Consider the following 57,671-nt stretch of genomic DNA (forward strand, 5'->3'; position numbering starts at 1 on the left):
ATCTAAAAAACTTATTTTATACTACCCCCCTGCTTTCCCGATCAATGTTGGAATGATATCCATTGTTCAGGGTTTGTGCAAGACCCGCTAGCTCCGAGAGATGCAAAAATTATACTGATCATGGTTTTTGGCGTATGCGCCAAGCGCGATGGACTTGATTCCTGATTTCGTTATGTAAGATAAATATAAAGATAAAGCTAAAATAAACAGAAAGTTAATCTTTCAACATTTTGCTGTTTTTAACAGGCAGGCAGGGTAATGGTAAAAGTACTGCCCTTATGGAGTTTGCTTTTCACAATGATATTGCCATGATGAGATTTGATAATCCATTGGCAGATACTGAGTCCGAGCCCTCCCCCGCTGGTATCTGCACTACGGGCTTTATTTGCCCTATAAAAACGGTCGAATATATAAGGAAGTTCTTCCCTTGAAATGCCTATCCCACTGTCTTTGAGAGCCACTCTTACAAAATCGGCGTTTTTGGAAAGGGTCAGACTGATTGAACCTTTCTGGGGGGTATATTTTATGGCATTATCTATGAGATTCAGGAAAAGCATTCTCATTAGTAGCTCATCTCCAGCAATAAATGCCTCTTCAGTCTTTTCTATTGATACGGAAATATGCTTTGCTTCGGCGATGAGCATGAGTTGGTCGGCAATATCCGTAATGACATTACTTAGATTCATCCGTTCCCTATGCATTTCATATCGCTTTGCATCCGCCTTTGCTAAAATAAAGAGATTTTCTACAATCTTGGAAAGTCTTTCAAGGTCCTCAAGCGTATTGGCAAGAATCCGTTGATAGTTCAGCGCAGTTCTTCCTTTGCGTAAGGCAACTTCTATTCCTGTTTTCATAATGGTTATCGGCGTGCGCAATTCATGAGAGGCATCCGCGGTAAACTGACGGACCTGGCTAAATGAATCTTCCAGACGGGACAACATGCTGTTTATTACGGTTGCAAGATTGTTCATTTCATCTTTCGCCGGGTGGACTGTCAGTCTTTCATTCAGGTGTTCAGTCTGAATATTGCGAAGTTCCTGTATCATATGTTCTACTGGTTTCAATGCCTTTTTCGCCATCAAGCGGCCTCCCAGTAAACTGCCAACAATTGCAAAGCCTCCTAAAGACATAAGCAGCATTAAAAACGTTCTTGAAGTTTTATCCTTTTTAAAAACAAATCCGATCTGAATCATTTGTTTGCCATCATCCATGGCCATCGTAATAATACGCAAAGGATGACCCTTTGCGTTTTTAACTGTCTTGTAATAGGGCTTTCCTGAAAGAATGTCTTTTATCTGGTGACTGCTTAAATGCAGGTAGTTATCTGCAGTACTGCTCGACAGGAATTGAACATTTCCTGTGTGATCAAGAATTGCAACATATTTTTCATGTGCCCACTCCTCTCCGCTTTCCTTTGAAATACGGATTGCATATTCTTCCAGATTCTTCTTACTGAGCTGCGCATAATGTACAATGCCGTCGGCCTCCTCTTTCAGCCCGATATCAATGCTTTTGCTGTTTACATAAGAAAAGGTAACATACGTGAGAATACCAAAGAGGAATAATGTACCCCCCAAAATGCAGGTGTACCAGAAGGTAAGTTTGGTGCGAATTGTCCAGGATATCAAAATTATTTCTCTTTCATTATATAGCCTACACCCTTTATGGTGTGTATGAGTTTGGTTTCCCGGTTTTTGTCAATTTTATTTCTCAATCGATTCACAAAGACATCCACGACATTGGTAAAACTGTCGAAATTGTAATCCCATACATGTTCTGTGATTTGTGTCCTGGTTAATACGATATTAAGATTCCTCAGGAAAAACTCCAACAAGGCAAATTCTTTATTGGTAAGGTCTATTGTCTCTCCGTTTCTATAAAGGCGGTGTGTTGCTAAATCCAGAGAAAGGTCTGCAACCGTTAATTTTGTTTGATAATGGACCTTTCCCCGTCGAATTAAGGCCCGTATGCGTGCTGTCAATTCAATAAAAGAAAATGGTTTTACGAGGTAATCATCGGCCCCTAAGTCTAATCCACGTACTTTGTCCTCAATGGCATCCTTTGCCGTCAATAAAAGAAATGGCATTCTTAGGCCGCTCTTCCTTGCCGTACGCAGGATTTCAAAGCCGTCCATCAGGGGAAGCATGATGTCTAGGACGACAAGGTCATACGCATGCGAATTAATCATAAATAGTCCTTCTTCACCATCATTGCATGTATCAACGGCAAAATGGTGTTCCTCCAGGCCTTTTTTAAGATAGTTGGCTAACTTTTTTTCATCCTCTATTACTAAAATTCTCATTCCTGCATACCTTATTGAATAACTTAATAAGTCAGTACCATCAGCTATGCTCGTGGTACTGACTGCGATTTATCGGCATTTGGCAAAGGCAAAATAGCGTGTCACGGCAAACGACAGGTCTTATAGGGTGTTCTTATCAACTCTGAGGGATATCGTAACTATTCAGCGCATAGCTTATAGCGTACGTACCATGTCAGCCTCCAGTGATAACAGTTTTAGATCAATGATAGCCGATTTAACCAGGCATGTCAAAAGGGTATATTTCTACTTTTAAAAAATAAATGGTCACTTTTTTTCGGTGAGTTTTTCGAACCACAGACAGTAGAGTAGAAACAGACGACGAGAACTTAGGCAGAAGTTTATTTAAATGTCATTTGTGTTCCTTAACACGCTACCATTGTTTGTTTCCATTGCGGTGGTAAACACAGGCTGGCGGTTGGTCGTTGGCGTTGATCGTAGAGACAGGTTTAAAACCTGTCTCTACTACTATGCCGAACATCCACTCAGGGTCAAACCAGTCTGCCGAAGCGTTCTGGTCATAGAGGTCAAAGGTTGCAATCTTTTCTGCCGTGGAAGTGTCCCATCCACTGTGCTTTAATAAATCAGCAATCTCCTTGCGGATTTGTTTATCCTTTTTTTGACTATCCAATTTCTCTTTTCTTGTCTTTGCCTCAAAGTATTTATGTCTGATTTGTTTCAGCTCTTTTTCCTTCTTTTCAATAGCAGGGTTCTTAAATGTCAATTGCTTAGGTCTATCAAGCCCTATCAATGTGTTTGCTGCTACAAATTTTGTCTCAAGATTTGGTAATGCCCTGATTCCAAAATTTTCTTTGCCCCTGTCAGCCTTTTGGTCTAAAACAAGCGAGATAAAGAATCGGAGTTTTGAAATTTGGATGGCTATGGGCTGAATGTCAACTCCATATATACAGTTTTCTATCAAATACAGTTTGCGGGCATAGTCAGGATAGTTTATACCCTCATCAAATGTCTCATTTATCTCTCCAAGCCTTTCCTGCCTTTCGTTTTTATTGTCCTGCTTAAAGACCTCTTTAGATTCTTTAAGCGCCTTTTGATATTGAAGCTCATACCAGTATTTATTTTCAGGGTCCAACTTTTGAAGGACATAGACAAGTTTGTGAAGAATTCCCATTGGAAATGCGCCTGAGCCGCAAGCAGGGTCAAGAATCTTGATATCATCAATTGTCGAGATTATCTTTTGCCTCTCCGATTCAGAAAATTCCGGAATCTCTTCTGAATAGGAAAGAAGCCTCCTGATTTTATCTTCTTCAGTTTCAAATAGGTTGCCTTTGAGGTATGCAAACAAGCTCTCTTCCACCATATAGTCAACAATCTCTCGTGGAGTATAATAGCTTCCAGTAGCTTTTCTTGCTGTGGTTGCTGTCTCAGGGTTGTAAGAAGCCAGGAGGTTTTCAAATACCTTCCCTAAAAGTTCGGGGTCAAGGGCTATTTCCTGATCAATCGGTGTGTTTTCGTCAATGGTAAAATTGTAACTATTCAGAATCGCAATCAGTCCCATGACAGGTCTGCTGACGCCAAGGCCATAATTTGAAAGATCAACTCTTTCTCCCTCCTGCTGAAAGAACAGATAGTCAGGGATAATTGATTGCTTTGCCTGATTTCTTGAAAACCCATCCACATAAATCACTTTGCCTGATTCATCTTCTTTATCAAGGCAATCAAATAATCCACCGTTTAAGAAGGGAATGTTTTTAAAGAGTTCCAGAACATTATCTTTGCTTACCAGGAATTTATCTGCATAGCGAAAAAGATTTTTCACTCCGTATTCTTTTTTATGTGTCTGGAAACCTCTTTCTTGTACAAATTTCCGTTCGTCCATCTTTTGATTTAATGTGCCGAAGAAGAGATTTTGGAGGATTGTGTTGTAAAAGTTAGATGCTTTTTTGTCTTTCATAAAGTCTTTTACAATTTTACTGAGTTTCTCCGTTGAGAATAATTCCAGAGGGATTAAGTCCTTGTCCTTTTCTGTTAAGAACCAGATGAATACGATCCTTGTGATTAATCGGATGAGATTTGTTGCATTGCGTATCTCTTTGTCTTTTGCGGGGTCATTGCTGTATTTATAATCATCGGGGAATTTAATCTTGTCCATTGCCCAGAAATACCAGTATTGAAGTTCTCCGTAAAACTGCTTTGTTACAGGCTCAACTGAAAATGCCTTTTTGATACCTTCAAGGTTGGAAAAGTCGGCTTCGCCTATCTGTTGAAGAAATGTCTTGTTGGTAAGTCTTGGGCTTACAAAGAACGTGAGGCGTTTGAAATAGCTGAATTTGCGTTTTACACCCTGATATTCCGCATAGATTAAACTAAAACGGAAGTTATTATCTGTATCGTAAAAAATAAAAACCCGGCATCTGTCTGGTTGTCTTTGAGGATTTTTTTCCCTTTTTCATACTGCGCCTTTTTACCGCTTCGCTCTGAAAGTGGCTTGCATGCTTCAAAGGCGCAGACAAGCATCTTCTCCTCTTGGGCAAACCTGATTTCACCAAGTTTTGATCCGTTCCCGAAATAATCATCGCCATATTGAGACAAGTCCTCTGTTACCGGCGCAAAGGCATTGCGGTTTTTCTCACGGAAGAAACGGACGAATTTCCTTAAATTCTGTAATAATATCTTCTAACATTTCTCTGATCATCAATCGTTTAAAAGGTTTGTAATGATTTTTATTAAAATATCTTTGTCTTTAGCGTCGCTCTCGGCTATTAAAAGCGCAAGGGCAACCAATGCGTTATCATTTATCTTCTGTTCGCCATTAGTGCGATACAGATATTTATTTCTCTGCAGAAAATAAACAAATAAAAGTGAGGCGATACGTTTGTTGCCGTCAACAAAGGGATGGTCTTTAATAACCAAATACAGCACATGAGCAGCCTTTTCCTCTAAACATGGATATAATTCATTGCCATCAAAGGTTTGATAAATACATCCCAAGATTCCCTTAAATCTATCACTGTTTTCCAATCCAAATAAATCACTCGCTTCTTTTTTGATAATTAACGCCTACCTTGCTTCATCAATAACAAAACGTGCCTTTTTGTAATCCAAAACAAATTTCCCTTTTTTCTTTTTAATAATAGCAAGTTTTTCTTTATAGTATTGCTCAAGCAGTGTAAGCGTTTTGGAATAGCTGGCAAGTAAGTTTAATATTTCCGAGCCTTGCCCGCTTAACAACTCATGTTTTGATTTCTTATGCAGAAATGATATAGTTTCCTGAAGCTCTTTAAACTTTTCCTTTGTTTCTAACAATCGTTTCTGATTAATTGCATAGCCTTTAACAAGATACAGTTTAATCACACTAGTTGCCCAGATTCTAAACTGCGTGGCGCGTTTGGAATTTACGCGGTATCCTATGGAAACAATAGTATCCAAATTATAAAATTGGGTTTTATAGGTTTTGCCATCAGCGGCAGTATGTTCCAAAATGGAACTAACTGAATCTTTATTTAATTCACCAGATTTAAAAATATTATTGATATGTTTAGTTATAGCTGGTCTTTGGGTGCCAAACAATAAAGCAATTTGACTTTGTGTAAGCCAGACTGTTTCATTTTCCAGGCGCACTTTTAACTCAATCTCTTTTTCAGAGGATTGATAAATTATAATTTCGCCTTTATCAAATTGCGTATCTGTTTTGCTCATATATTCTGGTTCTCTATTGCAATAATAATTTCTCTGACAAGATTCTTCTGCCATTCCTTTTCTCTTCGCAAATAGTCATCCCCAAGTTCGTTTTTCAGGGCTGATATTTCCTGAATGGCTTTTTTGCGATTATTATCATCGGAATTTGTTAAATTGGCAATGCGGCGCAATGTGTAGTCAGATAGCGTACCGTAGTCCAGCATATCCTCCCTCAATGTTCTCAGGAAATCCAAATGCGGGAGCAGCCCTTCCCATGGTTTTTTTATAAAAGTGTTGATATTATTCAATGCCTTTTGCTCTAAGCTTACTTCACCTGGAGGACTATATCGGTGTTCTCTGAATATTTTTACTTTTTCATAAAATTCCCAGAACGAACTGCTTAAGGAGTGTCTGGTTTCGTTTTTGTCGCATGCAATATTATCAAAGATTTCCTCAAGGGTTGTCTGCGTTATCCCGCCTTCCTTTCCGGCGTCATATTTTATACGGTGGATATACATCCTTCCCTTTTTGAAGAAAACCAAAAGTTCGTTCTCATCGGCTTTTTTAGCAACTTTTACCCGCAGAGGATAATTTTTTAAGTCGTCAATAAGTCCATGATTTTCTTTTTTGATTTCTGAGTAAATGGCAAGTACCCTGGTATAAAAGCTTTCTTGTTCAATATTATCCGGGTTTTGCCGGATTCTTTCGTATAGCCCGGCAGGTGTAGGCTCCTCATCTATGTCAAATATCCTGGCGTCTTCACCTAAGGTATTATGGATCAAAAACATCTTGTTGCTGGCAATCTCACGCGATTTAACCAGCTCAGAGCCTTTTTCGGTTGGGAAGAAATTTACAATATAAAGCTTGTCAAACACCTTTTTACTGATGCGGTTTATGCGGCCTACTCGCTGGATTACCCGTACAGGATTCCATGGGATATCATAGTTAATCACCATCCCGGCGCGGTTCAGATTAAAGCCCTCGGAAATCCTGTCTGTAGCAAGCAGAATGTCGTATGCCTCTTCCTGATCAGGACAACTCCCTTCATCCCCCTTTATTAATGTAGAATAAGAGGCGTCAAAGTTTTTATTGATCAGGGATATTTTGTGCGCCGACAAATCCCCCGCCACTACTAAAAGTCTTTCCCCAAAGTGTTTTTCAAGTATAGGCTCAAGATATTTCACAGTATCCAGATATTCGGAAAAGATGATTACCTTTCGTTTTGGTTCGCCTTTGTTTGGTCTTTTATTTAAAACGTCATTGATGTTCTTCAACAGGCAATTTGCTTTTGGATCGTTATCCACCAAATTTAATCCTGATAATTCCTGCAGAATACTGTCAAAGAGGACTAAATCGGCTTTTATGTGGGCAAGGAAGTCGTCTTTATATGTAAATTTACTGACCTCGTAAATTTCATGATTTTTGGGATAATCTCCCTTTCTTATCCGCTCAGAGTAATCCTTTAAATACTCCTCGATTTGTTCCATATCAAGGTCATATATTTTCTCAAAAAGAGTACGGTCAAGGATATACCTGTTTGTTTTCTCAATAAACCTTGAGATATTCTCTGTAATCTTCCTGAAATTCTCAATACTCTGTCTGAAAGACCCAAACGAACTTTCAAAGCGTTTCACCAGCAAGCGCCGCATAAAGTCGTACAAGTTGCGCTGTTGAATATATTGAAAATTTTCCTTTTCCGTTAATTTCTCCCCGACGATTTTATCACGTTGGGTTTTGTATTCAAAGGGGCGATAGATTGCGCCATTGAATCGCCCACCCTCGTCCGGGTCGCCGAAATAATCACGAATGATCCGGTCGTAAAATGCCGACTGTTCTTTGGTCAATTCAAAAAACCATTCTTTCGGGTCTTCGATTACGGACAGATTTTTGACCTCATCTTTGTAATAAGGGTTTTTCTGCAGATCAAGGCGATTACGGCGGATGGTAACGGGTTCTATTACATCCCTGATTTGTCTTGCAAGATAGTGCGAACGTTTTTTTATTTTTGTTAAATTGACCGGCAATTCGCCAAAAAGCGCTGTATAATAATTTTCTGTTTTTTTTCTTTTAGCTTCATTTGACGAGATCCGGTATTTTTTGATGTAAGCAAGCCTGTCGAAAACGCCTTTGAACTCAGCGAATTTACCGACAAGGTTATTTTCCAATGTTATTGACGATTTCTTTGGTGTTATGAATAGCTTTAGCAAGGACAAAATATCACCCGGCCTGTTATTAAAGGGTGTAGCGGTGAGTAAAATAACAATCTTATTGCGGCAGATGTTTTTCAGATACTCGTAATCCTGTGTATCCTGGTTTCTGAAACGATGGGCTTCATCCACGATCACCACATCAATATCTTTTGCCCTGCTTACAAAATCTGCAATATTTTCCAAATCGCCCAACGACCGTACTTCCCAATCGTAAAGGCCAAAATCTTCCGTATATTTTCTCCAGCCGGAGTTTTTGTTTCTGTCCCCAACAAGACCCGGAGGACAAATAACAACGCCGCGCCTTTTCAGTTCTCTTGCGACTGCACAGGCAATGACCGTCTTGCCCAAACCGACAACATCCGCAATGATTACGCCGTTATTATTTTCAATGATTGCAAGGGCTTGTTTTACCGCATCCAACTGATATTTATAGGGGGTGTAGCCGTTTTCTTCCAATGTGTTAACAAGCGATTGGCTGACTTCTTTCTGCTCAAACGAATCAAGGTATGTTTTTAAGACCAGAACAAAGGCTTCAAATGGGGTAATGTCTTTAACAAGGGTCTCATTTTCAATGATGTCTATTAATCTCTTTTTAATAACATCATCTTCGGTTATTTTTACCGCCTCGTCCCATAAGTTGTCGAAATATGCCTCTGCATCATCAAAACCAAAATCGCTTATCTCGACATTAAACTCTTCCTGTGTAGTAATGCCCGCCTTTGTCAGGTTGCTACTGCCGGTGATAAATAAATTTTTCCTGCCCACCTGCCCTTCTTCTAATTTGAACAGATAAATCTTGGCATGATTTGGATTGTACGTCTTTCGAATGGTGAGTTTGTTTTCACTGATAAGCTTAATAAAATACCGCACCTGTTGGTAAAATTCTTCTGTATCAAAATCCTCTGTATTGATAGATTTTTTTACTGATTCCAGAAATTTATGGCATCTTTCTTCATCGGATAATTGGAGGTCCTGTCCTGCAAACTCAAAAATACCATTATTTGTCTTGTCAACCTGCAACCCCACTAAAATCTTAAGCTTCACATCGGGCTTTTCCTTCAGCCCTTCGTAAAGTTCTCTGATTCCTGAAAAATAGAAAAAGCCCACCAGGAATTTCAGTTCATCGCTTTTCCGGATTAATTCGATTAAGCGTTTTTTAAGGTTTGCGGTGTTATGGTTAGTAATAAAATTTTTCATAATAGTCTTTGATTTAAATCATCTATGCCGTTTAACGGCAATCTGTCCTCCCGAACGATTAGTGAGGAGTCTTTGTACGGAATAGTAACCCTAAAGGGTTGCCCTGCTCATAGTCCTATAAAAATTGACTGGAAATTGTCATTTGTAGTGCGACGAACCTCGTCGCACTACATGCATTTTTCGTTCTTGTGCCCAAGTAGCGGCAATGCATGCATTGCCGCTACTTGGGCACGCACTGGCGCTGGAAAATACATTCGCGGGTTCAGGTTACAAACCCGCCTGGAGCCGTGGAATGTTTTACGTTGAATAGTTACAATAATTTTTACAAAAAGGAAGTAGGGGCGAAGCATTTGCCCGTTTGGGTATGAAGCATTTATGACTATTTACAGCAAATGCTTCGCCCCTATTTTCTCAAAAAACCAAAGTGTTTCGAATGAACAGTATTCCTGCTGTGAATGCGGAGGTTATTATGAGGGCGTAGAAACCGGCAATAACATCGTCGAGCATAATCCCCAGGCCTCCGGGAATGCTCTGTTCTAAATGTCTAATGGGCCATGGCTTCCATATATCAAAAATACGGAAGGCAATAAATGCTGTTGCTATCAGGGAAATCAAAAAGTAGGGGAAGGAATATTGGTTGGTGCATTTATAGAGAAAAGGCAATGGGAACAGGGCTATCCATTGGCCTACGACCTCATCAACAACAATGAACCCCGGATCTTTCTTCCGGGCGCTTTTTTCAATGCTGTTTGATACCCCTATGCCAAACAGAAACAAGGCGACAGTTGCTGAGATAAATACATAGGGAACGGTATATACGGAAATCATATACGCAAAGGGAATTGCTGCCAGGCTGCCCCATGTGCCTGGCGCCTTCGGGAGAAGCCCGGAACCAAACCATGTGGCGACAATCCATCTAATGCAATCTCTCTTGTTTTTCATGTAATGATGAATATGAGGGTGTAGATTGGATAGAAGAAAGTGAAAGGAAGTAGGTTGTAAGAAAAAAAAGGAATACCAATACTGAGTGAATGGGACACGGTGTAAAAACAAAACAACTTTACATCCAGCAGTTTCCAGACGCATGCAATGCGTCTCTACAAAAATATTTAAATTCCCAAACGTCAAATTTATAACCTGACCCCGCCGGAGGTTACATCTGGATTTGTCATTAAACCCTTTTTGAAATCACTGAACAAGATGTGGTACTTTTGACAGATGAAATGGTGGATTCGCTGTCGCTTAATCCACCCTACCTGCCGAAGCATTATTTAGATTGACGAAGTGGCGCTTCGCTCTCCATTCCGGTGGTGCAGAGTCCTGTCTGTACGTACAGCCAAGATGTCTGAACCACCAGAATAGATGGAATGGGCTTATTCTTTCAAAACTGCCCTTACAAAACCGTTGTTTGCGTCAAGGCGTTTTTTCGCCTCCGAAAAATCAATCCCCAGTTTCTGCATAACTATGGCAGCTTTTACATTGCCAAACGCCGCCTGCAGCAGCTTTTTAGCATCTTCACGCCCGATGCCTGTACATGTCATAATAATACGCTCGGCACGGTCGGTAAGTTTTGCGTTCATTGCCTTCAAATCTACCATAAGATTTTCGTAAACCTTACCAATTTTAATCATTGCAGTGGTTGTTAACATATTTAACACAAGCTTTGTCGCAGTACCGGCCTTCATGCGGGTAGAACCCGTTATTACCTCCTGACCCACAATCGGCCTGATAATAACGTCGATATCAAAACTTGGCATTATCTCAGGATTACAACAGATAAACACCGTTTTCGCATTTCGCTTTTTTGCCTCAAACAGTGCACCCGTAACATAGGGCGTCGTACCGCCGGTAGAAATACCCACAACAATATCACGGTGGTTCACCTCTCTTTGCTGGATATCCCTCGCCCCGTTTTCCGGGAAATCTTCCGCCCCTTCCACTGATTGAAATACCGCCTTTTCTCCGCCGGCAATGATCCCTGTAATCATATTGGGATCCGTACTAAACGTTGGTGGACACTCGGAAGCGTCCAATATGCCAAGCCTGCCGCTGGTGCCGGAACCAATATAAAATAAACGCCCTTTATTATTCATAAAGACGTCTACTATCAGGTCTACTGCCTTTGCAATATTTTCACGCTCCTTATACACTGCGGCAAATACTTTTGCGTCCTCTGCGTTAATTATGTCCAGAATTTCCAATGTGGATTTTTTGTCGATATCGGTTGAATTTGGATTTCGCTGTTCTGTCAGTAATTGTGAGCGATCATTTGTATTCATAGTATCCTTACCTGTTATCCGTAAAAAATTTATCAATATAAAATACAGAAGGAGTTATCTACGTTCCGGTGAAGGCGGAAGGAAATGCCTGTACGCGCGGGAAATGGTTTTCATTCAGATGCTGAATGCTTATCATAACTATGCCTGTGCTGGTTAATTCGGGTATTCTGCAACATGGTTTTTGAAATATAGCATCGATGTTGTTAATTGTCAAAGATATTTACAAAACGCATTGCCGCTGATATAAAGTATAGGTAACTTCTCAATTAATTGAGGTAAACACCCCCCTTGCCCCTTTTATTAATGGGGGGAAGACTGTAGAGTCGGCAGTCGGCAAATTGCAGACTGTGGACTGCGGACTGTTTGAGAAGTTAAAAGTATAGCGCAGGCAAATGCTTCGCTCCTACATTTCTAAAATCAGATTTTTTGTAACAATTTAGTATTTTGAAAAATTCCAACAATGTAGTGCGACGAGGTTCGTCGCATTGTTTTGAGTAGACCCTATTCCTTATCACACTACTTTTTTTGGTGCGACTAACCCCCGTCGCACTACAAATGAGTATTTCCAGTTTCAAAAGACTAAAGTGTTACGATTTTTTTAACTATATGATATGAGCTTGTCACTTAAATTAAAAAACGTGCCTGTGTCTCCCGGCGTTTATCTTATGAAAGATGCTAAACATAAGGTAATCTACGTTGGCAAGGCAAAGAATCTCAAAAACCGCGTTAGAAGCTACTTCCAGAAAGGAACCGGGGACAGACTTTACACGGAATATCTAATAAAGCACGTGGTTGATATTGACTTCGTGCTTACGGAGACTGAAAAAGAAGCCCTTATCCTTGAAAATAATTTTATAAAACAATTCAAACCCAAATTTAATATCAATTTACGTGACGACAAAAACTTCCTCTGCATCAAACTGGAAACCAACAAAGATTTTCCGTATCCGAAAGTCGTTCGCCAGAAGGAAGATGACGGCGCAATGTACTTTGGCCCCTATGCCTCCGCCAGGGCTGTCAGAGAAACACTACGGTACATTAATGACACAATCCCTGTCAGAAAATGCCGGGATAATGCGTTCAAAAGCAGGACAAAGCCGTGTCTTTATTATCAGATTCATAAGTGCCTCGGGCCTTGCTGCGGACTGATAGACCGTGCAGGTTACAAGACATTGATAGACCAGGTAATCCTTCTCTTAAAAGGCAAACAGGAAGACCTTATCAGCATTCTCCGGAAACAAATGTACGAAGAGTCGAAACAGTTGCGATATGAAAAGGCGGCAAAACTGCGCGACCAGATACAGTCCATCGAACAAACCGTTGAGAAGCAGAGGATCAATTCCCTTACCTTTATCGACCGGGACGTCTTTGGTTATTACCTTACAGATAATGATGTATATATTGAAGTAATGTTTATCCGCTCAGGCAATATGGAAGACATCGCTTCCTATCGTTTATCAATAAACCATACTACAATCGAAGAGGTATTTCGTTCATTTTTAAATCAATTTTATAGTCAGACCCGATTTATCCCTTCTGAAGTTATCATACCGGTTAATTCCCCGGATGCTGTTTTGCTGGAAGAGTGGCTTACCGAAAGAAAGGGGAAAAAGGTTTCCGTGTTTTGCCCGAAACGCGGTGATAAATTACGTCTTATTGAAATGGCGCAAAAAAATGCGATGAATGCCTATAAGGTATCGCAGACGCAGGACGATAATTATTCACGCACATTACAGGCGCTGAAGGATGTTATCGGACTGAGAAACCTGCCGGAACGTATAGAGTGTTTTGATATCTCCAACATTTTTGGCAAACAAGCGGTAGGTTCAATGGTAACGTTCAAATGCGGCATGCCTGACAAATCGAAATATAAACGCTTCAGGATAAAAACAGTAGACCAGATAGACGATTACGCAATGATGCATGAAGTATTATTACGCAGGTATAAAAGGGCAGTCGAAGAGGGAGATTTGCCGGATCTCGTTATGGTAGACGGGGGGAAGGGACAATTGGGCGTTGCGCTCAGGGTGTTTGAAGAACTCGCAATAAATGATACGGACCTTCTCGCATTATCAAAAGACAGAGGAAAAAGCGGTATTCCTAAGGGAGAGCAGGGGGAACAAGTCCACGCCCCCCACATACCTCATCCGATACTCCTTCCGTCTTCATCCCCCGTCCTCTTATTCCTTGCCAAAATTCGTGATGAGGCGCACCGGTTTGCCATTGCCTATCACAGAAAACTTCGTGACAAAGAGTATTACAAATCGCCCCTCGATGAAATCCCAGGCATCGGCATTATCAGAAAAAAAGCGCTGATAAAACGCTTTGGAAGCATTGAAGGCATTCGAAACGCCACAATAAACCAATTAACAGAAATAGGCAAATTACCGGCAAAACTGGCAAATGAAGTTTATAATCATTTTCACAGTGCGGCAAAGACGTGATTTTAGAATTTAAAATCGTACATCGTAAATCTAAAGTTGTATGTATAAATCCTTTCATGTAAAATGCATTTTTAAGAAATGTTTCAATAAAACAAAACAGCAGGGGGAAATGTTCAATACCAGGTTCTTTTCATTGGGATTTTGTATTTTGGAATTCGTTTTGTATTTCGTGCTTCGTGTTTCGTGTTTTTTATCTCATACCTGTTTGGTACTGGCTATGCCAGCTTTAGGAAGCAACATTAAATGACTACTGCGGAAATCATTGCCATAGGCACGGAAATCGCTCTCGGTCAAATAGCCGATACGAATACCCGGTATATTGCGGAAATGTTGACTAAAAACGGGATTCATGTCCTTTTTGCCACAGCAGTCCGCGATGATGCTGAATTATTAAGATCCGCACTTAATATCGCCAAAGACCGGGTACGGCTGATTATCACAACCGGCGGCCTCGGCCCAACAGAAAACGACCTCACACGCGAAATAGTATCAGATCTCTTTAACATGCCATTAATACCCAGCGGTGAATCATATACCAACAAGCCACAATGCGCAGACACATTGCACGAAGGCACAAAAAAAATAAAATCAATCCCCTCCGGCGCCCTTATCATTCCCAATGATCACGGAACGGCGACAGGCTTTGCAATTAACTATAATGAGACAGATATCGTATGCCTCCCCGGCGTACCGGGAGAAATGCGACAAATGCTTAACTCCTATTTGAAAATATATAAAGCGCGGCATTTGACTGACGATACGTGTATCGCAACAAGGCAATTTCATACATTTGGAATGCCTGAATTTGAAATAAACAAACTCATTAGGGAATCCGGCGTTATTAATAATTCAATAAAAATAATGACGTTGGTTCATGACGGTATTGTTACTATCAATGCATTCACTACGTCCCTTGTCAAAGAAGATGCCCTGCAGAAGCTGGACGCCGCAGAGGCAGCCTTAAGGAAAACACTTGGGCAGGCGGTTTTTGGAACGGATGACACAAGTCTCGAATACGCCGTGTATGAGCTTTTAAAACAAAAGAATGCAACTCTCGCGGTTGCGGAATCCTGCACCGGAGGGCTCGTCTCTGACAAACTTACCAATATCCCCGGCATATCCGATTATTTTCCGGAAGGAATCGTCGCATACAGCAACAAAGCAAAGATAACTATTTTACACGTACCGGAATTATGTATTGCAACGCATGGGGCAGTGAGTCCTCAAGTGGCGGAAGCAATGGCAAAGGGCGCCAGAAAGGTCTCTGAAGCAAGCATCGGCATTGGAATCACCGGCATTGCAGGGCCAGGCGGAGGCACAGACAAAAAACCCGTCGGACTGGTTTACATTGCAATTACAGGTGATAATTTTACCGAAGTAAAAAAATGCCAATTTCACGGCACAAGGATTTCCAACAAACATTTTTCAGCAAACACAGCGCTTTATATGACACTACGCTTCTTACAAAACCATAAGGTGGATTAAACAGGTATGAATAACTATCTCATCATTGTATTGTCAGCATATATCTTTGTGGTAATTGCGGGGTACTGGCTAGATTACCTTAATCTTTCCCACTTAAAGAAACATGGGAACAAAATCCCTCCGGACTTCGAGGGCTACATAGACCAGGAATTACTCAATAAGACGCAAAGGTACGTTATTGAAAACACAAAGTTCAATTTTGTAAGTTCTCTCTTCCATAACGCAATTCTGCTGGCCTTTCTATTTGGCGGTTTGCTTGATAGTTACAACTCATGGATTGTATCTTTGAAAATGCCCTTCATTGTATCAGGGTTAGTCTTCTTCCTGATACTGCTTTATGCAGATACCGTTTTGATGATTCCCTTCAAACTGTACCATACATTTGTCATTGAGAATAAATATGGCTTCACAACCACAACAATGAAGCTATGGATAACAGACTTGTGGAAATCACTTTTAATAACAACCATCATGGTTTCTTTCATAATCGCAACGGGATTTTTCATCGTACAGGCCAGCCCTGGTTTATGGTGGTTCTGGATATGGTGCTTTTTCTTATTATTCAGCATTCTCATGATGTATATATTCCCGTATGTAATAGCGCCTATCTTTAACACATTTACTCCCGTAGAAGACGAATCGCTTCAAAAAGGGATAAGGGAACTTATGCAAAAGGTGGGCATTAAAGTAAAGAGCGTCTTCCAAATGGACGCATCAAAGAGAACGAAGCACACGAACGCCTATTTTACCGGCATTGGAAAAGTAAAAAGGATCGTTCTTTATGATACGCTTATCGGGCAGATGGAAAAAGACGAAATTATTGCAGTACTTGCACATGAAGCAGGACACTGGAAGAAAAAACATCTTATGAAACACCTTATTGTTTCTGAAATTATTGCAATTATTGTAATGTTTATTTCATTCAATATAATGCAGAAAGAAGGCCTGATACAGCTCTTCCAATTGAAGGAAAGCACTTTTTTTGCGAAGATTGTTATCATTGGATTTTTAGGCTCTATAGCAGCATTCCCCTTCAGCCCCCTTTCACACTATTTTTCCCGGAAACACGAATATGAGGCGGATGCGTTTTCTTATGAAATGACAAAGGACAATAAGAGCATGATAAACATGCTTGTAAAGCTCTCAAAGGATAATCTTTCCAATCTCTATCCACATCCACTCTACGCGGCTTTTCATTATTCCCATCCGCCGATATTGGAAAGAATACAATCGATCAGGCGAAGGAAGAATAAAGAATTAATTGATAGTTGATAGTTCATAGTTCATAGTTCATAGTTCATAGACCTTATTTCTTTCTCTATGAAACACCCTTGCAAAGCCAAAATTATTGGATTAAAATAAATCTCCAAACACTTTGTACAATCTTTCTCTGCAATATTACGAATAGCACGTTATGGCCTTCAGGCATTCTTATCCATTACGCATTAAACAACCGGGTATTTTTTTGTTTTGAATAAACATATTAATTTACTTCTGCTCGCAAGTGAAAATCTGTTACGGCACAGGGCAAAGACCGTTGTGGTATGTCTTTGTATAATAGCAATTGTGACGCCTTTTATTACCGCAATTTCCATTTCTGACGGAATACGTGCGCAATCCCTTGTCTCGGTTAACGAAGGAGGCGATCTCTACCTTACATTTGATGAATTCGGCAGAAACACCTCTGTTCCATTGAAATATCTGGAAGGAATCAGGCATATTTTCGGGGTTAAAAAGGCAGTGCCGCGCATTATCGGCAGGGCTTATTTTCAAAACAAACTGGCGGTAATCGTTGGAATCAGTGAAAAAGACGTCCCTGATTCCGTGTCGTGTATTTCCGGAAGGATGTTTGAAAACCCTGATGAAGTCGTCGTAGGCAACGAATTAGCCCGGCATTTTCAATTGCGCATTGGCGATCAGTTCAGCATGCGCGGACAGCAACGAAAGGTGTTTACTGTCGTAGGAATGTTCTCCGCAGACTCGGGCATTTGGGGTGCTTCCCTGCTCTTTATGTCTTTTAAAGATGCAGGGGAATTGTTCGGAAGGACTGACGTCGCCACGGACATACAAATATACAGCATCCCCGGGCACAATGCGGAGATAGCCACTGATTTGTATACGCTATTAATGAACGAACCTTACCGCTTGCAGGATAAACATATTATTGAACTATTTGTAAAAAAGGGATTTTTGCTGAAAGAAGGGCTTTTTACCGCATTATATGTTGTCGCCTTTGCCCTGGGCATACCTGCAATTCTTGTAGCATCAGGCTTCGGATTGTCGGACCGGAGAAAAGAGATAGGCATTATGAAAGCAACCGGATGGAATACGCTCGAAGTGCTGGAACTCATTACTTTTGAACAATTACTCATCAGCCTGCTAGGGGCGACCATAGCAATTATTGTATCAATCCTTTGGATCAGGGTATTCAACGGTGCGTTCATTGGTCAATTTTTCATTTCAGAAACAACCCTTTTGCCCAAGTTTAACGTGCCTTCGAAATTCCTTCCGCTGCCGCTTTTGCTGGGTTTTTTCTTTGCCTTTCTCTTAACCATGGTAGGGAGCATCTATTCCTCGTGGAGGGCTTCAACCGAATCACCGGTTGTTGCAATGAAATAATGATACGGATGGAAAACATACGCAAATGGTATAACGCTAACACAAAACACGAAGTACGTGCCGTAGAGGAGGTAAATCTCACTATCGCCAAAAATAGTTTTGTCGTACTGAAAGGGCCTTCGGGTTCTGGCAAGACCACATTGCTCAACATTATCGGGACGTTAGACAGACCAACTACCGGTAAAGTATTTATTAACGAAGAGGAAATCACCGCATTTTCCGATATCGCCCTTTCTGTATTGCGGCGCGAAAAGATCGGTTTTATCTTCCAGGATTTTATGCTTATTCCCAGACTACCAAGCTGGGAAAACGTTTCGTATCCGCTCATTCCTGTGGGGATTGGCACAAAAGAACGTTTCAAAAGGGCAAAGACACTTTTAGATATGATGGATCTGGGAGAGAGAGTGACCCATACACCGGAAGAACTCAGCGGCGGACAGCAGCAGCGCGTTGCAATTGCACGGGCGCTGATAAATAATCCCGGAATCATTATTGCTGACGAACCGACGTCTAATATTGATGAAGAAACATGCGTAAAACTGATGAATACACTGATTGAATTAAAAAACAGAGGCGCTACTATCGTTGTAGCAGCACATGACCCCCGTTTTAAGGAAATTGCGGATGAAACATTTACCATGAGAAATGGCAGGCTCCAATGATTATTAACATCTACACCATTATTATGTTGTTTATTGCTGCCGTTTCGCTCTCTCTGGGGGGGGTCCTCCTTTTCACAACACTCAGAGCGATTCTGGCATTTGATGCCCTTGTTCCATTAGAATCAAAAACAAAATATGAACAAAAAGGATACCTGATATTCCTGATAGCGTGCGTCGTCATCGGCATACGAATGCTTGCGTGGCCATGGTTTTACTTTATGCTCCAAAGCTTTGTGCCTGAAGTACCGGGTGCAATGTGCATATTTGGCGTAACGCAGATTTTACCCGCTACATCCGCTTTCCTTCAAATCATAAAACCCATTTCATTTTTCATCATGGGGGGGTGGATTTTTTGTTATTATGCGGATAAGGCGCATCCCACATCACCGTTCACCAGAAAAATATTGCTTTTTCTCATTCCCATATGCGTAATACTCTTTGTTGACAGCGGCGCTGACGTCTATTACCTGCTGTCAATGAAACCTCTTATATCTGTTTCCTGTTGCGCTACCTTCTTTGACGTTCCATTGCGCCCTTCCGCCATGATCCCCCAGGCCATATTCGGGGAAAATTTTGATAAGGCATTATTCCTTCTTTATTATTCTATAAACATTATCCTTATCATCCTGTTATTTTTCCCCCTTTCAAAAAGATGGAGACATTTGATACCTGTGTCAGACAAGACATTGCTTTATCTCCAATCGGGAACAGGTCTCCTAAACATTCCTGTTACGCTGCTCTCTTTCATTGAAATAATCGCACCGAAACTTATGCAACTCCCCTTTCACCATTGCCTGTATTGTTTTATAGGGAATGGCATAGTGCCGGATGCATCTATCATGCTTGGATTATTTATCATTGGCATTTTCGGCATCGGCTGGATAAACATACTACGTATTCTTGGTAAAAACTCTTCTTCGAAGCAGATAATTGAACTATTCACAGCACGGATAAACAGTTTATCCCTGTTTTGTTTGTTGACGTCATTATTAATGGTAACAATACACCTCGTTTTAACGTGATATGACAAAAAAATTCTGCTCAGGCATTGCCCTCTTTCTTATAATTGCAACCCTTGGGGTATTTTATCAAAAATATGTAAAATATCCCCGCTGCGATTATGATGGCTCTCCGGTTACGCCCATTTACGAAGTTGAAATCGTTCTGAAGGATAGCGGTATTAAAAGGTTTTGCTCCATCTACTGTGCCGTGCAATGGTTTAAAAAAAATAAACACGCTGTTGACCACGTTATTGTCACTGACGAAATACGCGGCAATAAGATAGATTCCTACATGGCACATTTTGTTGAGAGCGAACTCATTACCAATGAAACCAACGATAATCGCATCCACGTATTTCAACAAAGAGAATATGCGCAAATCCACATGGACAAATTTAACGGAAGGATTGTAGATGACCCCTTTGAACCGGATGAGTAATATGCCTCTGCAACAATCAGCAGTCGGCAAATTGCAGACTGCGGATTGAGGATTGAGAAAACAATTATGAAGGCTTTCCCTTTTTTCTTTAGACGAACCATCTTACTGTCATTAATAGAGAAAGAATCGACATGAAAGAAAATAACGATTTTGAACAAAGACGTGAACATCAACGAATAAACACCTGCATCCTCGTGATAATCAGCGCATATTATAATTCGCTCGAAGGGATGATATTAAACCTGAGTTGCGGGGGAGCACATTGCGTGTTAGAAGAATTTCTCCCTCTGAAGACAAAAGTACAAATAGCCTTCAAACTGCCAATGAGTACATTTGAATCTCATCAGTTACGATTACAGGGGACTGCCATTCGTATCGATCATTCCACCAAAACAAATGCATATGATAGTTATAAATTCGCCGTTCAGTTCGGCGAGGTACCCCCTTACGAAAGGAAGATTATAGAGGATTATATCGCAGAAAAGAAAAAGAACGACGATAATCAACTAAAAGATTTTATGAGATAGGACTATCCTCTTAACAGGCTGTCCTGGAATTTACTTTTTCGATGGGGTGCATTCCCGATTGTTTGTAAGCGTTCATGGAGTCGGGGCAAAACAACCCTGACAGGGTTTGAAACCCTGTCAGGGTTAACACTACTGCAACGTTTCATTAAAACATGGCGGAAATCACAAAAAATCGGGAATACACCCTTTTCGATGATACTTTAGTTTTTTGTTTGTTTTAAAGACTTTGAAGCAATAGGGTAAAATGACCTTGGTAGATTTGTGTTGCGTTAAACAACGATTGCCTCTACAATCAAACACAAGCTCTCGTCAGATTTCAAAAATTATCAACCTGCTAAAACCTGTAGTTAAAGCAAAAAGACAGCAATGCACGCCACAAAAGGTTATTAATTCCCCAGTATATGGAAACAAACGAAGCGAGGTTCTTTGAAAAGAGTGCCGCTTGTTTTGCTTAACTTCGGCATTTCTTTTGTAACCACGATAAGTATATTTACGAATCCACCATTTCGTCGTCATGGTGTAAGGTAAAGGGTAATTTTATACAAGGAGAACAGTCTGTGAAGAAATTGTTGGTATTAATGGTTTTGAGTTTATTCGTGTATAGTACTGCAAAGATAACCTCCGCATCAGCGGACATTTATGGGTATGTATATAATACCGACAACAAAGGTCTATCTAAGGTTAAGATATCTGCCAAAGACGATTATCGAGCCTATAGCGAAGAATCCTCCGGCAGCGGTAGTTATTCCCTTTCCCTGAAGGTAGGAACCTATACAATCAAATATGAGAAAGAAGGTTATCAAACGCAAACCAATGATATAAATTTACTAAAGAGGGAGAACAGATATTTAGAGATGATTAGAATGGTTGCAAGCCCGGAGCAGCAGACATTGCAATCAGCACCGGCTAATTAGTACCTTGCCAGTAATTTTTTTGCATTTTTTGCAAAATATTAACTGGTGAAATACGAAATGCTAAATACAAATCCACCCCCTGCACCCCCGCCAACGGGGGACATTCTCCCCCTTTGGCGGAGGTAAGGAGGGGTAGGATGTTGAAATTTGTTGCGTATTTAGAATTTCGTATTTTTTATTTCGTGCTTGCTGGAAAATACTCTGTAAGTAATAATCTTGTCTAAGAATTTTATCATCCGGCATCCGCGCAGGCTAGCTCCTGTGCTTTTTTGAGTGCTTCCTCTTTTGTTGTTATATTTCCATCAAGCTGTTCATCTTCAATCTTTGTCAGAATATGCTTAAATGCAGGACCCGGGGTTAATCCAATCGCAATAAGATCATGTCCGGTAATTAGTGGCTTTGGCTTAACCTCCTCCTTCGATAGTTTTTCAAACATCTCACGGCAAAAATAGTAGTCCGATAAATCGCCAGAACTCGCAAGGGCATCAATCCTGCATAATTCCTCAAGTTCTTTGTATGCTTCATGGGCAAAGAGCCGTTTCAGTTTGTTAAGCCTCATTTTCTTAGCATCTTTAAAACAAAGATGTTTCAAAACAAGCCAGATAATTCGTTCCTTATCGGCGTTGGAAGTCTTTAAACGATTGCAGATTTTAGCGGTAATATCAGCTCCTACTTTTTCATGCAAATTGAACCGAATGCGGTCTAGTTCCTGAAACGTCCGTGGCTTCCCGATATCATGCAGCAACACGCCCATTGCCAGCGTCCACGAAGGATTTTCCATTTTAGAAAGGCATAACAAAGTATGCGTAAAAACATCTCCCTCCGGGTGGAAATTTTCAGGCTGCCGGACTCCTTTCATTTCTGATACCTCAGGAAGTATTTCGCGCAAAAGGCAAAGCTCATCCAGCAGTTGAATCCCAAGATGCGGGTTTGGTCCGGTAATAATTTTTTGCAACTCTTCACGAATACGTTCTGCGCTGACTACATGAATCTGCGGCGCAAGGTTTATAATCGCCTGTCTTGTTTCCTCATGGATATGAAAATTAAACCGGCACGCAAAGCGGACTGCACGTATCATGCGCAACTTGTCCTCAGTTAACCGTTCAACAGGGTCGCCAATTGTCCTGATAATACCCGCGGCAATATCGTCCCTGCCTCCCACATAATCGAGCATTTCCTTTTTCACCGGGTCATACAACAGTCCGTTAATGGTAAAATCCCTACGCCTTACATCTTCTTCGGCAGTGCTGAAGGATACATAATCCGGATGCCGCCCGTCACTATAAGATTTTTCTGTGCGAAATGTAGCAACCTCAAAATTATGTCCATCTTTTACAACAACCACCACGCCATATTGCGTACCTACGGAAAAAGTTTTTTTAAAGAGATTCATAACGTCATGGGGAAGGGCATTCGTGGCAATATCGTAATCGGCAGATTCCCTCCTCATAATCATATCGCGCACACATCCGCCCGCAAAAAGGGCATCAAAACCTTTATCCTGCAATGTTTTTACAATTTCAATGGCATTCTGTTTTATGGGCATGTTTACTTATCATTACCTTCCATATATGCGGTGGACTGCGTGTTAATCGGTTCCGGCACCCGAAAAGCGGGATAGCTCAAGCGACCATGTTCGAGCGACGATAGCTGTGAAGCGAGTACTCCCTTTACAGCTATTACGCTCCAGCTAAATGAGGTGTTCATCGGCACGTGGTGGAAATTACAACTGCAAATTCCTCAGTCGCAGAGCGTTCATAATCACCGAAATGGAACTGAAGGTCATCGCCGCCGCCGCGATCATCGGCGAGAGCAGCCAGCCGGTGAATGGGTAGAGTACTCCCGCCGCAATCGGAATGCCGAGGACGTTGTAAACAAACGCGAGAAAGAGATTTTGCCGGATGTTTTGCATCGTCGCGCGGCTTAATGTTTTGGCCCTCAGAATGCCGCGCAAATCGCCTTTTAAAAGCGTGATGTCAGCCGACTGCATCGCCACGTCCGTGCCTGTTCCCATAGCGATTCCGACATCAGCCTGTGCCAGTGCTGGCGCGTCATTTACGCCGTCGCCAGCCATTGCCACGATTTTTCCCTGCGCTTGCAATTGTTTTACTTTGTCGGCTTTCTGGTCGGGCAGAATGTCGGCGAAAACCTGGTCAATGTTTAATTTCCGCGCCACCGCGCCGGCGGTTTTCGCGTTGTCACCCGTCATCATCACTACCTTGATTTTTTGCCGGTGCAGTTCGTTGATCGCTTCTCTGGCGGATTCTTTAATCGTATCCGCCACGCCGACAAGTCCGGCGGGTTCCCCGTCCACCGCCACAAACATTACGGTTTGACCTTCGAGGCGCAATTCGTCAGCTTTTCCGTCCGCCGGAAAGTCCACATTGTTGTCCTGCATGAGTTTGGTGTTGCCAACCAGAACTTTTTTGCCCTCAATCGTTCCAAAAATGCCTTTGCCGGTGACGGATTCGAAACTGTCGACCGCTGCTAATCGGACGTTTTCTTCTTCCGCGCCTTTGATGATGGCTGCCGCCAACGGATGCTCGCTTGATTTTTCGAGGCTGGCGGCGAAACGCAGAACGTCTTTTTCATCCACACCGGAAAGCGAAATCGTTTTTTGCAGGCGCGGTTTTCCTTCGGTCAAAGTTCCCGTTTTATCAACAACGATCACATTGACCTTTTCCAGAACCTCTAACGCTTCGGCTTTTTTGACCAGAACGCCGGCGCGCGCGCCGCGACCAGTACCTACCATGATGGACATAGGTGTCGCCAAACCGAGAGCGCACGGGCAGGCGATAATCAAAACCGAAACCGCCGCGACGAGCGCGTAAGTAAGCGAGCCTAAAATCAGCCAGACGATGAATGCCGCAATCGCCACCAAAATTACCGCTGGAACGAAATACGCCGAAACGACATCGGCAAGTCTTTGGATCGGGGCGCGCGAGCGTTGCGCTTCGCCGACCATGCGGACGATTTGCGCAAGCAGCGTGTCGCTGCCGACTTTTTCCGCCCGCATTAAAAGAGGGCGCCCGCCGTTAATCGTGCCGCCGATGACTTTATCGCCCACCTGTTTTTCAACCGGAATGGATTCGCCGGTAACTAATGATTCGTCAATCGCTGTTTCGCCCTGCAAAATCACACCGTCGGTCGGGATTTTTTCATTTGCGCGCACGCGTAGCGTCGCTCCGATTGGCACGTCCTGAAGCGCAATTTCTTCTTCCATGCCGCCATCTGAGACGACGATGGCCGTTTCGGGAGCAAGCTCTAAAAGTCCTTTTATCGCGCTGGAGGTTTGACTTCTGGCGCGCAGCTCTAAAACTTGTCCGAGCAAAACAAGCGTTGTAATCACCGCCGCCGCTTCAAAATAAACGCCGATCAATCCAGTGTGTTCGTCCTGCATTGAAGCCGGGAAAAAGTGCGGGAAAAACAGGGCGAAAAGACTGTAAAGATAAGCCGCGCCCGTGCCGAGAGCGATCAGCGTGAACATATTTGGACTGGCGTTTTTAACGGACGTCCAGCCGCGCTTGAAAAACGGAAATCCGCCCCACAGCACAACGGGCATCGCTAAAACGAATTGAATCCAAATTGAAATTTCAGGTGAAATAAACGAATGGAAATTCGGCAGCATTTCGCCCATCGCCAGAATAAAAACCGGAATGGTAAAAACGGCGCAAATCCAGAAGCGCCGCGTCATGTCAACGTATTCCGGGTCGGGCGCATCGTCCAGGCTAAATATTTTCGGCTCCAGCGCCATTCCGCATTTCGGGCAGGTTCCGGGGCCGATTTGCACGATTTCAGGGTGCATAGGGCAAGTGTATTCCGCGCTCGCGCTTTCCTCCGCTTGCTTTTCGTTTTTCTTCCCTTCGAGAAAATTTTGCGGGTTTTGCCTAAATTTGTTCAAGCAACCCGTCGAGCAAAAGTAATAAGTTTCGCCTTGAAAATCATATTTTCCTGCGGCGGTTTCCGGCGCGACCGCCATGCCGCAGATTGGATCAACGAGTTTTTCCGTTTCAAATGAATGATTTGCAGTCATTTTCCCCTCCTGTTCCATAAATCCTTGGCGCACACAAAGTAAGTTACAACCTTCGAGTAACTGTCAAGCCAAGCGAAGAATTTAGATAATCCCGTGGGTGCTTAAAGTTTCGGCTTCTTTAGCGCAGGCGCACGCAGCACAACGACAAGCTCACTGGCCTTCACCGTATGCCGCAGACGCACGGTGAAGGTCCGGTGTAGCAAAATGTTGGAAATTTTGTAACACTTTAGTTTTTTGAAAAATTCCCGGGATAGAAAAAATACCATGTAGCCCTGTTAGGGGCGGTCTGTTTGTAGCGCAATAAAATTCAATAAGGTAAATAGCTCCGTAGGAGCGGCCTGTCCGTATTCAGGTAGACCTGTTTATATGGATTTACAAGAGACAGGTCGCTCCTAACAGAGCTAATCTCTGTTATAATATCCTATTTTGCTACAAACAGGCTGCTCCTACGGAGCTTATAGGTAGTACATTTTCCAAAAAACTAAAGTGTTACGAAATTTTTACACTGTTTTCCCATAATTAGTCCTAAAACAAGCGCGATTTAACACTCTACACACAATGGGATAATATTTTGGACTATTATGCGTCTCTAAATGTATTTTTTGTTTGTTTCGTCGCGAAAAAACTTACTAAAAAGAAAAATATTACTATTGATAGAGAAAACTACCATACTTTTGCAAGGTGATTACGTACCGCTCCCGCTCTTCTTCTGCTTTCCTTTTCTTTTTTACTGTTAAACTACTATTCCATGCACAGTTTTAATCTTCGGATTCGTTCCCACGTTGCAAAAAAATCCTTTAACCAGTCATTATATCCGAGCATTCGATATACAATCTTACGCCCTGTCTTCACTATTTGGCAGGGAATCATTATCAGAGTATTGAGAAACCGCCGAAACTCCATCTTTAACACCTGCTCTCCCCTTCCTACATTTGGCATCAACATGCCAAACCATGCCTTGAAGTTCCAGGCCAATGACGCTATTACCATGTATGCCCAGTTGCTTTCCAAATCCCTTACAGGCAACTTCATCGCATTTACCCCGTTCTTCAACTGCTCTATTACATTCTCCTGATCACACCTACCGTTTGCCAACTCTACTATCTTTTCTGCCGTCCTGTCCCTCAGTGTCGTTATATAGAAAAAATAACGAATGTCGTCAAATAATCGTTTCTGACCTTTTTCCACACTCAGATTTTTTCTCAGCACTATCACCCTATAACTCTTCTTGCATTTCTCAGGCCGATATTCAAACTCAGCCACTTGCTCACTCTCTAACCGAATATTCTTGTATTCACGTTCTTTAACTATCCGTTCTTTTATATTTTCAGGTTTCTGCCTTTCCTCTGTTTTTACCTTGTATTTCGGTTTACGCTTTAGTTCTTTCCATGCATCTTCCGGCAACTCCCCGGCTAGTTTTATTAGCCCACCTCGTGCATCCATCCCAAACACAAAGTCCACTTGCTCTGACCAGCGATCAAAATTCCCTGTCAATGAAAAGTCTGTGTCTCCCCTTAAACAAACCCTCTCCGCATGTGGTTTTACCAAGTTTATTGCCCTGTCTATCCACTCCACTGCGCCGCTATGGCTCGGTACGTTTCCCGGACGATTCTCAATATACAACACTTCCTTCGTGTTTGCCAATGACACAATGAGTGGCGTATATCCCCATATCCCCTTGTACGATATATCCATCCCCTCTTTACATTCTCCGTATGTCCCCACTATCGTTCCATCCACATCTATCAACGCTTCTTCCAATGCCTCTTTCCGCCCTTCCTCCCACACACGCTCTCGTACCCTGTTGATAATCTCCATCAGCTTCTCAATATCATTACGGTCAAACCGCCTTGTAAAATCTCCCGCCGTTGTAGGATCAGGTATCCGCTCTGCACCCAACGCATCCAAATAGCCGCTGTCTTGCCGATGCAACTCTATGTCTTCTAACCGCACATTCCCTGAAAGCACATTGTACGCTATATTCAATATATGATCCGATTCATGATACGGTATATGCCTTTTGAGTAACTCAAGATTCTCGTCTATCTCTTTTACCAATCCACTTCTTATTGCCATTTGATGGATTACGCCTATACCACCACAGGCAATTGCCTGGCTATTCGCGGCTATCTCGTAATGAATGTTCTTTGCCGTGAACATCGGATGCTTCTGATCTCCCCATTGCTTTCTCTTTAACCGTTTCTCTATTTTCCGTTTCTTTCTTCTCAATATCTTGTTATATTTTCTTGCTGCTATTTTACTCATCTGAAATGCCCCTTTTTCTGGTTATCGGAATTTTTACATATCACTATCTTAACCAGTAAATTCAGGCTTTTCAACCTACTTTAACTCTCTCAGATTAAAAAATTACGCTTGTTTTAGGATTAGTTGTAATATCATATGGAAACACTGTTTTGATTTGCCACCGTTATTTGTTTTACGATGAGATCATAATCTTGATAATCGTAACATATACCAGTTTTTAACCCCGAATATCATAGACTCAGAAATAGTTTTAAATCCAAATTTCTGATAAAAAACAACATTGACATCTTTGTCTGTTTCCAAATATGCGTTCGCCATACATGCATCTACCTCTGAGCAAAAACGTTCCATAAGCATTGAACCAACGCCAACTCCCTGATGTGTGGGTAGAACTCCAATTGGCCCTAAATGCCAATGTTGATCTTTTGGATCCCGACGAGACCACTCGTTAATCCAAATATCTCTTCTCCAATCAATATTAGTTTCATCAATAGAGACCTCTGTATCATTTATCGTGTTTTTCCCATAACACGAGCACATTCTCACCACACCGATAATATTTTGATTTGCCTTTGCGATAAAAACTATTCCAGGTTTATCGCTCAAAAGTTTTTTAAAATAGTTTTCAATTTCAATCCGAACGTTTTCATTAGAATTTTGAAAAACAGCAAGGTGTATTGGATTTTCTGTCATGGCGACGCTGAGAACTCTCGCTGATTCTTCAATATCTCTCTTTTCCATAAATGATATTGCTATGTTACTCATATCCACTTTTATTTAAGTGTTAAATTGGTTTTGGAGTATTTTTCTTTCCAACCATTGATTATCACAATCAATTGCCCTGATAACTTGAGAAAATCACTATTATCATATAAAATTATCGTGTAGAAAATAAGGGTCACATCCGGACATTAGACAATATTTTCTTGAATTATTTATGTAATTTATGATCTTTTACAAGTCGTTGCTCGATCATGAGTATCCAGATGCGACCCCTTTCCTGTTATTATGTATTCTTCGGCAGTGCTGAAGGACACATAATCCGGATGCCGTCCGTCACTATAAGATTTTTCTGTGCGAAATGTAGCAACCTCAAAATTATGTCCATCTTTTACAACAACCACCACGCCATATTGCGCACCTACGGAAAAGGTTTTTTTAAAGAGATTCATAATGTCCCGGGGAAGGGCATTCGTGGCAATATCGTAATCGGCAGATTCCCTCCTCATAATCATATCGCGCACACATCCGCCCGCAAAAAAGGCTTCAAAACCTTTATCCTGCAATGTTTTTACAATTTCAATGGCATTCTGTTTTATGGGCATGTTTACTTATCATTACCTTCCATATATGCGGTGGACCAGGTTGTTATGAAATATTGAATTTAATAAGAGTATCTGCGTTAATCTGCGCAAATTAGCGTCTTATTAAAAATGGTAAAATATATAGGCGCGACCCCCGTTTGCTTTCTCTATTCTCTTAATGAAGTGGTCAGACATGGATAAAAGCAGGCAATCTTTTTATCTTTTGTATCTCCTTCGCAGTTGATGAGTGGGTTACATGATAGAGATCCCATGCCAACTGCAAATTAAGCCAAAACTGTGCGTCCATGCCGAAAAGTTTCTCCAGACGAAGCGCAGTGTCTGGAGTCATCCCGCGTTTTCCATGAATCAGTTCATTAACACGCGGATATGAAACCCCAAGCTTTTCTGCCAACTCGCGCTGCGTCATATGCAGAGGTTTGAGAAATTCCTCCAATAACATTTCGCCCGGATGCGTAGGCGGACCATTTTTTGGTATACGAACCATACTCTTTCTCCTTATTATTTAGTGGTAATCTGTAATTTCGACGTTATCTACACCATCATCAGCCCACACAAAACAAACTCGGAACTGATCGTTAATCCGTATACTGTGCTGTCCCTTTCGATCATCTTTAAGAACTTCCAGCATGTTTCCCGGTGGAATTTTCAGCGAACCTAAAGAAACAACTCCATTAAGTTGATCGAGCTTTCGTTGCGCCGCTCGCCAGATTTGTTGCGGACAGGTCTTACGCGCCTCTCTGGTGTTTTTTCTATCAAAAATATCCTCTGTCCCCTTATCATGGAATGATTGTATCACCAGGCTTCCTCTCTTTTTGCATTACCCATACATCCGCATTATAATGGATACCGTTATATATAGTAAAATGTATTTTGAAATTCTGGATAATTACGGAGACGCTGTGACCTAAGATATGTTATATGTGATGGGTAATTCCGGGGGGTAATTCCGGGAACACCTTACTTAATTTTGGAGATTCCTTTTTTTCTTTTATACCCTTGGGCCCAGGTTTCTGCTTATGGAGTATTCGTCCAGGGACATTTTCAAGCCGGGCTATAAAAGTGTCCGTGCCAAGAGGTCTCCCTGTCCGCTAGTGACATTGAAACGCTTCGATTTCCTCATCCGATAGACCTCTGGAAAGAAAATCACCCCACTTACCAAATATCTCCAGCAACGGAGCCACATGCACAAGCCGGTCATCCCGCCCGGCATGTATGCGTATGCGCTGCTCCATCGATATTCCTGCGGTTTCTTAACCGACTTTGCTCTGACAGGATTCAGTTCAACATAGCGTGCAGCTAAGTACAAATGGGTTTTATCCATGGGGAAAGAGGCAAAACGTCCTTGCCGCAGGTGCCCTCTCCAGCCTTCCAGGAAGTTTACGCGACGCGTGTAGCGCCGATGCGCTTCGCCAATCACCTGACTAAGCGCCTTCTCAGAAGGTTGTACCGCAATCTCAGGTGTATATGATTTGGCGTCAGGCAAAAGGCCCACACTTCAACGTCCCAGTGCGTACACCACTGGGCAATCAAGTTTATGTATGCCTCATAATCTTCATCGCAAAAAGAATGTCTGCAAACGACGATTTCCTCGCTGAGTGATATGATGCGGTACTTCTGGAATTACCACACGAGCAATCCTGGACATGACCACCTCTTAGCTATTCTAATAACAAAGTCAATAATTAAGTATGATGTCCCCGGAATTCATTGGGTTGCGCTCAACAAAAGTAGCAACCAGGTTTGAATAAGATAAACTGTCTATGCTTAACAGTCGCTTGAACGGAGACTCGCTGTTGGGCGTCAATCTCCATCGGCTTGTTAGATTTTTTATTTATCGAATATACGTTTTCCATGTATTACGGTAAGAATATGGATCTCATTTGCTTTGATTTCATAAACGATACGATATTGGAAAACAAATAATTCTCTCATAAATTCATTGCCAACTTCTGGCACGACTCTGCCTATTTTGAGGTGTTGGATTAGCGACTGAGGGGCTTAAAATATTTTTTGAATTGTAGATTCAGCATAAAGATCAGAATCTCTTGCGACAAACTCCCCAATTGCCTCTATATCTTCTAAAGCGTCAGGCGACCAAATTATTTTGTAATCCATTTTGAAAGTCGAACTTTGGCTTCCTCGTTGGAAATACCTTTACCGTCTTTTATGGATTCTTGGCCTTTTCTTATCTTTTCTAGTACATAAAGATGGTATTGGATGTCTTCCAGTGTGGAGTCTTCCGGCAAGTGACGAATCATTTTTGCAATGTTGTCTTTTAAAGTACTCATGTTAATATTATAGGGAATTTCCCCTATAGGATGAAGTAAAATCTAACGTAGAGCTAACCGGCGCTGCGCGGCCTTATAGCGCAGCGTCCGTGTTGAGCGCCGGGTTAGGGTTTAGCGCAACATCTTGTTCAGATTTTTCGATTAAACGTTTGCCCAGTGCAATGCCAGGTTTTTCAATGTACTTGTAGAAAAAGAACGATACTGCGGCGGCCGCAAAAACAACACACAGAAAGTGTAGAAGACTTGCTAGATTCGACTTTGGAAAGATGTTGCTAAATCCAAGCCTAGAAAAATATGTCAATATTGCAAAATGCGTCAAGTACATGCTGAAACTTAACTTTCCAACCGTAGTGGTAATTTTATTTACTAATAGTTGCGTAGGCCAGTTAGCCAATAGAAGCGCAAAGGCACAAAATAGCCCGCCAGCAATAAAATGGTGCGGAGTATTAAACAACTTATCAGCAATAAAATTGCTCGGAAGTTTAAAAGCTGGGTATAAAAAAGCCAGAAGAAGAACGACAAAAAGCGGCCCACAAACGATGGCGATTAGCTTACGAGGATACTTTTCTCGAAGTATTAAATAGCCAAAAATGCCAATGATAAACACGGGTAGTTTGCCTAGAAAATTGAGGAACGAGAAGCTTTGCAGTAGGTACTGTTGGCTTTCTGGGTAAGAGAAAATATGCGGCACTATAAGTCGATTAAGACCACTCAATACTAGGCTAATAACGAAAAAGAAGGCACAAGACTTTACAGATTTAATATGCGGAAGCAAAAATGGCAGGATGAAATAAAAACTCATTTCTACAGCAATTGACCAGCCTCCTGGAACAACTGATGTGATGGTTTCTGGGTGGAATCCGTGGAGGAATACTGCCGTGATTGGAACAAACCACCATTCGATACCATTGGGAGCCCAGTATGATGGAGAAAACCCATTCACGAAAATGTAACTCAATATGGCGAGATAAAACATTGGAGCGATTCGAAAAAATCGCCTTATGTAAAAATTCCGAATTGGAAATGTTTCATGCGAGCTTCTAGCTACCCAAGACATGCAAAGCGTCAGTGCGCTGGCTACATAGAAAAGTTGAACGCCTCTCGCCCCTTCACCCATAAACCACAACAGCGTTACGTTGGTTGGTGCAACCGACTGAGACGAATGTACAAGGATTACTCCGAGAATTGCCATGCCTCGAAGCGCGTCGATAAAATCGTATTTTTTTATGTCTGAATTGCCCTGATAACTTGAGAAAATCACTATTATCAGGTAAAACTATCGTGTAGAAAATAAGGGTCACATCCGGACATTAGACAATATCTTCTTGAATTATTTATGTAATTTATGATCTTCTGCAAGTCGTTGCTCGACCATTGGTATCAAGAAAAATATCTTATCTGCGATTTCCCCGGTTCGTAACATGGTAAAAAGCCCCTTCAAATGCTATTCTTGCCAGCCTTGCCATGGTTTCAGAATTATACATATCATGCAAATATTCAGATGTGCCCCCTTTCCTCCTTCCTGCTCAAATGTACATTCCAGGTTTTTTATAAAGGAGATTCCGGAGGAATTGGGGGGATACTATCGTACCCTTCTTAAAAGACCAAGGTGGGGTTCCTTGCTGGAGTAGAGGTCATGGACACTGCCTTCTGTCTGTGCGGACGGCGATCTCATTTCAAAACGCAGGTTTCCATCATACAGTCCCTGATGAAGATCATGAACGCTTTTACATCCGAGTTCCTGCAACGAATGCAATAAGCTTTGCATTAAATATTGCCCTAGATGAATAACCGAACCCTTGTCAACGACCGTTCCCGAAACACCCTGCGCAACTTTTATCCGGTCTTCAACGGACAAATACCTTTTGCCGCCTCCCTTTTCCATCGCCTCATGAGACGCCATTCCTCTGTATTTTTTAACCCGCACGCCGCCCTCATAAAAATATTCGCCGGGAGATTCTGTCGTACCGGCAAGCAGTCCGCCCATCATCACGGCACTTGCCCCCAGGGACAATGCCTTGACAATATGCCCGATGTGGGCAATACCGCCATCTGCTATAACCGGAATATTTGCGTATTCCCTGGAAAATTTCGCTGTATGGTATACAGCAGACCCCTGCGCTCTTCCTACTGCAAGGGTATCCTGGGTAATACAAATAGAACCGCTCCCCATACCTATACGTAGCGAGTCAACGCCTGCGTCAATCAATGATTTACACTGCTTTGCGGTAACAACATTTCCTCCGATCACGTCAATATGCGGGTAGTGTTTCTTAACGTACCGTACCATATCAATCTGAAAAATTGTATCACCTTGAGAAGAATCGATGACAACCACATCCACACCCGCCGTTGCCAGTTCAGCAAGGCGTTCCCTGTCTTCTTCGCGCGTAGAGAGCGCAGCGCCAACAAGGAGTTGTTTGCCCTTATCTTTTGACGAAAAGGGGAAATCCTCGTTTTTCAGCAAATCAGTGCGGCTCATAAGAGATACGAGCCTCCCCTGTTTATCGATTAGCGGCAATTTTCCCTTTTTGCTTTCTTTTAAGATTTTGTTCCCGTCAGAAAGAGATATTCCGGAAGAAGCTGTCACCAATTGCCTGGTCATTACCTCGCTCAATGGTTTCGTTCGATTGTCCTCAAAATCAATATCCCGCTTTGTGACAATTCCAACCAGCTTAGAATTTAATGTGCCGTCTTCTGTTATAGGAATCCCGGAAAACCCATATGTATCCTTAATAGTATCGACATCCATGATGGTATGGAAAGGGCTGAGGACAACCGGGTCAGTTATAAAACCATTTTCAAATCTCTTTACCTTGCGAACCTCCTTTGCCTGATCTTCAATGGTATTGTTATAATGAATAATGCCAATGCCGCCCAGCAAGGCCATGCTAATGGCCATCCTCGATTCGGTTACCGTATCCATGGGCGAACTGACGAGGGGTCTTTTTATCTTTATATTACGGGTAAGGTTGGTATCCAGACTAATTGTGTCTAAAATAAAATCTATGTGTCCGGGAAGCAGAATGAAGTCATTATAAGTAATGCCTTCTCCCCCTTCAAAAAGTGTTTTTGCGTCAAGTCCATTCGGCGGCATGGGTGTGTTATTAACCTCCAATTAAATGTTTAGGAATTTCAATATTAATGTAGAGACGCATTGCAATGCGTCTCTACATTAATCAATAACACAAGGATATCGTTTATGTCAAAGATAATTATAAAACCCGGTTAGGTAGTTAAGTGGTTAAAACTATTTGACTGTTACGGCAGGGAATAACTCTTTCTTTTCAACAGGTTGGCAGCGGAAAAGAGGTTCACATAGAATCGTTCTGCCTGTTTGAGGTATTCGCCTTTCAGATTATCATAATCTTCAAGCATTTTCTGTTTATCGGAAACTATGCCCTTCAAAGACGCCAATTCACCCTCGTATGCTTCTGCCCATTCGGCAATCATGTTCCTTGTCACTTCAACATGGAATTGTATGCCGTAAATATTCCTGCCGTATTTGACCGCCTGATTTTCACATAATTCTGAGGTAGCAATCCTTTTCCCGCCTTCCGGTATACTGAAGGTATCTCCGTGCCACTGGTATACGGTTATTTCCCCGGGGAAATTTCTGAACACATTATCCTTCAATCCCTCTTCATCAATAGAAACCTTGTAAAATCCGATTTCCTTCTTTGGATTTTTTGATACCGTGCCGCCGATAGCCTTTACCATAAGTTGCGCCCCAAGGCAAACGCCTAAAAAAGGGATATCCCTCTTTATTATTTCCTTAAGAAAAACATTTTCATCCGCTAAAAAGGGATATTTTTCCTCTTCATACACATTCATAGGACCACCAAGACTTATCACCATTTGAAGAGTTTTTTTAACTCCGGCAGATTATCTTTGTTTGAAAGATCAACAATTGCGGAAGAAATCTTGTTATCTTCCAGAAAGTCTCCAATAGTACCGGGACCTTCAATATCAATGTGTTTTATGAATAAAATCATAATGCTTATCCTGAAAAAATCCTACCATTAGTGCATAGTTTCGTTAAAATGTGTACGTAAAAAAATGTCATTGCGAGGGGTGGAGCGACGAAGCAATCTCTTGTTCCCAAAAGACTTAAGATTGCTTTGCTGTAGCTCGCAATGACGGTATCAATGTAGATATTTTAATGAAACGTTATATTAAAAAAACATACTACCAACCCGGCGAAACAAATTCTAATGACAAATTGATTTGAAATTTCAAACAAGTGCATCTTTCGCATTTTGAAAATTAATATTCAATGTTCAATGTAAAAGAATAAAGGCAAATGAACAACCACTTGAGCATTGAATATTGAACATTTTTCTTAGTGCATAACATTTAGCATGAACTATATGACGGTATTTGATGGTATAACACTCCCTTTGGGAATAATGATAATAGAATCACGTATCATGTAATTTTCCGCATCAAATGTTTCTATCTTTTTCGTATTTTCTATATGAACGTTTTCTCCGATATGAACGTTTTTGTCAACAATAGCGCCCACGATTTTTGTGTTTTCTCCAATTCCGATGTTCGGTATCCCTTTCTCTTTGTTGGCACGAATATTTTCTTTTGTTTCATAATAGTCGGCACCCATAAGCACGGAACTCCTGATCGTAGTGTTTTTCTCTATTCTTGTTCGAAAACCAATTACCGAATCACTTATTTCCCCACTATCAATAATACACCCGTCGGCTATAATAGACTTTATAATCCTGCAATTGTTTATAATCGCTCCGGGCAGGGACAGTGGGCTGGTATATATTGGGTTTTTCTCGCTGTACAAGTTAAACCTCGGACTTAAGGTTGCCAATTCGAGATTGGCCTCATAAAATGATTTAATTGTCCCGATGTCCTCCCAATATCCGTCAAATAAATAGGCATGGACTGCTCTTTCCTTTATAATTTCAGGAATGATTTCCTTTCCAAAATCAGGTTTTTGTGATTTTTTTAATACTTCTTTTAATACGCCAATGTTGAACAGATAAATACCCATCGATGCCAAAAGTGTTCTCCCTTTTGGTTCAACCCCCCTTTTCTCAAAAAATGATGCATCCAAAGAAAGCGTATCGATAACTGCTTCATCTTTAGGTTTCTCAGAAAAACCAACAATGCGTCCCTGTTCGTTTATTTTTAAAAGCCCCAGGGCTTGGGCATGTCTCCTTTCAGAAGGGATGGCAGAAACAGTCACTTCAGCGCCTGACTTGATATGTTCTCTGATAAAATGCTGATAATTCATTCGATATAACTGGTCACCGGAAAGAATCAATATGTATTCGATATTTGGTTGGTCAAAGAAACGCAGATTCTGGCGGACGGCATCCGCGGTGCCCTGATACCAGTCCAAACTGCCTATAGTTTGGTTTGCCGCAAGGACTTCGATAAATCCTTTTGAGAAATTATCAAATTTATATGACCTTGTGATGTGCCGGTGCAGGGAGGCGGAATTAAACTGGGTTAAAACATAAATTTTATTTATCCCTGAATTCAGACTATTACTAACTGGAATATCAATCAACCGGTATTTACCGGCAAGAGGCACTGCGGGTTTTGACCGTTCTTTTGTAAGGGGATAGAGTCTCGTTCCACGTCCCCCACCTAAAATAACAGAAATTACATTATCCATATTATTATCTCCTGCTTTAAGTTGTGTCGTTAAATCGTTTCAACCACTTAACTATTTAACCACCAAACTACTTAACCAAGGGGTGCATTCCCGATTTTTTGTATATCTTCACACATTTTGTTTTTTTACAAAGAATTGTAATACTTTAGTCCTATGAAAAAAACCGCTCGTTCCCAAGCTCCGGCTTGGGAACGGGATTGTTTGAGAAGCTCCAGCTTCGAATGGAAAAGGGAATGAACCCATGATGTCAGCTTGGAGGCTTTTCAGTATGTTACCCAAGATATTTAGAAACATCTTTTGAATCGAATAATACACGAAGCTTCGCTTGCCGGCTAAATGGAAGCTAGAGCTTCCAACACAATTACGTTCCCAAGCCGGAGCTTGGGAACGAGCATTTTTGTTTTCCAAAAATCTAAACTGTTGCAAAAAATCAGGAATGCTCCCTTAACCAAGTTATATTCCACTTGTCTTTTTGAAAGTAATACAATAAATAAGAAATTCGCTACAGTACATTTACTTCTTTGCTTCCGGGATAACGGTGAGTGTGCCGCTCGTTCCGTTTCTTAAATATTCAACCGTCACCGGCTCGCCAATTTTTATAACGTCGAGGGCATATTTATAATCATAGATATTAGTGATTTTCAAATCTCCAAATCTGACAATAATATCTCCGTCCCGCAGGCCTGCTTTATCTGCAGGGCCTCCAGCCTTGACGCCGCTCAGTTTTAGACCTTCAATATCTTCTGTGGTAAAGTCGGGAATGGTGCCTAAATATATTCTTCTGGAACCATGCAGGCTATCAGGCGGTCCTGAACTCTTTACTTTAAAATAGTCGGGCCGCCCGGGACTTTTTACCAAATCGGAAATGATATTCTTCGCAAATTGGGCGATCTTTGCCATACCTTCGTAATTAAGAGTCACTGTATCGTCGGTCGGCCGGTTATAATCATCATGGCTTCCGGTAAAGAAGTTCATGATAGGGACGCCTTCCTGGTAAAAGGGGGTGGCGTCTGTCGGCAGATAAGGGTCGTGTTGAAGTATGAGATTAAAGCCTGACATGATATTGCGCTTTTCAAACAATTGCGGCCATGATTTTGAGGAACCTGCCCCCTGGATAATGAGTTTGTTGTCTCTCAGCCTCCCCACCATATCAAAATTTATGTATGCAATTGTATTTTTCAAGGGAAAGGCAGGGTTTTTTATAAAATGAGAGGAACCCAGCAGTCCCATTTCTTCCCCCGACCAAAACGCAAATACAAGTCCCCGTCGTTTATCTTGTGGTTTTTTTTTGTATGTTTCCGCCAGAGCAGCCGCTAATTCCAGCACTACGGAAACCCCTGAGGCGTTATCGTCTGCCCCATTATGTATCATTCCCTCTTCTCCTTTTCTCGCCAGGGATTCAGTACCACCGTAGCCAATGTGGTCTAAGTGTGCTCCCACGACGATGTATTCGCAATCATCTTTACCATCAGCAGGGGGCAGATATCCGATAACATTGTGATCTGACGTTTTTTCACGTTTTACAGCGGTGGAAATAGTTGCTTTTATTCCCGGCATAGCAAAAGCGGTTTGGGCTTCAGATTTTTCAATGTCCAATTCAGATTGTACCGTAGCAATATCTTTTCCAATAAAGGAAAAGAGTGCCTTCGCCGCATCGCCGCTTATTGATGCGGCTACAATACCGGAATCTGCTGAGGCATTATCAAAGGTGAGGGGAAGCAGTTCTCCCGCATCCGGGGAGTTTGGCCCCGTGACCACCAGCAGCGCCTTTGCACCATGTTCCCGGGCAATCATGGCTTTGTAACGCAATCCGGAATAACGGTTCAGATCGTGGCGTCTCTTCATTTCAACCTTTTCGGGGATATAATTAAGGACGAGAACCACTTTATCTTTTACATCAATACCAGCGTATGAATCATAACCTGCGCCATCTTCGCCCGGCATGGAGATGCCGTATCCAGCAAAAACCAGTTCACCGTCAGCTACACCGCTTGCAGTAAAAGCAAGCGGACGAAAATCCTTCTCTAATTCAAAAGATTTTGTGTCGTTTGCTTTGCCGCTTTTGGCAATGTGAAGAAAATTGCCTTCCGGCATAACTTCTACGCCTGAAGTAAAGGGAAACCCCTGAAAGTAGTTGCCATTTTTGTCAACAGGCAATATCCCGATTTTTTCAAGCCGATGAGCAATATAATCAGAGGCCATTTTGGAGCCTTTTGTGCCTGTCAGCCTTCCTTCCAACTCATCAGAAGCAAGGTATGCAACGATTGTATGCAAATCTTCTTCGGTGATTTGAGGAGAAAAGGGGTGGTCTGTTTTTTCAGTAAAGGAGAAGGACTGCGGAGGTTCCTGCGAGGTAATTCCCCCTGCGCTTTCCTGAAGTTCGAATGCCGGTGTCGTTTCTGACTGTTTTCGTACAGGTGAAGCATTGAGTGCAGATAGTGCTTCTTCGTGATTCCAGTCGGCGATAAAAAGCTGAGAATTTTTCTGCGGGGTGCGGTTTGAAGTCCATACGAGCTTCTTTCCGTCAGGGGAAAAGACCGGAAGACCGTCAAAGCCGTCCGTAAAAGTAACACGAACGGGTTCTTTTTTGCCATAGACATCAACAATAAACAGTTCGCAATTGGCAAATCCGTATTTATTTGAATGAAAAATTATATAGGTATTGGAGGGGTGATAATAAGGCGCCCAGGACATAGAGCCAAAATCGGTTAATCTGCGTTTGTCTGAGCCGTCCAGGTTCATTGTATAAACATCTGCCAATAAACCGTTTTCTTTGAAATGACGCCAAATGATGCGTTTTCCGTCAGGGCTGAAAAACGGGCCTCCATCATAACCGGGCTGATGGGTCAGGCGGGTTTGTCCGGAGCCGTCTGCATTCATAATGTAGATTTCACCGAAGTATGAAGGGTCGGTTTCAAAACGTTTTTTATCCCCGGCGGAAAGATGTTCGATGGGATATGCGTCACGCAATGAACAAAAAACAATCTTGCTGCCGTCCGGAGAATATGCCCCTTCGGCGTCATAGCCCAATGCCTCCGTCATGCGTTTCGGATTGCTTCCATCACGGTGGGCGGAAAATATATCATAATGTTCGTCATAATCCCAGCTAAATCTCTTGTTTTCCCCGGAAGCGCGAATATCAAATTCTGCTTTTTGTTTTGCCGTCGCTTCGGGGTCAAGGTGTGTGGAAGCAAAAAGTACCTCATTTGAACCTGGCCGTATAAACGAGCAGGTGGTCTTGCCCGTTCCGGGTGAAACCCGATTAGTATCTCCTGTCTCGAGATCCAAAATGTATATCTGGAAAAACGGGTTATCAGGTTCCCGTTCGCTCTGGAATATAAGGGCATTACCGTCTTCGGAAAAATAGCCCTCGCCCGAACGTTTGCCCTGGTAGATTAATTGCCGCGTATTTTTGAGGAATTGTTCTTCTTCTACGCCATCTCCCAGAGTTACGGAAGAATGAAAGGGGAGGGATAACGTTGCTATGAAAAGAGTTATTATTGTAAGGAAATTCATGCGTTTCATTGTGAGGCGCTCCTTTTTATAAAAAGGGATGTAAAAAAGTCAGTGAAGATGAACAATAATTACCGGTAAAAAATCACCTGAATGAAATAAACATTTTTCGCATTGTAACGGGTAATTGTAGAAAAAGCAAACGACGACTTTGTTGATATATTGTATTGAATTTCGGGAAAACTTTTTCCTTTCTTTTTGATACAATCGCGCCATTGTTTTGATAGGATTCGTCGGGGTTGGAATTCAGACACGTCTATTATCCGGATTGAGGATTATATCGGCAGGATATTTGTGGGAACACAAAAAAGGTAACATTTTAGTTTTTTGGAAAAAAATCGGCCTATAGGGAGGTATGATTTGTAGTGGCAAGGCGTTTCGTGCCATTACAAGGAAAATGTTTTATTCCTTATATAACAGGCACACGTGAATATTTTAAAAAACTCAACAATAGCGATGTTTTGCCGTATAGTGTAAGTGTAGGGGCGAAGCATTTGCTGTAAATTGTCATAAATTCGTTCATACCCAAATGGGCAAATGCTTCGCCCCTACTTTTCAAAAAAACAAAGTATTACAAAGTATTACAACTTTATGGAAATAGATGCTTTTGGCTATAGCCGTAGTTTTTCCGCTGAAAATTTCCCGTTGCTTTTTCATCTCTAACAGGCTGAAAAACATCATCTTCCCGGGGAATCACCTTGCCGGGGATACATGTGTCTTTTTTAAGTGTGTGATGTAAAAATTACATCTTTGGAAATTATTTGTACAGTACTCAAGAAACGATGGGATTTTCAGACTATCGGCATTTATACAATAACAATCATTGCTCGGCGGTGTTGTTATAAACGGACACATCTCTCTCGCTGCCATTTCTTTTTTCCTCCTTCTATAGTATTGGCAAGAAAACACAGTCAAATGTCTAAAAAACGGACATTTTTCATATCCTTTTGTGAACCTCCGGCTCAAGAGAATGTTTACCATGTAAAAACTTCTTTTTTTGTAACATTTTAGCTTTATGAAAAATTCACGGGATAGAAAAAATACCATGTAGCCCCGTTAGGGGCGGTCTGTTTGTAGCACAATAAAATTCAATAGAGTAAATAGCTCCGTAGGAGCGGCCTGTACGTATTCAGGCAGACCTGTTTAATATGGATTTACAAGAGACAGGTCGCTTCTAGCGGAGCTAATATCTGTTATAAGATTCTATTTTGCTACAAACAGGCTGCTCCTACGGAGCTTATAGGTAATACATTTTTCAAAAAACTAAAGTGTTACCTTTTTTTTAAGTTTTTCTTTGTACCCCTGGTGTTCTTTGCCTGCATGTGCGTCGCACGCAGAAAGGCATTCCCGATCGGTTGCCGGAGATACGTTTCACATCCACTAACTCCGCACCTGCAGCCTCCTTCAAGTGTTGCAGGATTAATTGCTCCGGTTGAGTCAAGTGACGTCACTTGCATGCTGATAAAATTTGATAGGTAATATATGACTAAAAGTTATATATGTCAAGAAGTATATTACTTGGGGTATTTGACCATTTTATAACACCTTGTTATAAATTCCTCATGAGGAAAAATATTGTGGGAAGCAATGTGCGGATGATCAGGGAAAGGCTTGGAATTACACAGGAAGAACTGGCTTTAAGAAGTGGCTTAACCCAGGGTTATATAAATTTTTTAGAGAACGGAAAGAGGGGATATAGTGAGAGGTCTTTAGAAAAGATTGTAAATGCCCTCGGAATTCAGATATCCGGACTCTTTGCAGAAAAGACAATAGAAGAACCGGCTATCGTGGCTGAGCAAACCATACCATACGGCAAAAGAAGGCGTATCTACGACACGATAATCAGCCTGTTAGAGAAGCTTCCTGCACCAGTAATCGACCACTATAAGATACTTCTCGAAGCAGAGATAGAAATAAGAAACAGAGGCTCGGTTGATAGACAGGAAAAATCGTAATTCAATTTTTAATTTTGTATTTCAAGGTTTGTATAAATTGGTAACACTTTAGTTTTTTGAAACCATAAGGGTGAAGCATTTGCAATAACCGGCATACATGCGTTCATGCTCAAACATGCAAATGCTTCGCCCCTACACCGTGCGGTAAACATCGTTATTATTAGAATTTTTGTATCAATTTAGTCTTTTGAAAAATTAAAAGCTCTCGTTCCCAAGCCGGAGTTTGAGAACGAGAGCGATTGCTCAAACTGTCCCCAGCTGGCGGGGGTGTAGTGGGTGGAATTGAAGGGCAGGAATGCAGAATGACTGCTGAGCAGCATGATTTTACTTTGATGGTTTTTCAAAAAACTAAAGTGTTACAACAAATAAGGTTTTCGAACACAACCTTACAAAAAAATGTTTCTATCATCTAAAAACTCTTCTGGTTCAGCGTGTTTGCCATGTTCCCATATGAGCGAGAAGAACCAAATGCCACTTTCACCAATCCAGAAATCTGCAGGTGTGAAAGTCATCTTCGAATCAAGCGGCACCTCTGACCGTTCAGGATTATACTCCGCTTGCCAACCAAACAACTCTCCCTTCCAGGGCATTCCTTAAGCGTGCAACTTAGCCGCAAATTTTCTGACTTCATCGAGGTTTGGAATGACAATAGGAATGACAGAGATATGATTTTCGTGTGTCTTAATTTTAACTTTCGTGGTTGCCACGTTTCTTCTCCTCCTTTCGCCACATTTCTAAAACGTAATTTTGATATTCTACCAAAATTCTTTCAATCTCGGCCAGTTCGTGATTGCGAAAACCCCTCGATTTAGCTAATCTAACAGACGTAAGTGAAACCCAACAGCAGCATTCCCGATTTTTGGTTAACTAATTGTACATTGTAACACAAGCATCCTGGCTCGAAAATAAGACTACAAAAATAGTTTAAGTACAGATACTACAACACGATATGGTTATAAAACCATTTTTCATCGTTTCTGGGTGTTGCAAATGAAACATGATGACTGATGACTCATTTTGTCATTACGCGGGTATCCGTTTTGTCATTGCGAGGGTCTTTTCAGCTTGTCATTGCGAGGGTCTTTTCAGCTTGTCATTGCGAGGGTCTTTTCCGAAGCAACCTCATAAACCGTAATAGAGATCCTTCCATCCTGCATTCATTCCATTAATTAATTCTATTTTTTAGCCCTTGAGCCACCCTTAATTTGCTTCTTTCTCCCGCGATATGGCGTCTCTTATGTCACAAAATATCTCGTAGTATATTGATTGCTTCGGAAAAGACCCTCGCAATGACAAGCTGGAGCCCCCCTGCAATGACAAGCAGAGACCTTGTAAATTACAAGCTGATACCTTTTGGATGGCCCTATACATTTGAACCGGTACAGAAACAGAAATGCCAGATGTTTCCGACTCGAAAGTAAAACTACAAAAAATAGCTCAAGCACAGGTACCGCAATATGATATGGTTATAAAACCATTTTCATCGTTTCTGGGTGTTGCAAATGAAACATGATGACTACTTGTGGCATTTTACCCTCAAACTGGAAGCTTGTGTTACTATTCCTTCCCCTCCCCGCTAATGGCATTTTTACAAAAAATCGGGAATGCTCCCCATCGGGCTGGTCAGCCTTCGTAACTGCTTTTTTAATCTCCCGTATCTGCCATTCGTTAGCCTCAATAAATTCATTGATTGCCGTGGACACAAGATAGGACTTTGATCTTGCCATAGCCGCAGCAAGACATTCAAGCCTTTGCTTTGTCTTTTCGTCTATTCTTATTGTTAATGTAGTGCCCATTTCCGCACCTCCTTTTAATACGCAATAACACTTTGTGTTACATTGTGCAACGCTATAAGTTCTCCTCATTTGTATCAATTAACCGAAAACTTCCCTTAAGGCATCAACGACTACTTTTGCAACCTCACTCAAAGCTGCAAAGGTATTAAAATGCAATACCAACGATTTTTTGCAATCCGTCAGGATATCTGGTTCACAGAAGCCAAATCGTGATTTACTATCTGTCTGGTGGCTGTCAATGTATAGACGCATTGCATGCGTCTTTCCGCTGTGTCAACATATTCTTTACGCGCAGCAGTTTCCAGACGCATGCAATGCGTCTCTACAAAAATATTAAAATTCCTAAACATAAATATTTTTACAATTTCATTATTCTGGTTCATTATTCCGGCATAATCCCATGTTCCATAATAAACTTACTGATTACATGTGACCATGTTCTGCGCCCCCGCATCCTGAATAATATCTTTCATGGTAAATCTCATACGATGCTTTATAGCATCCTGGAGGTCGTCAAGAAGTTTTACCATTTTTTGGTCCAAAGGTGACAGAGAAACAGGCATGTATTTTTCACCAAAATTTCTCATCGCAAATAGTATTTCATCCAAGTGGATTGCATCTAAGTCCTTCCCAGGCATGTAGTATAAATATTTTTCTGTGGGGATTTCTACAATCAGGGATGCCTTGGAAAGTTCGGAGATAATCTCTTGAACGGTTTCAATGGGAATGCTCAGCGCTCCGGATAACCCCTCCGTTGACCATCGTTCGCCCTTTCCGTATAAAAACTGTGAGGATATCCGTTCCATAATAAAAAGTCCCAAAAGTTCCCTTGATGCATAGTTTATATCAATGGCTTGACTTTTCAGCTTAATAAACCGTATGTTTTGGATAACATATGAAATCACTGCTCCAAAAAGAACAACGTTCCAGCTCATCTGCAACCACAACAGAAAGAAAGGGACTGCTGCGAATGCGCCATAAATCAGGTTATATCGTGCAAGTCCTATCTGGCTTTTAAAATAAAAGACCTGGAGTATATAAAAAAGCGTTCCGCCTATAATCCCGCCGATTATCCCCGGAATGACCCTCACCCTGGTGTTTGGCAGAAAAATATAAACGGAAATAAATGCCATCCACAGCGCAACAATAGGCAAAAACAACCCCAACGTACTCAAATAAATCTTGCCGAACCCTATTTTATTTAAGAGGGTGACGAGTTTTTCATTCGTTAAAACAGCCGTAATTGTTGTCGATGTCAGAATAAGAATGGGAAAGACAAACATTATGCTGGTGTAGTCGGTAAACTTTCTGAAAACCGAACGGGATTTTTTAATCTTCCAAATATCATTAAAGGAGGTCTCAATATTACCTATCGTGTTGATTACAAAAAAGAGGAGAAATGTAAGCCCGATTGCACCAAGGTACCTAAAACTTGTTCTGTCGACAAAGTGCATAATCTGTTTTTTATAGAGGAAAGCATTTAAGCTGATGTTTGAAGGTATGGAAAGGACAGAAGATTCGATGCGTTCTTTCAGTTCATTTTTTGCTTTTTCACTGCTAAAATCTACAGATGCAATGATATGTGCAAGCTTCTCTTTGTATTTTTTAATGGCTGTTTTCGCCTCTTCTTCTTCTTCTTTTGCTGCTGCTGCTGATATTTGCACATAAGATGCATCATGAGTGTTGTCGTTAGAGGAATCCCCTGATGTATAGGGTTTTGTAGAAAGTATTTCTCCTCCAGGGGGAAGAATGAACCCTTCAAAGGCCTCGATAGCGCTGAGAATCTCTTCACGGGCAGCAGGTTCTGAAAAATCAAGCTTGTCAATCTGTTGAAAAAGCCCCTGCTTAAAACTGATAAAGGCAGAAACCATCTCACCGCCTGGTAGATTAAAAATATTGGTGTTGATTTTTTGATCCAGCACTTTTTCAGCACCAAGTCCTTTTGAAACAGATAAAACAAAAGCCATGAGTGGAATGAGTGATACAATTGAAATGAAGGTTAACGCTGATGCCTTTAACAGACATCGGCCTTCAGTGAATTCGCTTACTACGAGGGCGCAAAATTTTACCACCCGGCGCAAAAGCCACAGGATAGCAGAGGTCTCTCTCTCCTCAACCCAGAGATCAACCTTGATGAATTTTTTTATTCTATCAAAATATAAAACTGTTTTCTTTAAAGTCATTGTTTTACTTATTATTATTACGACAAAGATAAAAGAACAATAGGGTCACCCGGTTTCTATTGATTAAATCGTCCCCGACCGAACCCAAACGTTTGACATTGTTAACGGAGAGACAGGTTACACCTCAGATCCGGTTCGGACTATCAGGTTCAATCTCCAGACGGGTTCAGGCTGGTAACCTGACCCCGCCTGGAGATTCTTGTCTGTGCTCATATGCGAAATATGTAGAGAAAAAGTGTTTTCGAAGGAAACCGCCGGTAAAGCCATGAGGGACTGAACAGAAACCCATATCTTATCTTAGTTACATCTTGATGCAGTGAAAATCAACAATATTCTTTGCGCAAGTTTCCATACTTTTTTTATTTCCTTGATATCCAAAGAGATAATCATTGCCTGCTCTTGTACATTATTTTTCTCGATTAAATTGATACATGAATCCTGCACAAGAGCAAAAGAAAGAGAGTGAACCATAAGGGATACCCCCTGTTTTTCACTACACGTTTTATGAAATTTTCTTTTAATATTAAAATAACAGTCCTTTTTTTTCTCTGCCTTTTCCTGCGATTTTTCTTTGTGGACAAATACCTGGAAAATGAAGACAGTATTAACTTTGCCATGGGGCTTCATGATTATGATATTTCCCTTCATCAACCGCACTTCCCGGGATATCCGGTATATATTTTCCTGGCGTCTTTGTTTTTAAAAATATTTCACAGCGATGTTGCAGCACTGACGTTGCCGGGCGTATTTTTTGGAAGCCTCACGATATTTCCTCTCTCCTTTCTCACCCGCAGTATGTTTGCTGAAAAAACGGCTATCCTGACAGCCATCCTTTACACAATAAATCCTTTATGCTGGATGCAGTCAGAAAGACCGGCTTCCGACACTACCGGTACGTTTTTTATACTATTGTCCATAAAATTCCTTTTTTCTGCCTTTGATGCCGCACGTTACGGGGCATGTACGCTGAATTATGGGAAAAATGCTTCCGTTTCATACCATCTTTTTTGGCGTGTGAAAAAGAATGCGCATTTATATGGCGGATACTGTCTTTTCTTTGGCAGCTTGTTTTTAGGTATTGGCCTTGGGGTCAGGCTTTCGTATTTTCCCTTTGTTCTTTTATGGATGGGAACTTTGCTGTACTACGCCTTTCACCGAATACATCTTGAAATGAATAGTATCTTTTTTGGCATCACTGGACTTTTTGCTGGTATATGCCTGTGGTTTATTCCTCAAATAAATTACACGGGGATAACCCCTTTTTTTTACCACGCTTTTTCCTTTACACATGGACATTTTACGGATTGGGGCGGCTCTGTACTCACCTTTGGCGGATGGGAAAGGGTGCTGTGTATTGTCCGGCCTTTTTTGGAATTAGAGTTAGGCGACTGGCGGCATACTCTTTATTATCTCAGCGTCATTCAGTTCGCTATTGCAGTGCTTTCCATATTATTCGCCTTTCGGTTTTTTCCGGCAGACGGCAAACGGTTTTTCTGCATAATGTATGCAGTTCCCTACACGATTTGGATAATCTTTGGGCAAAACGTTGCAAACACACGCCATTTTCTACCGCTGCTCCCATTAATCCTAATGTTTATTGCGTTTGGATTAGGGAAAATATGCGAAGTTTGGGGGAAAAGACTTTTCCTGATCCTTGTTATAACGCTTATTATTGCAACCTCTTCACTCTCTCTCACTGCAATTATCCAACATCGTCGCAGTGTTCCGGCGTCAACACAACTCATTCAGTATATTAAAACACATTTCAAAAATACCTCTGTCAGAATTTATTGCTTTGATGGGAAAAAAAGGTTCTTCGATTATTATCTACCACACTGGGATGCGAGGAACGTAAGGGAAGTGCCGGATATCTATTTTGACCTTCAGTCATCACTCGTTAATCCAGAAACCATTCTTATAGTAAAAAAAGGTAAAAATAATCCCCTGTCAGACAAACAATTTTCGCACATCGTTACGTTTGAAGGATTTTCATTATTTGAAATTTCCCAAAAAAACTAACTTGTCAAAACGATTGTAATAATTACAAACAGCACATGTAATTGTTACACATTTTAGCCCTCTAAAAACCTCCGTTTTCTCCAAAAATAAAAACCATTTCCCATAAGTATCGATGTATTATTGCCATACAACTCTATAGCAACTTTACACAATACATGGCACTATCATTGCTCATGTTAGCGGCATATATATTTTTTTATTCATTTGAAAATAATACCGTTAGTAAAGACGATGAGAATGAAAACACTGCTTATTACGGGAGCAACCGGATTCCTTGGCGGTTGCCTTGCAAGTAAATATCTGGAGGAAGGATATCGTCTCAGGATTATTGCAAGAAATCTACGGGGATTGCCGTTAAAGGAGAAGATGGATAAAATCTTCCCGGATAAAACGACAGAGGAAAGAAATGCATTTTCCGATCGTATTGAACTACTTGAAGGAGATATTTCAACGGAAAATCTGGGATTATCTGAAGCAGATTATTTACGGCTGGCAGGCACTGTTGATATGGTGGTGCACTGCGCTGCCGCCACAAAATTTGAAAATGATGCGAACGATATTCTTACTCAAACTAATATATATGGTTCGTTGCACGTCGCCGGATTCTGCGCACGGAAGAAAGTCAAGCGTTTTCATTATGTGAGTACTGCATATGTAGCGGGAAACAGAAGAGGAATCGTCTTTGAACATGAGCTTGAGAAGGGGCAGAAATTCAATAATAACTATGAACAATCAAAATATGAGGCGGAAAGACGCATCTCCTCATTAGCAAAACAACAGGGTATTCCGTTAACCGTTTACCGTCCCAGTATTATTGCCGGCGATTCAATAACAGGGTACACAAAAAACTACGATAATATTTATGCATTTTGCAGGGAGCTTGTTTGTCTTAATGATTATGAAACACGAAGGAAATCAGGAAACGACAGCCTTATTCAGGGAAGGCATGAGGTACGCCCTGTTTCATTGAGAATACCCGGAGATAAACACAGCACGATAAATCTTATCCCGATAGACTATGCGACAAATGCTATTTTTCATATCTCCAAACAAGAGGAGGCCGCAGGCAAAATATTTCATATTGTCAACCCTACGCCCCCCACGATAGAAGAGATTGCGGAATGGTTAAAAGTTGCCACCGGTATTTACCGCGTAAGAGTCGTCCCGCAACATGAATTTAGTGCCTCCGCACCAAATGCATTGGAAAAGAGTTTTTTCAGAAGAAACAAGGCGTTTCAGCCATACATGTTTGGAGAAGCTTGTTTTGATTCTGCAAATACAAGGGCCTTTCTCGCAGGTGCAAATATAGACTGTCCATTAATAACACAGGAGTTTATTAGCCGTAGTATTCAATACGCAATACAAACAAAATGGGGAAAGAAAGGAGCGGACAGGGAATACCGAGAAAGAGAATACGAAGTGGAAGGAACAGGGGATCACCAAAAGACCGGTAACAATAGTTTGGTGTCAAACATATGAGCGAAAGGCCTGAAATACCCGCAATACTCACGCACAGGGAATATTTTGAGTCACTATTCATGGACAGGGTAAACAAATCCCCCCTTCCCAAAATCGATACCCTGAATGCCATTATCCAATTTCAGATAACTGATGATAGTGAGGGGGTGTGGAACGTTGTAATTGAAAAAGGGCTTGTAAGAGAGGTAACAAAAAGAACGATTGATAATCCGACATGCGTCTTCCTTTTGGACAGCGCAACGTTCCTCTCCATAGTGAAAAGGGAAATAACCCCTCAACAGGCTTTTTTTCAGGGTAAAGCTGATATTAAAGGGGATATCCTGTTAGCGTTGAAGATGAATATACTGGTCGGGTATATGTAAATAATTGTAACACTTTAGTTTTTTGAAAAAACAAAAATGCTCGTTCCCAAGCCGGAGCTTGGGAACGAGCGTTTTTTTCATATAACTAAAGTGTTACAAATAATTATGTATTGTAGCGGCAAGGCGTGCTTTGTCACTACTCGTGGAGAACATTCCCGATTTTTTGTAGCTATTCATGGGGGTCAGGACGACACAACCCTGTCAGGGTTAACACTACGGCAACGTTTCATTAAAACATGGCGGAAGTCACAAAAAATCAGGCATGCACCCTACTCGGGAACGAACATTTTTGCTTTTGCAAAAATCCAGGCAGGTTCAGGTTTGCAACCTGAGCCTATGAGTTTATGCGTATAATGGGGCCATGTACCGCTGTAAAAATCCCTGTTTGGCATCTGGAATTTATTTGTCATTTTTCTGCTAATAGAAAGCTGGATTGGAAGTATAAAACATTTGGTTCAGATTACAAACCTAAACCCGCGAAGTATTGGTTCTATTTGACCTGCAAAACAAATATTAAAAAAACATTTTTAACAAAAGGAGAAAAAAGTATGTTAACGCACATGAAACGTATCACACTCAACACCATAATTGCCGGCATGTTTACTCTAGCCGCTGCATTCCCTCTCTATGCGGCAAAAAAAGGTGCGATGGTTGGGAAGATCAGCAGTCTTGACGAGACGAATGAAACAATCATGTTGATGGATGATCTCGTGGAGGTAAATTGCATCGATGCAAAGCTACGTATAAAAGGAGTTGATGACCCGACACTTGCCGACCTTAAAGTGGGCGATACAGTGAAGGTAAAGGGAGATGCAGGCAGTTCAAGTGTTATTGAGGCAAGCAAGGTGAAAGAACCGGTAAAACTGAATAAAAAATATGACGGAAAATTTTCCGGAGAAACCAGGCAGGTAAATACGTCAAAAAAAACCTTTGAACTCCTCGGACAGGAAATTGACGCCAGCAGTCTCTCCAGCGTTACTATGAGTTCCAGAAAGATTTCATTTGATAACATGGTATCGGGGGTACAGGTGTATGTAAACGCTTCCGTTAAAAATGGGAAACTGGTTGCCAACACGATGGAGATTAGTTCGAAAAGCTGTAATTTTTGTCATTAATTTTAAAATACCGTGAAAAGATATCTTCACATACTTCTTTCTTACAGAATAGCCATTTTGGTGTGTTTTTTCATCATCACCGCTTTTTTAGGTTTCTTTGCCAAAGGGATGAAGACGGACAATTCCATAGAAATCTGGCTTTCAGAAGATGATAAAGATTTAGCGTACTACAATGAGTTTTTAAAGAAATTCGGGGACGAAGAGTTTCTGGTGGTTGCATTCAGTGCGGTCAATCTTTTTAGCCGGGAATATATGCAGCAGATCAGTACGCTTGCCGGAAAGATAAAAAACCTCGATGGTATCGTCACCGTTGCCTCACTGGCGGATGTATTTAAAAGCAAGGTCACATCGCCGCTTTTTAAGGAAAAGCTGAAGACATATGGGCGCCGTTCGGTAATGAACGTCTTTAAACAGGAGGTACGCACTGATCCTGTTTACCAGAATACGATTATTTCCAAAAACGGCAGAACCACGGCAATTGTAGCAACGGTAAAATGCGCAGGCCCTGAAGCACGAAAGAAACTGGTGGCTGATGTAAAAAAAGTACTTAAAGAAACAGGTGTGAAATCTGCTGCTACCACAAAAAAACAACGCCCGTATTATCTTGCGGGACCGTCGGTGGTAAATGCAGAACTTGACCGTATGTCAAAAAAAGACATGGAGAAATTTACTCCCCTGATGTTTGTCGTATCCATTGTTGTGCTGGGATGTTTGTTTCGTACTGTTTCAGGGGTAGTAATCCCTGTTGTAACGGTAGGCGTCTGCATTACATGGATTACAGGAATATTTGTATTAATGGGTCATACAATGAATATGATAGCAAACATGCTGCTCCCGCTGACGTTTATCATTTCACTTTCAACCTCTATCCGGTTAATTAATTACTATTACCACGAAAGGCGGATTTACGAAACACTGCAGCACGTCAGCATTCCGGTTCTTATGGCAAGTATTACCACTGCCATTGGTTTTGCGTCACTCATGACGAGCAGCATTCCCCCCGTATTTACCACCGGCTTATTTATGAGCGGCAGTGCGATTCTTTCGTATGTCGTCAGTATAACGCTTGTGCCAATACTGCTTTCTTTTATTCCCCTGCAGAAGGAGCGCAGTGTGAATGTCTCCTCCCGCAATGACTATGCACTACCCTTGTTCTTTAAAATAGGGCAGTTTACGGTGAAGAACAAAACGATCCTTCTTTCAGCAGGTTTTGCTGTTTTCATTATTTCGGTAATCGGTATTACAAAACTCAGGCTGGAATCAGACCTTATGACCTCTTTCCCGAAAAAGAGCAGTATTGCAAGGGACAATAAATATATTGAAAAACATCTAACGGGTTTGCTACCTGTTGAGATTGTTGCCGAAACGTCCGCCGGCACAAGTATATTTCAACCAAATATCCTGAATGCTGTTGTTGCACTGCAAAAACATCTGCGCGGAATACCTGAAATAACACATTCAATTTCTATCGCTGACTACATTATGAAAACACACCAGATACTCAATAATAATAAAAAAGAATATTACACACTGCCTGCATCGGAAAAGCGTTCTGCGGATTACGTAAAACTTGCTTCCCTATACGGCGATACCTATGTTGATACCCTTTATACTAAGGAACATTCCGACGCGAGGGTTTCCGTAAGGATGAAACAAGTCGGTTCAAACAGATATCAAGCCATCATTGAATCAGTAAAAGCATTCATAGATACCCGTTTAAACACGGCTTCACTGTCATGGCACGTAACGGGGATTGTTCCGCTTTTGATCAATGTACAGGACAATATTCTCCGAAGCGAGATTTACTCGTTTTCCCTGGCATTTATTCTTATGTTTATTGCCACAACCATCGTACTGAAATCGGTGAGGCTAGGTCTTGTCAGTGTTATTCCCAATCTGATTCCCATAACGGTGACGCTTGGCCTGATGGGATTTGCCGGCATGAGACTCGATGCAGCTACCATTATGATAGCAAGCATTGCACTGGGAATATCGGTGGATGACACGATACATATATTTTATCGATTCAGGAAAGAATTATCCCTTGACGGCAATTATCAGGAAGCTGTCTGCCGCACGATGTTCAGGGTGGGAAGGGCTGCCGTTTTTACCTCAATAACCGCCGCATTTGGGTTTATGGTATTCTCCTTTTCCAGTTTTAAACCGATACAATATTTTGGTGTACTTACCGGTATTACAATGCTCAGCGCACTGGTATCAGATTTGTTACTATCGCCAAGCTGCCTGATGCTGTTGAAACCAAATACTGGTGAAATCCGAAACAAATTCTAATGACAAAATAATTGAAATGCTAAACAAGTGCATCTTTCGTATTTCTTACTACGTAACATGAGTTGCATGGTTTGAAAATTAATATTCAGTTGGTGAATAACTACTATGTTTTTAGAACAAGATAAAAAAAATACGATAACAACTGACAACGTGATTCCGTACCTGGTGGGAAATTCACAACGGAAAAGTGTGCCATATGATTTTCACAATGGACAGGAGGAGGCAAGCGTTGCCGCAAATCAGCATTCGGCTCTTTTACCTCTCCAGAGCGCCAAATGGTATGGGATGCCTTTAGATGCATGGGTACGATATATTGTCTCTCTCCATTTCGATCCATACAATGGTTCGCCGTACTGGCTTCAAAAGGAAAAAGAAGCAGGGATTGACGCGAGAAAAGATATTTTATCATTTGAAGACCTGCGGTTGATTGGCCCTATGGAAGAAAATGACCTTCGCCGTTTTCCATTGGAGTATTTCATTCCGCATCTTTATCTTAAAAACAAGGCGCAGTTTATTTTGGGGGAAACTGCGGGAACGACTGGTCAGCCGAAAGTGACTGCATATCTAAAAGAAGAGTTTGCGGTAATATTTGTGGACTGGTTCAGATATATCGCAGAAAAAAGAGGATTCCCCAAGAAGGCAAACTGGCTGTGGGCAGGGCCCGGGGGGCCTCATATTATAGGAAAGGCAGTAGGTCCTGTTGCCAACAGCATGGGGAGTATGGATCCATTTTCCATAGACCTTGACCCCCGCTGGCTAAAAAAATTAGCCCCTGGGTCACTGGGATACAAACGATATATTAACCACATAATTGAACAGACGCTTGATATATTACAGCGCCAGCACATAGAAGTTCTTTATACAACCCCCCCTTTACTGGAACGACTGGCAGCAGAAATGAATCAGGAACAACGGATGCGGATACGCGGCGTTCATTACGGCGGGGTATCCATACTACCGGAACAATACAATAATTTCAGAGAGCATCTTTTCCCTAATGCGGTGCATATTGCAGGGTATGGAAATACCCTTTTTGGTTTGTGCATGGAGCTTGAGGCTTCAATGAACGGGGATTTGGAGTATTTTCCACCAGGCCCCCGTATGGTAGTGCAGTGCATTTCAACAAAAGACGGTATCCGGCCGGATAAAAACCGGCTTAACCACATTGTTGAGTATGGGGAAAAAGGACAGATAGTATGCCATAGACTTGATGAATCTTTTTTTATACCAAATATGTTTGAAAGGGATGAAGCCGTGCGTATTGCACCGACAAAAACGGCAAAATCGCTCGGCATTTTCCAGGACGGCATTAAAAATCCAACACTATTACCCGGTCTTGCATCAAATGCCAAAATTGGGGTTTATTAACAAAGAGATAGTTCATTAGTGCCTTATCAGTAATTTCGTAACTATTCAGCGTAATTTATTAAACTACCGGAGATCAGAGCGCAACTTGTTCCCAAACCTTGTACTGAACATAGTGAAGTATCTGTTTGGGAACGCAATTGCACTGGAAACTTTGTTTCCAGTGAGGGTCTGACTTGACAAATTACAAACTGTCTTAACCCTGTAATTTTATTCCCTATCTATCAGCAAACAGGCGAGAAACCGGAGTTTCTCGAACAAATGCATTCCCAAACTGGAGTTTGGGAACGAGCCGTGTATCGTTTACGCTGAATAGTTACGTTTTTTCTTAGCATTTTTTTGGCGAAATATTTAATGGTCTCTTATGCCGTCGGCAATCTAAAATCTACCGTCGGCAGTCGGCAATCGGCAATCGGCAAATTGCCGATTGAGGACTGAGGATTGAGGATTGAGAACTGAAGACTGAGGACCGTTTTCTCGCTTGTTTATTTCTGGCTATGCCAGCTTAGGGGGATAGTATGAAACAAATAAATAATACCGTTGAACTGCTTGCGCCTGCCGGGCGATGGGACGCTTTTACCACAGTAATAGAATCGGGAGCGGATGCCGTCTATATTGGCGGCAAGAGATTTAATATGAGACTGCACAGGTCTGATTTTAATTTTACCGACGAACAAATTGCCGAGGCAGTCACATACGCACACTCAAGAAATGTAAAACTCTATATTACTGTTAATAACCTTCTCGGCAATGAAGAGTTTGCAACGCTCGCCAATTACCTTGCATTTTTACAGGAAATACACATTGACGCAATAATAGTCCAGGATTTGGGAGTGCTTCATGCAATACAAAACATGGATGTTTCGATACCAATTCACATCAGCACAATGATGAACATTCATAATGTTGAATCTGCCTTGACGCTGAAGGAACAGGGAGTCAAACGTATTGTTACGTCCAGGGATATCCCTCTTTCCCTTGTAAAGGAAATCCATGAAAAGGCGGACATCGAGGTTGAGTACTTCATTCATGGCGACCTTTGCATTTGCCATAGCGGACAATGCTATTCCAGCGGAGTGCTTTTTGGCAAAAGTGCGAATCGCGGCGAATGTATGAAACCATGCAGATGGCATTATACGCTCGTGGAAAGTAATTCGGGACAAACAATAGGCAATTTGCCCTCCGGTTATCTGCTTGCAATAAAAGACATGTGTTTGCTGAAACACATCCCTGACCTTATCCATGCCGGTGTATGCTCGTTTAAGATCGAGGGGAGGATGAGACATGCAGATTATTTAAGAGAAATCGTAGGTATCTATCGTCACGCCATTGATACTTACAGGGATGACCCAATGTCCTACGCCATGAATTCTTCATCATACGAGCAGCTTTATCAGAGCCGTGTACGGGATTTTACAACGGCAATGTCCTTTACGCCATCCTCCGCTTCTCTTGTTGATATTTCCGGGGAACGTGAACCTCTTTTTTTAAGCCGTGCGGCAAAAGAAAGGTCGCTTGCAAAAGAAGATATCTATGATAATCCTTTCGAAACGGCAGAACACTATTCTATGGAGCATGAAATAACCGTTATTCCTCAGTTATCGGTAAACGTAGGGTCAATAAGCGCTTTGATTGCAGCGTTGGATGAAGGCGCTGACCAGATTATCGTAAATGCGGAAGGCTCACAGTTTAGAAAACAGGTATGGACAAAGCTACTGCGGAAAGAAGCATGTGACAGGACAAAAGACGCAGGGAAAATAATAAGATTCGGTACTCCGCGCATAACAACCGCAATAGAAATGAACGACGTTCGATGGCTGTATGAGCAAGCCGTTTCACTGAAAGTGGATGGTGTCCTTGTTCACAATCTTGGAACCGCAAGATTGGCAAAAGAATATGGATTAAAACCTATTGCGGATTATTCATTAAACATACTCAACTCCACCGCATTGCGCTTTTTAGAAAAAAGAGGGATTTGCGGCGTCACCGCTTCACTGGAGTGTTCTTATTCAACGCTGAAACAATTGGTACAAAATGCAGCAGTCCCCGTTGAATGCGTTGCCCATGGCCCTGTTACCGGCATGATTCTTGAACATTGTATCCCTGCCATGATTACATCGAGGTCACATAAAAAAGATCACTGCAGGCAGGTCTGCCAATACATGGGATACGCGCTGAGAGATGAAAGAGGTGAAATACGCCCTATCGAAACGGATCAATACTGCCGTAATCACATTTTACTCGCCAGGGATATTTGCGTGTTGCCGTATCTTGGCGCATTTGTACAAACAGGCGTAA

General features: G+C 41.6%; 45 protein-coding genes (1 of these 45 cut by a window edge). 17 read left to right on the top strand and 28 right to left on the bottom strand.

The features are described 5' to 3' along the window. Positions 1-239: 239 nt before the first annotated feature. From M5U24_RS01040 to murQ, 9 genes are all read right to left on the bottom strand, one after another. Positions 240-1,628, bottom strand: coding sequence for an ATP-binding protein (locus tag M5U24_RS01040; RefSeq protein WP_295101256.1), 1,389 nt, complete (start codon positions 1,626-1,628; stop codon positions 240-242). 2 nt (positions 1,629-1,630) lie between these two features. After that, entirely contained in the window at positions 1,631-2,302 is a 672-nt protein-coding gene (locus tag M5U24_RS01045) for a heavy metal response regulator transcription factor (RefSeq protein WP_099326288.1), read from the bottom strand. A 391-nt stretch (positions 2,303-2,693) separates the two neighbouring features. Further along, positions 2,694-4,433 carry a hypothetical protein gene (locus tag M5U24_RS01050; RefSeq protein ID WP_298201336.1) on the bottom strand — a complete coding sequence of 580 codons (1,740 nt, stop codon included), beginning with the start codon at positions 4,431-4,433 and terminating at the stop codon, positions 2,694-2,696. A gap of 209 nt (positions 4,434-4,642) precedes the next feature. After that, positions 4,643-4,873, bottom strand: a complete 231-nt coding sequence (locus tag M5U24_RS01055) for a hypothetical protein (protein WP_099326286.1) — start codon at positions 4,871-4,873, stop codon at positions 4,643-4,645. A gap of 102 nt (positions 4,874-4,975) precedes the next feature. Beyond that, a complete protein-coding gene (locus M5U24_RS01060) occupies positions 4,976-5,335 on the bottom strand; it encodes a Fic family protein (RefSeq protein ID WP_099326285.1) in 360 nt (119 codons plus the stop codon). Positions 5,336-5,341: 6 nt separating this feature from the next. Then, positions 5,342-6,034, bottom strand: a complete 693-nt coding sequence (gene rhuM / locus M5U24_RS01065; protein ID WP_230408009.1) for a RhuM family protein — start codon at positions 6,032-6,034, stop codon at positions 5,342-5,344. Next, positions 5,977-9,366 (bottom strand): helicase-related protein, encoded by a 3,390-nt coding sequence (locus M5U24_RS01070; protein ID WP_298201340.1) that lies wholly within the window; start codon positions 9,364-9,366, stop codon positions 5,977-5,979. Before M5U24_RS01070 ends, rhuM begins: the two co-directional genes overlap by 58 nt. A 411-nt stretch (positions 9,367-9,777) precedes the next feature. Further along, the gene (locus M5U24_RS01075) at positions 9,778-10,308 is read right to left on the bottom strand and encodes a phosphatidylglycerophosphatase A (RefSeq protein WP_099326282.1); all 531 of its coding nucleotides are present in this window, start codon (positions 10,306-10,308) and stop codon (positions 9,778-9,780) included. 431 nt (positions 10,309-10,739) lie between these two features. Beyond that, the gene (gene murQ, locus M5U24_RS01080; protein WP_099326281.1) at positions 10,740-11,645 is read right to left on the bottom strand and encodes an N-acetylmuramic acid 6-phosphate etherase; all 906 of its coding nucleotides are present in this window, start codon (positions 11,643-11,645) and stop codon (positions 10,740-10,742) included. Positions 11,646-12,262: 617 nt separating this feature from the next. Here murQ and uvrC point away from each other — a divergent pair. The 9 genes from uvrC to M5U24_RS01125 all read left to right on the top strand — a co-directional run bounded on the left by uvrC (position 12,263) and on the right by M5U24_RS01125 (position 21,736). After that, positions 12,263-14,089, top strand: a complete 1,827-nt coding sequence (uvrC, locus tag M5U24_RS01085; protein ID WP_157820668.1) for an excinuclease ABC subunit UvrC — start codon at positions 12,263-12,265, stop codon at positions 14,087-14,089. A gap of 243 nt (positions 14,090-14,332) precedes the next feature. Then, positions 14,333-15,574, top strand: a complete 1,242-nt coding sequence (locus M5U24_RS01090) for a competence/damage-inducible protein A (protein ID WP_298201343.1) — start codon at positions 14,333-14,335, stop codon at positions 15,572-15,574. Between the two features lie 6 nt (positions 15,575-15,580). Next, a complete protein-coding gene (locus M5U24_RS01095; RefSeq protein ID WP_099326278.1) occupies positions 15,581-16,846 on the top strand; it encodes a M48 family metallopeptidase in 1,266 nt (421 codons plus the stop codon). Positions 16,847-17,044: 198 nt separating this feature from the next. Next, entirely contained in the window at positions 17,045-18,193 is a 1,149-nt protein-coding gene (locus M5U24_RS01100; protein ID WP_099326277.1) for an FtsX-like permease family protein, read from the top strand. An 8-nt stretch (positions 18,194-18,201) separates the two neighbouring features. After that, the gene (locus M5U24_RS01105) at positions 18,202-18,855 is read left to right on the top strand and encodes an ABC transporter ATP-binding protein (protein ID WP_230405683.1); all 654 of its coding nucleotides are present in this window, start codon (positions 18,202-18,204) and stop codon (positions 18,853-18,855) included. Next, a complete protein-coding gene (locus tag M5U24_RS01110; RefSeq protein WP_099326275.1) occupies positions 18,852-19,877 on the top strand; it encodes a hypothetical protein in 1,026 nt (341 codons plus the stop codon). The genes M5U24_RS01105 and M5U24_RS01110 overlap by 4 nt, the downstream gene beginning before the upstream one ends. A 1-nt stretch (position 19,878) precedes the next feature. Beyond that, positions 19,879-20,295, top strand: a complete 417-nt coding sequence (locus M5U24_RS01115; protein ID WP_099326274.1) for a hypothetical protein — start codon at positions 19,879-19,881, stop codon at positions 20,293-20,295. A 131-nt stretch (positions 20,296-20,426) separates the two neighbouring features. Beyond that, a complete protein-coding gene (locus M5U24_RS01120) occupies positions 20,427-20,822 on the top strand; it encodes a PilZ domain-containing protein (protein ID WP_099326273.1) in 396 nt (131 codons plus the stop codon). Positions 20,823-21,379: 557 nt separating this feature from the next. Continuing rightward, complete coding sequence (locus M5U24_RS01125; RefSeq protein WP_099326272.1) at positions 21,380-21,736, top strand: carboxypeptidase regulatory-like domain-containing protein; 357 nt, start codon at positions 21,380-21,382, stop codon at positions 21,734-21,736. Positions 21,737-21,968: 232 nt separating this feature from the next. Here M5U24_RS01125 and M5U24_RS01130 read toward each other — a convergent pair whose 3' ends face one another. The 15 genes from M5U24_RS01130 to M5U24_RS01200 form a co-directional block, all read right to left on the bottom strand. Continuing rightward, positions 21,969-23,282: a CCA tRNA nucleotidyltransferase gene (locus M5U24_RS01130; RefSeq protein WP_099326271.1), complete on the bottom strand. Its 1,314-nt coding sequence runs from the start codon at positions 23,280-23,282 to the stop codon at positions 21,969-21,971. 177 nt (positions 23,283-23,459) lie between these two features. Beyond that, positions 23,460-25,769 (bottom strand): heavy metal translocating P-type ATPase, encoded by a 2,310-nt coding sequence (locus tag M5U24_RS01135; RefSeq protein WP_099326270.1) that lies wholly within the window; start codon positions 25,767-25,769, stop codon positions 23,460-23,462. A 741-nt stretch (positions 25,770-26,510) separates the two neighbouring features. Then, the gene (locus M5U24_RS01140; protein ID WP_099326269.1) at positions 26,511-28,034 is read right to left on the bottom strand and encodes an IS1380-like element ISCku9 family transposase; all 1,524 of its coding nucleotides are present in this window, start codon (positions 28,032-28,034) and stop codon (positions 26,511-26,513) included. A 183-nt stretch (positions 28,035-28,217) separates the two neighbouring features. Continuing rightward, positions 28,218-28,799: a GNAT family N-acetyltransferase gene (locus M5U24_RS01145; protein WP_099326268.1), complete on the bottom strand. Its 582-nt coding sequence runs from the start codon at positions 28,797-28,799 to the stop codon at positions 28,218-28,220. A gap of 179 nt (positions 28,800-28,978) precedes the next feature. Then, the gene (locus M5U24_RS01150; RefSeq protein ID WP_099326267.1) at positions 28,979-29,359 is read right to left on the bottom strand and encodes a hypothetical protein; all 381 of its coding nucleotides are present in this window, start codon (positions 29,357-29,359) and stop codon (positions 28,979-28,981) included. 166 nt (positions 29,360-29,525) lie between these two features. Continuing rightward, positions 29,526-29,843, bottom strand: a complete 318-nt coding sequence (locus M5U24_RS01155) for a HigA family addiction module antitoxin (protein WP_099326266.1) — start codon at positions 29,841-29,843, stop codon at positions 29,526-29,528. 18 nt (positions 29,844-29,861) lie between these two features. Then, positions 29,862-30,155, bottom strand: coding sequence for a type II toxin-antitoxin system RelE/ParE family toxin (locus tag M5U24_RS01160; protein WP_099326265.1), 294 nt, complete (start codon positions 30,153-30,155; stop codon positions 29,862-29,864). A gap of 292 nt (positions 30,156-30,447) precedes the next feature. Further along, a complete protein-coding gene (locus M5U24_RS01165) occupies positions 30,448-30,591 on the bottom strand; it encodes a hypothetical protein (protein WP_197705233.1) in 144 nt (47 codons plus the stop codon). An 867-nt stretch (positions 30,592-31,458) separates the two neighbouring features. Then, entirely contained in the window at positions 31,459-31,647 is a 189-nt protein-coding gene (locus M5U24_RS01170; protein WP_099326263.1) for a hypothetical protein, read from the bottom strand. A gap of 73 nt (positions 31,648-31,720) precedes the next feature. Next, positions 31,721-32,908: an acyltransferase gene (locus M5U24_RS01175; RefSeq protein ID WP_261341069.1), complete on the bottom strand. Its 1,188-nt coding sequence runs from the start codon at positions 32,906-32,908 to the stop codon at positions 31,721-31,723. Between the two features lie 321 nt (positions 32,909-33,229). Beyond that, positions 33,230-34,744: an IMP dehydrogenase gene (gene guaB, locus M5U24_RS01180; protein WP_099326261.1), complete on the bottom strand. Its 1,515-nt coding sequence runs from the start codon at positions 34,742-34,744 to the stop codon at positions 33,230-33,232. A 164-nt stretch (positions 34,745-34,908) separates the two neighbouring features. Next, the gene (locus M5U24_RS01185) at positions 34,909-35,481 is read right to left on the bottom strand and encodes a type 1 glutamine amidotransferase (protein WP_298201348.1); all 573 of its coding nucleotides are present in this window, start codon (positions 35,479-35,481) and stop codon (positions 34,909-34,911) included. 17 nt (positions 35,482-35,498) lie between these two features. Beyond that, on the bottom strand, positions 35,499-35,642 hold the full coding sequence (locus M5U24_RS01190) for a hypothetical protein (RefSeq protein ID WP_298201350.1): 144 nt from the start codon (positions 35,640-35,642) through the stop codon (positions 35,499-35,501). Between the two features lie 371 nt (positions 35,643-36,013). Next, a complete protein-coding gene (locus tag M5U24_RS01195) occupies positions 36,014-37,294 on the bottom strand; it encodes a glucose-1-phosphate adenylyltransferase (RefSeq protein WP_099326259.1) in 1,281 nt (426 codons plus the stop codon). A gap of 513 nt (positions 37,295-37,807) precedes the next feature. Next, positions 37,808-40,819, bottom strand: a complete 3,012-nt coding sequence (locus M5U24_RS01200) for a M28 family peptidase (RefSeq protein WP_298201352.1) — start codon at positions 40,817-40,819, stop codon at positions 37,808-37,810. Between the two features lie 1,487 nt (positions 40,820-42,306). Between M5U24_RS01200 and M5U24_RS01205 the strand changes: the two genes are divergently transcribed. Beyond that, positions 42,307-42,762, top strand: coding sequence for a helix-turn-helix domain-containing protein (locus M5U24_RS01205; protein ID WP_197705230.1), 456 nt, complete (start codon positions 42,307-42,309; stop codon positions 42,760-42,762). A gap of 386 nt (positions 42,763-43,148) precedes the next feature. On the opposite strand, the gene M5U24_RS01210 is transcribed toward M5U24_RS01205, so the two are convergent. From M5U24_RS01210 to M5U24_RS01225, 4 genes are all read right to left on the bottom strand, one after another. Then, positions 43,149-43,352 (bottom strand): hypothetical protein, encoded by a 204-nt coding sequence (locus M5U24_RS01210; protein WP_099326255.1) that lies wholly within the window; start codon positions 43,350-43,352, stop codon positions 43,149-43,151. Positions 43,353-44,228: 876 nt separating this feature from the next. Further along, the gene (locus M5U24_RS01215; protein WP_164995339.1) at positions 44,229-44,558 is read right to left on the bottom strand and encodes a ribbon-helix-helix domain-containing protein; all 330 of its coding nucleotides are present in this window, start codon (positions 44,556-44,558) and stop codon (positions 44,229-44,231) included. A 78-nt stretch (positions 44,559-44,636) separates the two neighbouring features. Continuing rightward, complete coding sequence (locus tag M5U24_RS01220) at positions 44,637-44,810, bottom strand: hypothetical protein (protein WP_157820664.1); 174 nt, start codon at positions 44,808-44,810, stop codon at positions 44,637-44,639. Positions 44,811-44,974: 164 nt separating this feature from the next. Continuing rightward, a complete protein-coding gene (locus M5U24_RS01225; RefSeq protein ID WP_298201355.1) occupies positions 44,975-46,741 on the bottom strand; it encodes a YihY/virulence factor BrkB family protein in 1,767 nt (588 codons plus the stop codon). A gap of 573 nt (positions 46,742-47,314) precedes the next feature. Between M5U24_RS01225 and M5U24_RS01230 the strand changes: the two genes are divergently transcribed. The 7 genes from M5U24_RS01230 to M5U24_RS01260 all read left to right on the top strand — a co-directional run. Beyond that, positions 47,315-48,760, top strand: coding sequence for a glycosyltransferase family 39 protein (locus tag M5U24_RS01230; protein WP_295100608.1), 1,446 nt, complete (start codon positions 47,315-47,317; stop codon positions 48,758-48,760). A gap of 237 nt (positions 48,761-48,997) precedes the next feature. Further along, entirely contained in the window at positions 48,998-50,239 is a 1,242-nt protein-coding gene (locus tag M5U24_RS01235; protein ID WP_157820662.1) for an SDR family oxidoreductase, read from the top strand. After that, positions 50,236-50,601 (top strand): SCP2 sterol-binding domain-containing protein, encoded by a 366-nt coding sequence (locus M5U24_RS01240; RefSeq protein WP_099326248.1) that lies wholly within the window; start codon positions 50,236-50,238, stop codon positions 50,599-50,601. Before M5U24_RS01235 ends, M5U24_RS01240 begins: the two co-directional genes overlap by 4 nt. A 548-nt stretch (positions 50,602-51,149) precedes the next feature. After that, complete coding sequence (locus tag M5U24_RS01245; RefSeq protein ID WP_157820661.1) at positions 51,150-51,716, top strand: DUF5666 domain-containing protein; 567 nt, start codon at positions 51,150-51,152, stop codon at positions 51,714-51,716. A 60-nt stretch (positions 51,717-51,776) separates the two neighbouring features. Further along, positions 51,777-54,008: an MMPL family transporter gene (locus M5U24_RS01250; RefSeq protein WP_298201390.1), complete on the top strand. Its 2,232-nt coding sequence runs from the start codon at positions 51,777-51,779 to the stop codon at positions 54,006-54,008. Positions 54,009-54,113: 105 nt separating this feature from the next. Beyond that, a complete protein-coding gene (locus M5U24_RS01255; RefSeq protein ID WP_099326244.1) occupies positions 54,114-55,376 on the top strand; it encodes a hypothetical protein in 1,263 nt (420 codons plus the stop codon). A gap of 515 nt (positions 55,377-55,891) precedes the next feature. Beyond that, a protein-coding gene (locus M5U24_RS01260) for a U32 family peptidase (RefSeq protein WP_099326243.1) crosses the window boundary here: on the top strand, positions 55,892-57,671 show its 5' portion. The gene runs 236 nt beyond the window's last position; 1,780 of the gene's 2,016 nt are visible here — the first part of the coding sequence; its start codon is at positions 55,892-55,894; its stop codon lies beyond the right edge, outside the window.

The organism is Candidatus Kuenenia sp. (assembly GCF_027493735.1).
Lineage (GTDB): Bacteria > Planctomycetota > Brocadiia > Brocadiales > Brocadiaceae > Kuenenia > Kuenenia stuttgartiensis_A.

Bases quoted from the DNA above. Each gene is read 5' to 3' on its own strand.
- M5U24_RS01210 (WP_099326255.1), bottom strand. From the start codon at position 43,352: ATGCCCTGGAAGGGAGAGTTGTTTGGTTGGCAAGCGGAGTATAATCCT.
- M5U24_RS01220 (WP_157820664.1), bottom strand. From the start codon at position 44,810: ATGCGTCTATACATTGACAGCCACCAGACAGATAGTAAATCACGATTT.
- M5U24_RS01245 (WP_157820661.1), top strand. From the start codon at position 51,150: ATGTTAACGCACATGAAACGTATCACACTCAACACCATAATTGCCGGC.
- M5U24_RS01195 (WP_099326259.1), bottom strand. From the start codon at position 37,294: ATGGATAATGTAATTTCTGTTATTTTAGGTGGGGGACGTGGAACGAGA.
- M5U24_RS01130 (WP_099326271.1), bottom strand. From the start codon at position 23,282: ATGCCCATAAAACAGAATGCCATTGAAATTGTAAAAACATTGCAGGAT.
- M5U24_RS01190 (WP_298201350.1), bottom strand. From the start codon at position 35,642: ATGATTTTATTCATAAAACACATTGATATTGAAGGTCCCGGTACTATT.
- M5U24_RS01075 (WP_099326282.1), bottom strand. From the start codon at position 10,308: ATGAAAAACAAGAGAGATTGCATTAGATGGATTGTCGCCACATGGTTT.
- M5U24_RS01255 (WP_099326244.1), top strand. From the start codon at position 54,114: ATGTTTTTAGAACAAGATAAAAAAAATACGATAACAACTGACAACGTG.
- M5U24_RS01135 (WP_099326270.1), bottom strand. From the start codon at position 25,769: ATGACTGCAAATCATTCATTTGAAACGGAAAAACTCGTTGATCCAATC.
- M5U24_RS01235 (WP_157820662.1), top strand. From the start codon at position 48,998: ATGAAAACACTGCTTATTACGGGAGCAACCGGATTCCTTGGCGGTTGC.
- M5U24_RS01105 (WP_230405683.1), top strand. From the start codon at position 18,202: ATGGAAAACATACGCAAATGGTATAACGCTAACACAAAACACGAAGTA.
- M5U24_RS01215 (WP_164995339.1), bottom strand. From the start codon at position 44,558: ATGGGCACTACATTAACAATAAGAATAGACGAAAAGACAAAGCAAAGG.
- M5U24_RS01205 (WP_197705230.1), top strand. From the start codon at position 42,307: ATGTCAAGAAGTATATTACTTGGGGTATTTGACCATTTTATAACACCT.
- M5U24_RS01165 (WP_197705233.1), bottom strand. From the start codon at position 30,591: ATGGAGCAGCGCATACGCATACATGCCGGGCGGGATGACCGGCTTGTG.
- M5U24_RS01095 (WP_099326278.1), top strand. From the start codon at position 15,581: ATGAATAACTATCTCATCATTGTATTGTCAGCATATATCTTTGTGGTA.
- M5U24_RS01050 (WP_298201336.1), bottom strand. From the start codon at position 4,433: ATGGACAAGATTAAATTCCCCGATGATTATAAATACAGCAATGACCCC.
- guaB (WP_099326261.1), bottom strand. From the start codon at position 34,744: ATGCCGCCGAATGGACTTGACGCAAAAACACTTTTTGAAGGGGGAGAA.
- M5U24_RS01155 (WP_099326266.1), bottom strand. From the start codon at position 29,843: ATGGTTCGTATACCAAAAAATGGTCCGCCTACGCATCCGGGCGAAATG.
- M5U24_RS01115 (WP_099326274.1), top strand. From the start codon at position 19,879: ATGACAAAAAAATTCTGCTCAGGCATTGCCCTCTTTCTTATAATTGCA.
- M5U24_RS01045 (WP_099326288.1), bottom strand. From the start codon at position 2,302: ATGAGAATTTTAGTAATAGAGGATGAAAAAAAGTTAGCCAACTATCTT.
- M5U24_RS01225 (WP_298201355.1), bottom strand. From the start codon at position 46,741: ATGACTTTAAAGAAAACAGTTTTATATTTTGATAGAATAAAAAAATTC.
- M5U24_RS01140 (WP_099326269.1), bottom strand. From the start codon at position 28,034: ATGAGTAAAATAGCAGCAAGAAAATATAACAAGATATTGAGAAGAAAG.
- M5U24_RS01120 (WP_099326273.1), top strand. From the start codon at position 20,427: ATGAAAGAAAATAACGATTTTGAACAAAGACGTGAACATCAACGAATA.
- M5U24_RS01200 (WP_298201352.1), bottom strand. From the start codon at position 40,819: ATGAAACGCATGAATTTCCTTACAATAATAACTCTTTTCATAGCAACG.
- M5U24_RS01110 (WP_099326275.1), top strand. From the start codon at position 18,852: ATGATTATTAACATCTACACCATTATTATGTTGTTTATTGCTGCCGTT.
- M5U24_RS01170 (WP_099326263.1), bottom strand. From the start codon at position 31,647: ATGAGTACTTTAAAAGACAACATTGCAAAAATGATTCGTCACTTGCCG.
- M5U24_RS01150 (WP_099326267.1), bottom strand. From the start codon at position 29,359: ATGCCCATAAAACAGAATGCCATTGAAATTGTAAAAACATTGCAGGAT.
- M5U24_RS01145 (WP_099326268.1), bottom strand. From the start codon at position 28,799: ATGAGTAACATAGCAATATCATTTATGGAAAAGAGAGATATTGAAGAA.
- M5U24_RS01090 (WP_298201343.1), top strand. From the start codon at position 14,333: ATGACTACTGCGGAAATCATTGCCATAGGCACGGAAATCGCTCTCGGT.
- rhuM (WP_230408009.1), bottom strand. From the start codon at position 6,034: ATGGCAGAAGAATCTTGTCAGAGAAATTATTATTGCAATAGAGAACCA.
- murQ (WP_099326281.1), bottom strand. From the start codon at position 11,645: ATGAATACAAATGATCGCTCACAATTACTGACAGAACAGCGAAATCCA.
- M5U24_RS01240 (WP_099326248.1), top strand. From the start codon at position 50,236: ATGAGCGAAAGGCCTGAAATACCCGCAATACTCACGCACAGGGAATAT.
- M5U24_RS01185 (WP_298201348.1), bottom strand. From the start codon at position 35,481: ATGAATGTGTATGAAGAGGAAAAATATCCCTTTTTAGCGGATGAAAAT.
- M5U24_RS01070 (WP_298201340.1), bottom strand. From the start codon at position 9,366: ATGAAAAATTTTATTACTAACCATAACACCGCAAACCTTAAAAAACGC.